The 57,671-nt window shown below is 39.1% G+C and carries 51 protein-coding genes and 1 riboswitch (2 of these 52 cut by a window edge); of the genes, 32 read left to right on the plus strand and 19 right to left on the minus strand.

Annotated features, from left to right (window positions below):
• Nucleotides 1-743 carry the 5' portion of a ketopantoate reductase family protein gene (locus CWC11_RS03800; protein WP_138681618.1) on the minus strand. It extends 160 nt beyond the left edge of the window, so the window shows 743 of its 903 coding nt (coding positions 1-743); it begins with the start codon at nucleotides 741-743; the stop codon falls past the left edge of the window.
• Nucleotides 736-1,089: a VanZ family protein gene (locus tag CWC11_RS03805; RefSeq protein ID WP_138681619.1), complete on the minus strand. Its 354-nt coding sequence runs from the start codon at nucleotides 1,087-1,089 to the stop codon at nucleotides 736-738. Before CWC11_RS03805 ends, CWC11_RS03800 begins: the two co-directional genes overlap by 8 nt.
• A 151-nt stretch (nucleotides 1,090-1,240) precedes the next feature.
• On the opposite strand from CWC11_RS03805, the gene CWC11_RS03810 reads away from it, so the two are divergent.
• From CWC11_RS03810 to CWC11_RS03820, 3 genes are all read left to right on the plus strand, one after another.
• Nucleotides 1,241-1,723, plus strand: a complete 483-nt coding sequence (locus tag CWC11_RS03810; RefSeq protein ID WP_138681620.1) for a YajQ family cyclic di-GMP-binding protein — start codon at nucleotides 1,241-1,243, stop codon at nucleotides 1,721-1,723.
• 174 nt (nucleotides 1,724-1,897) lie between these two features.
• Nucleotides 1,898-2,689, plus strand: a complete 792-nt coding sequence (locus CWC11_RS03815) for an ABC transporter substrate-binding protein (RefSeq protein ID WP_138681621.1) — start codon at nucleotides 1,898-1,900, stop codon at nucleotides 2,687-2,689.
• Between the two features lie 86 nt (nucleotides 2,690-2,775).
• A riboswitch (cobalamin riboswitch) is annotated at nucleotides 2,776-2,942 on the plus strand.
• A 37-nt stretch (nucleotides 2,943-2,979) separates the two neighbouring features.
• Complete coding sequence (locus CWC11_RS03820) at nucleotides 2,980-4,809, plus strand: TonB-dependent receptor domain-containing protein (protein ID WP_138681622.1); 1,830 nt, start codon at nucleotides 2,980-2,982, stop codon at nucleotides 4,807-4,809.
• A gap of 286 nt (nucleotides 4,810-5,095) precedes the next feature.
• Here CWC11_RS03820 and msrA read toward each other — a convergent pair whose 3' ends face one another.
• The 3 genes from msrA to CWC11_RS03835 all read right to left on the minus strand — a co-directional run bounded on the left by msrA (nucleotide 5,096) and on the right by CWC11_RS03835 (nucleotide 9,872).
• Nucleotides 5,096-5,632 carry a peptide-methionine (S)-S-oxide reductase MsrA gene (msrA, locus tag CWC11_RS03825; RefSeq protein ID WP_138681623.1) on the minus strand — a complete coding sequence of 179 codons (537 nt, stop codon included), beginning with the start codon at nucleotides 5,630-5,632 and terminating at the stop codon, nucleotides 5,096-5,098.
• A gap of 85 nt (nucleotides 5,633-5,717) precedes the next feature.
• Nucleotides 5,718-8,816 (minus strand): efflux RND transporter permease subunit, encoded by a 3,099-nt coding sequence (locus tag CWC11_RS03830; protein ID WP_138681624.1) that lies wholly within the window; start codon nucleotides 8,814-8,816, stop codon nucleotides 5,718-5,720.
• 3 nt (nucleotides 8,817-8,819) lie between these two features.
• On the minus strand, nucleotides 8,820-9,872 hold the full coding sequence (locus CWC11_RS03835; RefSeq protein WP_058548649.1) for an efflux RND transporter periplasmic adaptor subunit: 1,053 nt from the start codon (nucleotides 9,870-9,872) through the stop codon (nucleotides 8,820-8,822).
• A 246-nt stretch (nucleotides 9,873-10,118) separates the two neighbouring features.
• Between CWC11_RS03835 and CWC11_RS03840 the strand changes: the two genes are divergently transcribed.
• The 6 genes from CWC11_RS03840 to CWC11_RS03865 all read left to right on the plus strand — a co-directional run bounded on the left by CWC11_RS03840 (nucleotide 10,119) and on the right by CWC11_RS03865 (nucleotide 15,601).
• Nucleotides 10,119-10,823, plus strand: a complete 705-nt coding sequence (locus tag CWC11_RS03840) for a DUF2982 domain-containing protein (RefSeq protein WP_138681625.1) — start codon at nucleotides 10,119-10,121, stop codon at nucleotides 10,821-10,823.
• A 21-nt stretch (nucleotides 10,824-10,844) separates the two neighbouring features.
• Complete coding sequence (locus CWC11_RS03845) at nucleotides 10,845-11,177, plus strand: hypothetical protein (protein ID WP_138681626.1); 333 nt, start codon at nucleotides 10,845-10,847, stop codon at nucleotides 11,175-11,177.
• A 68-nt stretch (nucleotides 11,178-11,245) separates the two neighbouring features.
• Nucleotides 11,246-12,898, plus strand: a complete 1,653-nt coding sequence (locus tag CWC11_RS03850) for an Lcl C-terminal domain-containing protein (RefSeq protein ID WP_138681627.1) — start codon at nucleotides 11,246-11,248, stop codon at nucleotides 12,896-12,898.
• Between the two features lie 9 nt (nucleotides 12,899-12,907).
• Nucleotides 12,908-13,426, plus strand: a complete 519-nt coding sequence (locus tag CWC11_RS03855; RefSeq protein WP_138681628.1) for an Lcl C-terminal domain-containing protein — start codon at nucleotides 12,908-12,910, stop codon at nucleotides 13,424-13,426.
• A 184-nt stretch (nucleotides 13,427-13,610) separates the two neighbouring features.
• The gene (locus CWC11_RS03860) at nucleotides 13,611-14,528 is read left to right on the plus strand and encodes an ExeA family protein (protein ID WP_138681629.1); all 918 of its coding nucleotides are present in this window, start codon (nucleotides 13,611-13,613) and stop codon (nucleotides 14,526-14,528) included.
• A gap of 11 nt (nucleotides 14,529-14,539) precedes the next feature.
• Nucleotides 14,540-15,601 carry a general secretion pathway protein GspB gene (locus tag CWC11_RS03865; RefSeq protein ID WP_138681630.1) on the plus strand — a complete coding sequence of 354 codons (1,062 nt, stop codon included), beginning with the start codon at nucleotides 14,540-14,542 and terminating at the stop codon, nucleotides 15,599-15,601.
• Nucleotides 15,602-15,657: 56 nt separating this feature from the next.
• On the opposite strand, the gene CWC11_RS03870 is transcribed toward CWC11_RS03865, so the two are convergent.
• Both CWC11_RS03870 and putA read right to left on the minus strand, forming a co-directional pair.
• The gene (locus CWC11_RS03870; protein WP_138681631.1) at nucleotides 15,658-16,851 is read right to left on the minus strand and encodes a cyclic di-GMP phosphodiesterase; all 1,194 of its coding nucleotides are present in this window, start codon (nucleotides 16,849-16,851) and stop codon (nucleotides 15,658-15,660) included.
• Between the two features lie 118 nt (nucleotides 16,852-16,969).
• The gene (putA, locus tag CWC11_RS03875; protein ID WP_138681632.1) at nucleotides 16,970-20,773 is read right to left on the minus strand and encodes a bifunctional proline dehydrogenase/L-glutamate gamma-semialdehyde dehydrogenase PutA; all 3,804 of its coding nucleotides are present in this window, start codon (nucleotides 20,771-20,773) and stop codon (nucleotides 16,970-16,972) included.
• Between the two features lie 169 nt (nucleotides 20,774-20,942).
• On the opposite strand from putA, the gene CWC11_RS03880 reads away from it, so the two are divergent.
• Nucleotides 20,943-21,425 carry a winged helix-turn-helix transcriptional regulator gene (locus tag CWC11_RS03880; protein ID WP_058548640.1) on the plus strand — a complete coding sequence of 161 codons (483 nt, stop codon included), beginning with the start codon at nucleotides 20,943-20,945 and terminating at the stop codon, nucleotides 21,423-21,425.
• Nucleotides 21,426-21,693: 268 nt separating this feature from the next.
• Here CWC11_RS03880 and CWC11_RS03885 read toward each other — a convergent pair whose 3' ends face one another.
• The 7 genes from CWC11_RS03885 to CWC11_RS03915 form a co-directional block, all read right to left on the minus strand.
• Complete coding sequence (locus CWC11_RS03885) at nucleotides 21,694-22,683, minus strand: sensor domain-containing diguanylate cyclase (RefSeq protein ID WP_138681633.1); 990 nt, start codon at nucleotides 22,681-22,683, stop codon at nucleotides 21,694-21,696.
• Nucleotides 22,684-22,920: 237 nt separating this feature from the next.
• Nucleotides 22,921-23,310: a DP-EP family protein gene (locus CWC11_RS03890; RefSeq protein ID WP_138681634.1), complete on the minus strand. Its 390-nt coding sequence runs from the start codon at nucleotides 23,308-23,310 to the stop codon at nucleotides 22,921-22,923.
• 16 nt (nucleotides 23,311-23,326) lie between these two features.
• Entirely contained in the window at nucleotides 23,327-26,581 is a 3,255-nt protein-coding gene (locus tag CWC11_RS03895; RefSeq protein ID WP_138681635.1) for an nSTAND1 domain-containing NTPase, read from the minus strand.
• Nucleotides 26,582-27,014: 433 nt separating this feature from the next.
• Nucleotides 27,015-27,845 (minus strand): mechanosensitive ion channel family protein, encoded by an 831-nt coding sequence (locus CWC11_RS03900; RefSeq protein ID WP_104643161.1) that lies wholly within the window; start codon nucleotides 27,843-27,845, stop codon nucleotides 27,015-27,017.
• Nucleotides 27,846-27,884: 39 nt separating this feature from the next.
• Nucleotides 27,885-28,604, minus strand: coding sequence for an LrgB family protein (locus CWC11_RS03905; protein WP_138681636.1), 720 nt, complete (start codon nucleotides 28,602-28,604; stop codon nucleotides 27,885-27,887).
• On the minus strand, nucleotides 28,597-28,950 hold the full coding sequence (locus tag CWC11_RS03910; protein ID WP_138681637.1) for a CidA/LrgA family protein: 354 nt from the start codon (nucleotides 28,948-28,950) through the stop codon (nucleotides 28,597-28,599). Before CWC11_RS03910 ends, CWC11_RS03905 begins: the two co-directional genes overlap by 8 nt.
• Before the next feature lie 72 nt (nucleotides 28,951-29,022).
• Nucleotides 29,023-29,814, minus strand: coding sequence for a crotonase/enoyl-CoA hydratase family protein (locus CWC11_RS03915; RefSeq protein WP_138681638.1), 792 nt, complete (start codon nucleotides 29,812-29,814; stop codon nucleotides 29,023-29,025).
• Between the two features lie 344 nt (nucleotides 29,815-30,158).
• Between CWC11_RS03915 and CWC11_RS03920 the strand changes: the two genes are divergently transcribed.
• Genes CWC11_RS03920 through CWC11_RS03930 form a run of 3 tightly spaced genes read left to right on the plus strand, consistent with a single transcriptional unit; the run spans nucleotide 30,159 to nucleotide 31,842 of the window.
• The gene (locus CWC11_RS03920; protein WP_058548632.1) at nucleotides 30,159-30,479 is read left to right on the plus strand and encodes an HI1450 family dsDNA-mimic protein; all 321 of its coding nucleotides are present in this window, start codon (nucleotides 30,159-30,161) and stop codon (nucleotides 30,477-30,479) included.
• A 43-nt stretch (nucleotides 30,480-30,522) separates the two neighbouring features.
• Nucleotides 30,523-31,335 carry a DUF481 domain-containing protein gene (locus CWC11_RS03925; protein ID WP_058548631.1) on the plus strand — a complete coding sequence of 271 codons (813 nt, stop codon included), beginning with the start codon at nucleotides 30,523-30,525 and terminating at the stop codon, nucleotides 31,333-31,335.
• 24 nt (nucleotides 31,336-31,359) lie between these two features.
• Nucleotides 31,360-31,842, plus strand: a complete 483-nt coding sequence (locus CWC11_RS03930; RefSeq protein ID WP_138681639.1) for a hypothetical protein — start codon at nucleotides 31,360-31,362, stop codon at nucleotides 31,840-31,842.
• Nucleotides 31,843-31,880: 38 nt separating this feature from the next.
• On the opposite strand, the gene CWC11_RS03935 is transcribed toward CWC11_RS03930, so the two are convergent.
• Together CWC11_RS03935 and ygfZ are read right to left on the minus strand one after the other, a co-directional pair.
• Nucleotides 31,881-32,366 (minus strand): FKBP-type peptidyl-prolyl cis-trans isomerase, encoded by a 486-nt coding sequence (locus tag CWC11_RS03935; protein ID WP_058548629.1) that lies wholly within the window; start codon nucleotides 32,364-32,366, stop codon nucleotides 31,881-31,883.
• Between the two features lie 12 nt (nucleotides 32,367-32,378).
• Complete coding sequence (ygfZ, locus tag CWC11_RS03940) at nucleotides 32,379-33,290, minus strand: CAF17-like 4Fe-4S cluster assembly/insertion protein YgfZ (RefSeq protein ID WP_138681640.1); 912 nt, start codon at nucleotides 33,288-33,290, stop codon at nucleotides 32,379-32,381.
• A gap of 164 nt (nucleotides 33,291-33,454) precedes the next feature.
• Here ygfZ and CWC11_RS03945 point away from each other — a divergent pair, with 164 nt between their 5' ends.
• Together CWC11_RS03945 and CWC11_RS23275 are read left to right on the plus strand one after the other, a co-directional pair.
• Entirely contained in the window at nucleotides 33,455-33,706 is a 252-nt protein-coding gene (locus tag CWC11_RS03945; protein ID WP_058548627.1) for an FAD assembly factor SdhE, read from the plus strand.
• Nucleotides 33,707-33,761: 55 nt separating this feature from the next.
• Nucleotides 33,762-34,118 (plus strand): hypothetical protein, encoded by a 357-nt coding sequence (locus CWC11_RS23275; protein WP_058548626.1) that lies wholly within the window; start codon nucleotides 33,762-33,764, stop codon nucleotides 34,116-34,118.
• On the opposite strand, the gene nadB is transcribed toward CWC11_RS23275, so the two are convergent.
• Nucleotides 34,093-35,703, minus strand: a complete 1,611-nt coding sequence (gene nadB, locus CWC11_RS03955) for an L-aspartate oxidase (protein ID WP_138681641.1) — start codon at nucleotides 35,701-35,703, stop codon at nucleotides 34,093-34,095. The two genes, CWC11_RS23275 and nadB, sit on opposite strands and share 26 nt — an antisense overlap.
• Nucleotides 35,704-35,949: 246 nt before the next feature.
• Between nadB and rpoE the strand changes: the two genes are divergently transcribed.
• The 10 genes from rpoE (at nucleotide 35,950) to pdxJ (ending at nucleotide 44,659) form a co-directional block, all read left to right on the plus strand.
• Entirely contained in the window at nucleotides 35,950-36,531 is a 582-nt protein-coding gene (gene rpoE, locus CWC11_RS03960; RefSeq protein WP_058548740.1) for an RNA polymerase sigma factor RpoE, read from the plus strand.
• 1 nt (nucleotide 36,532) lies between these two features.
• Entirely contained in the window at nucleotides 36,533-37,150 is a 618-nt protein-coding gene (locus CWC11_RS03965; RefSeq protein WP_138681642.1) for a sigma-E factor negative regulatory protein, read from the plus strand.
• Between the two features lie 4 nt (nucleotides 37,151-37,154).
• Complete coding sequence (locus tag CWC11_RS03970; RefSeq protein ID WP_138681643.1) at nucleotides 37,155-38,105, plus strand: MucB/RseB C-terminal domain-containing protein; 951 nt, start codon at nucleotides 37,155-37,157, stop codon at nucleotides 38,103-38,105.
• Nucleotides 38,106-38,124: 19 nt separating this feature from the next.
• Nucleotides 38,125-38,574 carry a SoxR reducing system RseC family protein gene (locus tag CWC11_RS03975; protein ID WP_138681644.1) on the plus strand — a complete coding sequence of 150 codons (450 nt, stop codon included), beginning with the start codon at nucleotides 38,125-38,127 and terminating at the stop codon, nucleotides 38,572-38,574.
• 276 nt (nucleotides 38,575-38,850) lie between these two features.
• Complete coding sequence (gene lepA / locus CWC11_RS03980; RefSeq protein ID WP_058548621.1) at nucleotides 38,851-40,638, plus strand: translation elongation factor 4; 1,788 nt, start codon at nucleotides 38,851-38,853, stop codon at nucleotides 40,636-40,638.
• Between the two features lie 16 nt (nucleotides 40,639-40,654).
• Nucleotides 40,655-41,590 (plus strand): signal peptidase I, encoded by a 936-nt coding sequence (gene lepB, locus CWC11_RS03985; protein ID WP_058548620.1) that lies wholly within the window; start codon nucleotides 40,655-40,657, stop codon nucleotides 41,588-41,590.
• Nucleotides 41,591-41,592: 2 nt separating this feature from the next.
• Nucleotides 41,593-42,270 (plus strand): ribonuclease III, encoded by a 678-nt coding sequence (rnc, locus tag CWC11_RS03990; RefSeq protein WP_058548619.1) that lies wholly within the window; start codon nucleotides 41,593-41,595, stop codon nucleotides 42,268-42,270.
• Complete coding sequence (era, locus tag CWC11_RS03995; RefSeq protein WP_058548618.1) at nucleotides 42,260-43,192, plus strand: GTPase Era; 933 nt, start codon at nucleotides 42,260-42,262, stop codon at nucleotides 43,190-43,192. Before rnc ends, era begins: the two co-directional genes overlap by 11 nt.
• Before the next feature lie 20 nt (nucleotides 43,193-43,212).
• Complete coding sequence (gene recO, locus CWC11_RS04000) at nucleotides 43,213-43,905, plus strand: DNA repair protein RecO (RefSeq protein WP_138681645.1); 693 nt, start codon at nucleotides 43,213-43,215, stop codon at nucleotides 43,903-43,905.
• 22 nt (nucleotides 43,906-43,927) lie between these two features.
• Nucleotides 43,928-44,659: a pyridoxine 5'-phosphate synthase gene (gene pdxJ, locus CWC11_RS04005; RefSeq protein WP_138681646.1), complete on the plus strand. Its 732-nt coding sequence runs from the start codon at nucleotides 43,928-43,930 to the stop codon at nucleotides 44,657-44,659.
• Between the two features lie 78 nt (nucleotides 44,660-44,737).
• On the opposite strand, the gene barA is transcribed toward pdxJ, so the two are convergent.
• A complete protein-coding gene (barA, locus tag CWC11_RS04010) occupies nucleotides 44,738-47,512 on the minus strand; it encodes a two-component sensor histidine kinase BarA (RefSeq protein ID WP_138681647.1) in 2,775 nt (924 codons plus the stop codon).
• A gap of 110 nt (nucleotides 47,513-47,622) precedes the next feature.
• On the opposite strand from barA, the gene rlmD reads away from it, so the two are divergent.
• From rlmD to eno, 5 genes are all read left to right on the plus strand, one after another.
• Nucleotides 47,623-48,948, plus strand: a complete 1,326-nt coding sequence (gene rlmD, locus CWC11_RS04015; RefSeq protein WP_138681648.1) for a 23S rRNA (uracil(1939)-C(5))-methyltransferase RlmD — start codon at nucleotides 47,623-47,625, stop codon at nucleotides 48,946-48,948.
• Between the two features lie 8 nt (nucleotides 48,949-48,956).
• Nucleotides 48,957-51,113, plus strand: a complete 2,157-nt coding sequence (gene relA, locus CWC11_RS04020; protein ID WP_138681649.1) for a GTP diphosphokinase — start codon at nucleotides 48,957-48,959, stop codon at nucleotides 51,111-51,113.
• 2 nt (nucleotides 51,114-51,115) lie between these two features.
• The gene (mazG, locus tag CWC11_RS04025) at nucleotides 51,116-51,913 is read left to right on the plus strand and encodes a nucleoside triphosphate pyrophosphohydrolase (RefSeq protein ID WP_138681650.1); all 798 of its coding nucleotides are present in this window, start codon (nucleotides 51,116-51,118) and stop codon (nucleotides 51,911-51,913) included.
• Between the two features lie 162 nt (nucleotides 51,914-52,075).
• Nucleotides 52,076-53,710, plus strand: coding sequence for a CTP synthase (pyrG, locus tag CWC11_RS04030; RefSeq protein ID WP_058548612.1), 1,635 nt, complete (start codon nucleotides 52,076-52,078; stop codon nucleotides 53,708-53,710).
• Nucleotides 53,711-53,985: 275 nt separating this feature from the next.
• A complete protein-coding gene (gene eno, locus CWC11_RS04035) occupies nucleotides 53,986-55,284 on the plus strand; it encodes a phosphopyruvate hydratase (RefSeq protein ID WP_058548611.1) in 1,299 nt (432 codons plus the stop codon).
• A gap of 151 nt (nucleotides 55,285-55,435) precedes the next feature.
• Here eno and mutH read toward each other — a convergent pair whose 3' ends face one another.
• Nucleotides 55,436-56,107, minus strand: a complete 672-nt coding sequence (gene mutH, locus CWC11_RS04040) for a DNA mismatch repair endonuclease MutH (RefSeq protein ID WP_058548610.1) — start codon at nucleotides 56,105-56,107, stop codon at nucleotides 55,436-55,438.
• Nucleotides 56,108-56,637: 530 nt separating this feature from the next.
• On the opposite strand from mutH, the gene rppH reads away from it, so the two are divergent.
• Entirely contained in the window at nucleotides 56,638-57,156 is a 519-nt protein-coding gene (gene rppH, locus CWC11_RS04045) for an RNA pyrophosphohydrolase (protein ID WP_002958704.1), read from the plus strand.
• Between the two features lie 30 nt (nucleotides 57,157-57,186).
• A protein-coding gene (gene ptsP, locus CWC11_RS04050) for a phosphoenolpyruvate--protein phosphotransferase (RefSeq protein WP_138681651.1) crosses the window boundary here: on the plus strand, nucleotides 57,187-57,671 show its 5' end (the start). Its footprint extends 1,780 nt past the window's final position; the window shows 485 of its 2,265 coding nt (coding positions 1-485); it begins with the start codon at nucleotides 57,187-57,189; its stop codon lies off the right edge, out of view.

Genomic DNA, 57,671 nt, shown 5'->3' on the forward strand with positions numbered 1-57,671 from the left:
TCGCAGGTCAGCTCCATTATTTTATAAGCGGTGTTTAATGCTTTAATTAATGGGATATCAAGCCCTTGGGCTTTTGCTATATTACATGCCTCATTAAGTGCGCTAAAAATTATTGCGTTATATTTAGGAGAGCGTAGCTCACCATTTTTAATATTGTTTAAGGCGCTAAGAGGGTTAATAGCAATGTTTACAAGCAGTTTTTCAAAGCGAAGCTGATGAATGTTATCAGTCCATTTAATGTTAGGTACTGCTTTTAAAGCCTCGGCGATAACTTCGTTATTTTGAAGTGCGAGGCTATTACAACCGCCAACCACACTTTGTCCTTCGCCTGTATGTTGCACAATATATTGGTTAGATTTATACCCTGCCATGCTAGTGGTTAAAAAGTAGAGTGCTTGGGTGCTATTAAGTTGATCATTTATCTCGTCAACATTTCCCATTCCATTATGCGAAAGAACGACAGAGCAACCTTTAGATAAAAAAGGTTTTACTTGAGCAAAGGCATCGGGTACCTGAAAGGCTTTAACCGTAAATAATACAAGATCAAATTCGTTGTATTTATTTAGCTGATTTAAAGAAATAAACTGTGCGTTAATTCTTTTAGATGCATTATTACCACGGCTATAAAAACGTGTGTTCGTAGAGGCTTTACGAGTTAATACCGTTACATGATTTGATGTGCTTAAAAAGTGGCTCAGTAATAAGCCTATAGCGCCATCACCAACAATTAAAATATTAGCCATATGGGTTCTTTTTTCGAGGGGTAAAAATAATTCTAATTAAAAAGTAGCTAGCAGCACCAGCAAAGTCAGCAAAAAAATCACCTAGTGATGCCTGTCTGTAGGGAAGGGCGTCTTGCATTATTTCTATAGATGCACCGTATCCAGCCAATAGCATTATTTGTGCATACAAAGGAAGCTTAAACGCTTTATCCATTATGATAGCTAGTACGAAAAAAATCCCGAAGTGGGCGACTTTATCAACATGTGGAAATAAATTAACAACTCCCCCTTTTACTTCCTTTGCAAATAAGAAAGTAAAAGCCACTATGCTGATTAAAAAAATTGCTTGATAAACACGCCTTGTCACGACAGATCCTAAAATCGCTTAAAAAAGAATCGCCAGTATATCAAACTAAATTAGTATCGCACCTGAACAACATGCAGAAAAATGTAAAGATTTATAATTTTAGCGTTATAATTGCCACATTAAATTAAGATTAAATAGTTAGGAGAAATCAATGCCTTCATTTGATATTGTATCTGAAGTAGAAATGAACGAAGCAAAAAACGCGGTTGATAATGCCAACCGAGAGCTAGAAACGCGTTTTGACTTTAGAGGCGTAGACGCATCAATAGAGCTAAATGACAAAACAATCAAACTAAAAGCAGAAGCTGATTCACAAGTTATGCAATTGTTTGATATTTTAGCCGGTAAAATATCTAAACGTGGTATGGATGTAGCAAGCTTAGAGCTTCAAGATATTACGCGTGCAGGCAAAAATGTTTTTCGTAACGTTGGCCTTAAGCAAGGTATTGAAAAAGACATGGCTAAAAAAGTAGTTAAAGCCATTAAAGATTCTAAAGTAAAAGTACAAGCCGCTATTCAAGGTGAAGAAGTACGTGTTACAGGTAAAAAGCGTGACGACCTACAAGAAGCTATGCAGGTAGTTCGCAGCGCTGATTTAGGCCAGCCTTTTCAGTTTAAAAACTTCCGCGATTAATTATTTATAGTACGGCTAGTTATAAATAATACCTCTTCAACCTGCGCTTAATAATTTAAGCTCAGGTTGAGTTATTTTTAAGCGCTGTTAGCACCCTTAATAAATCAAACTATGTTTAATAGTTAAGCTACTATACTTATACTCTTATTAAATATTTTTGTTTTAGGTGTATTAATGAATCGCTACCAACTTTTAGTTTTTATTACTTTTGTATTTTTTAGTAGCTCAAGCACAAGTAAATCAATAGATATAAATGTATTAGTAGAAGATGGTTATTTTCCTATAGTCATTAATGCCCAAAAACAGCAGGGCTTAGCCCCTGAGTTTATTAAAGTATTAAACAATACCCAAAGTGAATATAACTTTATACTCAATTCATTACCTGTAAAAAGGTTGACCAAATCAGTAGAGCAAAACAAATTTGATGTTTTATTTTTAATGGCGCAGCAATGGATCCCTCTATCAGCGCGAGAAAATATTACCCAGAGCAAATTTTATGTTATTACTAAAAATGAATTATATGCACTTAAAGAAAACGCCAAAGATCAAACCTACTTTGATGACTTACAATCATTAACTAAAGCCGGTGTACTTGGTTACTCTTATCACTTTGCAGGGTTTAATACCGACGCGTATTACTTAAGCGAAGAGCATAATGTTAGCCTTACAGTTGATGAGTTCAATGTAGTAAAAATGCTGTTATTGCAGCGCTCAGATGTCGGTGTTTTAAATAATATTGCTTATCAATATTTTAAAAATAAAAAAATATTCGATATGAGTTTGTTATATAAAAGCGAAAAACCAGACGCCGTGTTCGACACTCACTTTTTAGTAAGCCCTAAGCAAAGCAAAATATCTGCATCTAAAATAGATTCAATTCTTAACTCAGCAGCTACAAAGCCCCATATTATAAAGTTACTAAATAAATACTCAGCACCATTTAGCTTTGATAATACACCAGAGTAATTAGGTTTTAGCTGTATAGACGTCCGTTGACATTTGTAAACAAAGTACTCACAATAGCCGCATATTTTTAAGGTGCTTGCTTAGTGCTCATGCACTGGTTTTAAGGTATTGAAACTAACAGCAAGATAATCGGGAAGTTGGTGCGTATTTATGACAAAAGCAATCCCAACACTGCCCCCGCAACGGTAAAGTATTAACACTTTTTTTATGGTGTTTACTGAGTCCGGAGACCGGCCTTAAAGTAATCTTACTTACTTAAATCTTTGCGGTGGGCAAAGATAGGGACCATCATGTTAAATAAAACAACACTAGGCGTTGCAATTACTGCTGCGCTGTCATTTTCTGTGTCTGCTGCAGATAATTCAATCGAAAAAATAACTGTTACTGCTAATAAATTTGAGCAATCAATTAATGATGTTTTAGCAAGCGTAAATGTTATTGACCGCGCCGAAATAGATGCAAGCAACGTGCGTGACTTACCAACGCTATTAAGCAAACAAGTCGGCTTTCAAATTAATCCTAACGGCGGCTTTGGCCAAAATTCTGGCGTGTCTTTACGTGGTACAGGTTCTGGCGATACTTTAATTTTAATCGATGGCGTACGGACGGGTTCGGCAACGCTTGGTCAAAAAGCGCTAAGTAATGTTCCTTTAAATAGTATTGAGCGTATCGAAATTATTAAAGGCTCACGTGCTGCTGTTTATGGCTCAGATGCTCTTGCGGGTGTTATTAATATTATTACGCGTGAAGCTGATAATTTATCTTTAGATGCTACTTTTGGCTCAGACGCATACCAAAACTATCAAGTTGCGGGTTCTGTTAAATCGGCTATTGTGACCACCGCTTTTAATGCGGGTTATGAAAAAACAGATGGCTTTGACGCATTGCAAGGTGTGGCACCCGATGAAGATGGCTATGAAAATAAAAACCTTGGTTTTAAAGTAAATTACTCCGACGCACATTACGGCGACTTTAAGTTACTAGGTCAATACAGCGAAGGTTACGCAGATTACGATAGTCGCTTTAGCCCTGCAACAAGTACTGTAGAGGTTAATGACTTTAAAAACTATCAGTTATCAGCGCTTTGGAATAAAAATTATACCAATCAATCACACAGTATTGATGTTGCAATTTCAACAGATGACTCTGATAACACGTATGTTAATTTCTCTACGGGCTTGCCAATTACAAGCACGTTTATAACTAAACGTACACAAATTGATTATAACGGCCAATATACAGTTTCTAGTGACGTTAATATTAGTGGTGGTGTTAACTGGTATAACGATGATGTGTCGCACAGCTCTGAGGTATTTGTTGAAGATAACCGTGACGTACTTGCTGTGTTTGTAGGGGCTTATTACGATACCGACACAGTACTGGCTAATTTAACTGTTCGCCAAGATGATGACGAGCAGTTTGGTGACGAAACAACTTACACTGCTGCCGCGGGTTATCATTTATCTAAAGATTCAACATTTCGTATAAGCCAAAGTACAGGTTTTAAAGCGCCTACCTTTAACGATTTATACTATCCTAATTTTGGTAATCCTGATCTGCAGCCTGAAAAGTCTGTAAACCGTGAACTTGGCGTAAATGTAAACTTTGATGCTGCACAAGTTGATGTCGCTATTTTTAGAAACGACATTGAAGATAAAATTGATTACGATGCAAATTTTGCTTTAGCTAACATTAACGAAGCGCGCTATGAAGGGGTTGAGTTTAGCCTTTCTCAGCAGTTTTATGGGTTTGATAGCAATATTAACTTTGCTTACTTAAGTGCAGAAAACAAAGAAACAGGCGCAGAATTACGTAACGTTGCTAAACGTACGTTCAACTGGGAAGTAGCAAAACAGTTTGGTGCATTTGATGCAACACTAGATATGCAATACCGTAGTGACCGCCAAGGCGCTGTGACACGTTTAGGTTCTTACACACTTTGGAACTTAGCGGGTAATTACCAAGTAAATGAGCACATTGAAGTATCACTTCGTGTAGAAAATTTATTTGATAAAGAATACAACGCGGTTGATTCAAATGCTGATTTTACAACGGGTGAAGTGTATTACTACAACACACCAGAGCGTCGCTTTTTTGCAGGCGCAAGCTACCAGTTTTAGTCGTCTTTAATAACCTTTGTAGTTATACCAACCTGCATAAATTTTTGATCAATTTAACGAATTAAATTGCACTATAACGTCGTTAAAAATTTTTTATTTAGAATAACTAGATACAAAAATTTTTGCCTAGTTCTAGCGTAATTTTCTTAACGTTAAATAGACCCCATATATAAGCAGATTGGTATTAAAGGCTTTTAAGTTCAGCTGAAAATACAAAAGCCCGATTTAAATCGGGCTTTTTAATGTGTAGCTAAATTTAACTACTTAAATTAACTGCTTAAATTAGTTACTCAGTTAAAAACTCTTTAAAAACGGTTTCAAACTTGTGTAATTTAGGTGCTATTAAAATACTACAGTAACCTTGTTGGGGGTTTTCGTTGTAGTAATCTTGATGATAATGCTCTGCAGGGTAATACGTTGTAGCTGGGCTAACCTCTGTCACTATTGGCTCGCTAACGTGGTTTTGTAATTGGGCTATCATTTCATTGGTTTGCTTTAATTGCGCGTCGTCATGGTAATAAACAACGCTTCTGTATTGCGTGCCTATATCGTTACCTTGGCGATTTAATTGCGTTGCATCATGCAAAGTAAAAAACATTGCTAAAAGTGTTTCAAAGCTCACTATAGCGCTGTCAAATTCAATCTTAACAACTTCTGCATGCCCGGTAGTGCCTGTACAAACTGATTGGTAAGTCGGCGTGTTTGTTTCGCCGCCAGTGTAACCAGAACTTACGTTTAATACGCCATTTACACGTCTGAATGCAGCATCTATACACCAAAAACAGCCGCCACCAAATGTTGCTACTTGCTTTGCTGAGCTCATAAATTATTCCTAAATGTGTATGGAGTTTAAAGGCGAGCATAAAATGAATGCGCCGTAACAACAAGGTTACGGCGCAATTAAGCGGTTAGATCTCTTCTAAAGGTTTATCTTGTGCTTGTTTATCTAGTTTTTGTTGTAAAAACTCAGGCGATTGTGTGTTTCGAGCTAACGCATAATACGCAGCAGGTACAACAAAAAGAGTCAGCAAGGTAGAGACTATAACGCCTGTAAATACAACAACACCAATTACCATTCGGCTTTCAGCACCAGGACCTGAGGCAAGTACTAAAGGTACCGAACTCATAACCGTGGTCAGCGAGGTCATAATAATAGGGCGTAAGCGCTGAGTTGCTGCCTGCAAAATAGCTTCGCTAAATTCAACGCCTTTATCACGTAGCTGGTTAGTAAACTCAACGATTAAAATACCGTTTTTAGCGCTTAAACCTATGAGCATTACAATACCAATTTGGCTGTAAATATTGAGAGTAAGGCCAGTAGACCATAAACCAAACATAGCGCCCATTAAGCCAAGCGGTACAGTTAGCATAATTACAAACGGGTGCATAAAGCTTTCAAATTGTGCTGCCAGTACTAAAAAAGTCACCGTAAGAGCAAGTATAAATACGTAGGTCATCGCAGATGCACCTTCGTAAAAAAGCTGAGATTCGCCTTTGTAATCTACAGCACCATCAATATCGTTTTCCTGCGCGGCTACTTCATTTAAAAAGTTAAGCGCTTGCTCAAGTGTATAGCCATCAGCTAAGTTAGCGCTTAGCGTTATAGCGCGCATACGATTATAACGATTTAATCGCGATGCTGTGGCTTCTTCTTTTAAGCTGATAAGGCTGTCTAGCGGTACTAGCTCACCGCTTCGCGATTTAAGGTATATATTTGAAATATCAGTAGGGTTAGCAAAATCGGCTTTTGTGCCTTTTAAAATTACATCGTATTCTTCACCACGGTCAATAAAGGTGGTTACGCGGCGCTGACCCAACATTGTTTCAAGGGTTGTGCCTACATCTGATACCGACACACCTAAATCAGCCGCTTTGTTTTTATCAATACTGACTAAAAACTGTGGGAAGGTTTCTTTATAATCATGATCGATTCTTACAAGGCCAGGGTTTTGCTCGGCACGTTTTATAATACGGTCGCGCCAATCGGCTAGTTGTGCGTAATCGTTACCTTGCAATACAAACTCAATAGGGCGAGATGAGCCACCACCGCCAATACCGCGGCGCATAATGGCAAAGGCACGTACATCGGTAACTTCTTGCATTTTACCGCTTATTTCATCCATTACTTCCCACGTAGAGCGTTTACGCTTATCCCAATCGGCCATACCTACAATTGCCACGCCGCCGCTGCCGCCCCAACCAGGCACTCGAACAAGCACACGGCTTAGCTCACCTGCTTGCGAATAGGGCATTAAGCGCTCTTCAATTTTTGCCATGTTGGCGGCATTATTTTCGTAGCTTGCGCCTTCTGGGCCACTCATCATAATAAAGAATGTACCACGGTCTTCTTTTGGCGTTAGCTCAGAAGGGACTTGTAAAAATAGCGAGTAACTAACAAAGCCAGCAAGTAATAAGCTCACCATTAATCCCCATTTACGGGTTATATTGGTAGATAAGGACTTACGATAGCTTGATTCTATTTTAGTAAACTGACGGTCCATCCACAGGCTAAACTTGTTTGGTTTGTCAGATACTTTAAGTACTTTAGAGCAAAGGGCAGGAGCAAGTGTTAGCGCGGTAACGCTTGAGAAAAACACGGCAGCGCTTACAGCCATTGCAAACTCTGTAAATAAAGCGCCTATACGGCCATCCATAAATACAAGCGGCACAAATACCGATATAAGCACGAGTGTAGTTGCTACAATTGCGAAACCTACTTCACGTGCGCCCCTAAATGCGGCTAACAACGGTGGCTCACCCAGTTCTATACGGCGGTGAATGTTTTCAAGCATTACAATGGCGTCATCTACTACTAAACCAATAGCCAATACTAATGCCAATAACGTTAATAGGTTGATTGAGTAACCCATAGCAAGTAAAAACATAAAGCTACCAACCAGTGCTACGGGTACAGTTACCGCCGGGATAAGCGTTGCTCGTATGTTGCCTAAAAACAAAAATATAACCAGTACAACTAGTCCCATAGATATTGCTAGAGTGCTGTAAACTTCACTAATAGACTCTTTAATAAACACAGAGGAGTCGTAGCTGTCTTGAATAGTAGTACCTTCAGGTAGGTTTCGTTTTATTTTTTCAAGTTCGCTGCGGGCATTGTCTACCACGGTTAATGTGTTTGCTTTAGCTTGCTTAACAATGCCTAAACCAATCATGTTACGGCCATTACCACGGAACAAACTTTCATCGTCAGCAGCTTCTAGATGAACGTCGGCAACTTCGCCTAAACGTACTAAATAGCCTTCATCGCCGCGTTTTATTACTAGGTTTTTAAAATCGCGCTGATCTTTATAGCTTCGGGCTGTACGTACAGTAAAGTCACGATCTATCGACTCAATTTCGCCTGCTGGTAGCTCAACGTTTTCTGTACGTAGAGTATTTTCTATATCACTTGATGTAATTCCACGGGCAGCCATGGCTTGGCGATTTAGCCAAATCTTCATCGCGTATTGGCGCTCTCCGCCAATACGTACGTTTGATACACCATCAACGACGGCTAAACGGTCAACAATAAAACGCTGAGCGTAATCAGATAGTTGCAACGAATCCATTGTTTCGCTGTTTAATACAAACCATGCAATAGGGCTTTCATCACTATTTGATTTAGATATTTCTGGTGGGCGTACTTGATCAGGTAAGCTATCTAGAGCGCGAGCAACTCGCTCTCGTACATCGTTAGATGCAGCGTCTATGTCGCGGTTAATATTAAACTCAATAGTAATGTTTGAACGTCCATTACGACTTGATGAGTTAATACTTTTAATACCTTCAATACCTGATATACGGTTTTCAATTATTTGCGTTATTTTGGTTTCTATAATCTCAGCAGACGCGCCAGTGTACTCAGTACTTATATTTACAATAGGCGTTTCAATATCTGGGTATTCTCGAAGTGGCAGCATAGTAAAAGCAACCAAACCAAAAGTAAGCAGTAGTAAATTAATTACAATGGCAAAAACAGGGCGTTTAACGCTAGTATCTGTAATCTTCACGTATTACCCCTTTATGCTTACTTTGCTACCAGAGCGAATTTTTATTAGCCCTTCAGTAACAATTTGCTCGCCATCGGTTAAGCCTTCATCAATAGCAACCCAACCATTGTTTCTGCCGGCAACATGTACTTCAATTCGGTTAGCTACACCATCAGTGATTTGAAATACAAAATGTTTATCTTGAAGTGGAATCACGGCTTTTTCAGGCACCATTAATGCCTGATTACTACTTAGCTCTAGAGCCGTGTTTAATAACATGCCAGGACGAAGTAATCCTGATTTATTAGCAAAGCTTGCAGTAACTTCAACGCTGCGAGTTACAGAGTCGATACGCGAGCTAATATGCGTTACTTTGCCGTTAAACGTTTGCCCTGGGTAGGCGTCGTTTTGAGTTAATACCTTCATACCTATAGCTAGCTGAGATAAGTATTTTTCAGGTACTTTAAAATCAACTTTAATAATACTAATATCATCAAGTGTTGTGATAATGGTTGTATTACTTACGTATGCACCTACTGATATTTCTCGTTTACCTAGTAGGCCCGAAAAAGGCGCAGTAATCGTCATTTCGTTTAGCTTTGTTTTTGCGCTTTCTAGTTGAGCCTCTGTTGCATCAACACGAGATAACTGCTCTTCAAGTAGTGACTTTGCTGTTGATTGCGTACGTGAAAGCTCAGTAAGGCGGTCTAGCTGGCGCTTTTCTTCACGCAGGTTTATGCCTAGTTCTTTAACCGCTAGTTGTTCTTGCTGGCTTTGTAGTTGAACTAATTTTTGACCTTTACTGACTAAGTCGCCATCTTTAAAGTATATATCTGTGACATAGTCGTTTTGTGCACTTTTAATATAAATTGCTTGGTTTGCGCGGGCACTACCAATAGCTTCTATCATTACTGCGTTTTCTTGAGAGGTAACCGTGTGAGCGGTTACTTGGGTCGACATTTGCGATAAATCGGCCTGTTCACCGTGGCTAGCGGGTAAATATAAGTAAACGCTAAATATTAAAAGTAGTGTAATAATAAATGGAAAGAGAGCTTTACCTGATTGTCTTGAGTACATTGATTTCATACCTGAAAATGAATTGTAAGTATTGTACGAAATAAGACCGGGAAAAGGCGGTTATGTATCTCATAAATTTGTGCGTTAAGCGTAAAAGTAAATAAGATTTATTCATTGTTCCTATTTTGTTGAGAAAAAGCGGTAAATGTATGAAATTTAAAACCACCTGTAGTTTTTGTTTAACCACAAGAAAGGTCATACTTTGGGCCGTTATTATGTTTGTATTTTATATGGTGTTTTATCAATATGGATAAACTTAACAAAGCGGTTAAATATCGTGCTCAAGGAGCTCGCTATGCAATAGAAATACTTATTGTTGGGGCGGTAGGCCTTGCCTTTATTATGCTGTTTAATTTATTGCGGCCAGGTGAAATTAGCATACTAGAAATATTTTTAGTGAGCTTGTGTATAGCCGCTATTTTTGTTGGTTTTTTAAAAACTCAAGAGCCTTATTACAGCCTAGTTTTAAGTGAGTCTGAATTAATTTATTGCCACAAATATGGTGCGTGGAGCATGTCTTGGAGTAATTTTCATCACAGTGGGATCCCCAAAGTAGAAGATGGGTTTGACCACCTAGAGCTTAATGCTGTGGGTGTTAAATTAAACGACATAGATGAGTTTTTAACAAGTATTGCACCGCGAATTGCAGGGAAACTATTAATAGAACAGCGCAACTTGTTTATGCAAGTTGTTCAAAAACATTGCAAAAATGGCAATTGCCCATCAGAATGGTTAATAGAAGATACACATTACACTTCCTTAAAAGGAAAGAGCTATACTGGACTTATAGCTATGTTTGCTAATAGAACTAAGCACCTTCAACTGTTAACAGGTTACGACTTATTGTTACCTGCCAGTGTATTAGATAGAGATATTTGGGCATTTAGTGCTAACTTAAATAAGTGGAAGCGCCAGCCCAGTCAGTTTATAGCGTCGCAAATTAATAATTAAATTGCGACTGTAGGAAAGAAGATGAGCCAAGACAGAGCCTTTTTAAAAAGTGGTCGAAATACCATAATACATAAAGACAAAAAACTTGATTTAGTGGTAGTTAACTCTGAGATCCACCCTAAAATAAAAGTAACTCAAAATGGCTTAGAACCATTTAAAGAAGAGTTACCTAAAAATCGACGTGATGCGAAAGAGCGATACCTTGAAATGGTATACGTTAGCAGTGCAGATGTTTTTGGTGAAGAAAAACAACTGCTTTTTATTCAGGCTTTAGATGGTCGAGAGTACAAGGTAGATTACAGTAAAATAGGTACAAAGTTGTTTGTACGTATCCATCAAGATACTTATATGTAGCTATTTAATGGCATCTTTATTGCTAGTGATTACACTATAGTAATTATTTGACATAAAAGGTGCTACGTATGAAAGCGTTTGCTTTAATCCCTCTCATTTCTTGCGGTTTGCTGAGTGCGTGTGGAGGCGGTGGTGGTAGCGACGATACAGGTATTGAATCATCTGTGAATGCCGGAACTGACTTACAAATTATCGAAAAAAGTGAATTTACCATTACTGCACAAGGCTCTCCTGCAGACGGTACATTTACTTGGCAACAAGTAAGTGGCCCAAGTTTAGATGGATTCCCACTTGATGGCGCAGAGCAAATCCTTACTGCACCAGATGTTAAAGCTGACAGCGAGATAATTTTAAGAGTTAGCTATCAAAGTACTGGAAGCAGTGCTGTTAGTGATGATATTACAATTTCTGTAAGTTCTAATAATCAGCTACCTCTTGTGGTAGTAACGCAAACCTTACCCGAAACACTTCCCTCTGTTTATAAAGATACAATTACCTTAAGTGCTCTTGAATCAACAGATCCTGATGACAATGGCCAAATAGATACTTATTTTTGGGAGCAGTTATCAGGCCTAGATCTTGATATTACAAGCTTTGATGAGTCAACGCTGAGCTTTTCTCATCCGTTACTTGAAAGTAATACCAATTTATCTTGGAAATTAACAATTACCGACGATGAAGGTGGGCAAGCAAGTACGCAATACGATATGACACTTAATAAAACTAATGAGCTGGTGGATGCCAATGCTGGGGATGATCAAACTGTAGAAGAGTTTGAATTAGTTACCCTAGATGCAACAGGCAGTGAAACCGTTACAGATACGTATGCGTGTACCTGGCAACAACTTACCGGTAATGCCGAAACGCTTAGTAGCGCCAGCCAATGTACAACCACATTTACCGCCTCTGATGTAGATACAGATACGACATTAAGCTTTGAAGTGACAGTAACAGATTCAAAAGGGCGTACCGATACAGATTCTTTATTTGTTGATGTTACACCTAAAGCGCTAGGACTTATAAACGACAGCGGTGTAGGTGAGTGCTATAACAATACTCAACGAATAAACTGCGCAAGTGATGACTTTCCTGAGCAAGATGCTGAGCTTGGCCGCGATAGTTACGCTAATAAGCTAGATAAAGTCGGGAAAGGTAATCTGGCATTTGATTATACTAAGCTGAACAAGTTTGCTGATGAAGTTGCAGATGATAGCAGTGACTTTACCTGTATTCGCGATAATGTGACCGGCTTAGTGTGGGAAGTAAAAAGTGCGCCTTCAGGTACTGTTCCAGACACCTCATTGCGAGATGGGCAAAATCATTACTTTTGGGATATAGGAGAAACTACTTTTACAGATACAAGTACTGCAAATAGCACGTGTCCTAACGATACAAGTTGTGGAGTTCAAAGTTATATAAACGAAGTGAACGACTTAGATTTTTGTGGTGGTACTAATTGGCGCTTACCAACTTACACTGAGCTTTTAGGTTTAATTGATTATGGCAAGCAAGGGCAAAGAGTACTAATAGACGAATCGTTATTTCCTTATATTCCTCAAGCGGGCGAGATAGAAGATGTAGATTTACCTTATTGGACATCGCAAACAGCCGCCGACGGTACTAGTTTATCGCAAGCTTATATTATCGATATGAGTAGCGGTAATGACCTGGCTTACCCTAAAGAAAACACCGCTTATGTCCGCTTAGTTAGAAGCCGTTAGGAGAAAATGATGAAATTAAAATTACTCTATGTTCTAGCTGCTACCGCGTTTAGCCTTAATGTTGCTGCTGAACAAACATGTTACGCAGGTGCAGACACTACCACCGCAACAGATAGGTTCACAATAAATACAGACGGTACGGTATCAGACAGTGAAACAGGTTTAATGTGGCAACGATGTAGCTATTCGCAAACCTATAACGAGGATACAGAACTTTGCGAAGGGTCTACACCTTCAATTAACTGGCAAGAAGCTCTGCGCGGCGCAAAAAATGATACAACCGCCGATTACGATGATTGGCAAGTGCCTAACATTAAAGAGCTGGCGAGTATTTTAGAGCACAGCTGTACAGAGCCAAGTATTAATGAAGATGTATTTTTAGGCACCAAGCTGCAAAATTATTGGTCAAATACATCGGGTGTAAGCACAATGAGCTCAGCATGGGTTTATCAATTTGATAGCGGGTTAAATAGTTTACACGCCAAAACAAGTAACGTGTATTTACGCTTAGTTCGTTACGAAAAATAACATAAACTATTATTTAGCTGATGCTACTTATAAAGGCATCACACTAAAAAGCACAGCCATAGCGCTGTGCTTTTTTGTTTTACATAAATTTACGTTATTTCAATAATAAAGTGCTTATAAGATTGCTACTTAGCGTGTTTTTTTGCCATTATAGGCCGTGATTTAATTACGAAGGAATATCACGGTGTATTTAAGCTATTTTGGCCTAAGCGAAAAACCTTTTTCGATCTCGCCTAACCCTCATTACTTATTTTTAAGTGAACGCCACAAAGAAGCATTAGCACACCTAACCTATGGATTGGGTGAAGATGGCGGCTTTGTATTATTAACGGGCGAAGTAGGCACAGGTAAAACAACTATTACGCGCAGTATGTTAGAGCAGCTGCCAGAAAATACGCAAGTGGCAATGATCCATAACCCTGCGTTATCAGAGCTTGAACTTTTAGCGAGTATTTGTGATGAGCTAAAAATTAGTTACGACTCGCAAAATGCCACACTAAAAAGCCTAACCGATATTATTAAACAGCATTTAGAAATGAATAATAAGTCGGGTGGCCACACCATACTTATTATTGATGAAGCCCAATTATTAGCACCAGATGTACTAGAGCAGTTACGCTTATTAACTAACATAGAAACTGATCATAAAAAGTTACTGCAAATAGTGCTCGTAGGGCAACCTGAGTTGCAAGAGCTGTTAAAACGAAATGAATTAAGGCAACTTGCTCAGCGAATTACTGCTCGATATCACTTATTACCGTTAACGCAAGGGCAAACGGTGGCTTATATTAAGCACCGTTTACATATAGCAGGCTGTGATAAAGGAATATTTTCAATGGATGCCATGCAAACTGTCCATCAGTTAACTGGCGGAGTGCCTCGCTTGATGAACTTAGTATGTGAGCGGGCATTAGTAGGGGCTTTTGCAAAGCAGCAGCTAATAGTTGATAGCGATATAATAAAAAAATCAGCGCAAGAATCATTACCTATGGATTTTATAGCAACTGATAATAACGCTTCAAAACCAAGTGGATACACCTCTTACGGCTTTGCCTTTGTTGCATTGTTTGCAGCAGGTGTTGGCCTTTCATTTATTATATAGTTAGGTGATTAATGTCTTATTTATTAGATGCATTAAAACAATCGCAACAAGCAGATATGAGCGCCGAGCAATACGATTTGCAATCAGAACAATTAAAACAACAACAAGCACTCAAGCGCTATCGTAAAATAGCTTGGTTACTTGGAGGCAGTATTGCCGCTTTTATAGCTGTCGCTGGTGGGTTTGCCAGTGGTAAGTGGCTACAAAGTAGCACATTGCTTGAAAAGCCAGTACTTAGCGAAGCTACAAAAATTGAAGCGGATAGTAAAGCGCCTGTAAAAGAAAGCGAAGAAGAGCAAACAGCATCTTTAAATTCAGCAAATAAATCGGCACCTTCAGAGCCAACTAAAACTGCAGATAGCACTAATAAAGCATCTATTGAAGGTCAGCTTGTATATGTACAAACACAATCAGGTGTGCAAAAAATGCTGCTTACCCCGCAAGGGCAATACATTCCAATGAATGATAATCCTATGCAAACTCAGCAAGGTTATAATGTAAAAATGCCTATAAATGCCAATGGTTATAGCCAAAATACATTTAACCAACCCGCACAAAGCTACAACCCGCTTGCCTATAATGCACAAGGGCAAAGCTCACAGTTTATGCAGCCTCAAACGCCAAATACAAGCTCTGCTGGGCTAGATATGAGCAAATATAAAGTGCTGGGCAAACCTGTTAATAGCAATGCAGGGCAAAATACATCAACGACGCAAAGCGATCCTGAATTAGATGCGGTGCCTACCAAATTAAAAGACGCGTTTGCACAAGCAATAAAAGATTCTGAACAGGAGCAAGATTACGAAGTAACCCAAGGCTCTCGTACTTCTTCTCGTGTTAACCCTGTAGAGCTATTACCAGACGGCCTACAAGCAATGCTACCAAGCATAAAATACCAGGCGCATATTTACTCATCAAGCGCAGATAAACGTTGGATCAAGTTAAATGGACGAGAGCTTCATGAAGGTGAAAGCATCGGGGTTTTAACTGTCAAAGAGATCACGCCAGAGCAAAGTGTACTGGATTTTGATGGTTACGAGTTTAGCTTAAAAGCACTGCAAGACTGGCCGTAATAATAAGGTAGGTGTTGTATAAATAAAGCCGCACTATCACGTTCTGAGCGGCTTTATTAAGGTAAAATAGAGTTTTTATAAAAGCGCGCTAAGTCGATATTATATTCTTTAGGTTTTACAGCAGACTCCAACGTGTCAGACGTCTTTTTATTTGATAAATCTATATCTTGTACTTCAGTATAACGGCCATGTTTAGCACTATAAAATGTTTTAACTGTAGGCTTTAATGGTGTCGCTGGGTTGCTTTCGGTTACTAAGCCCACTTTTTGGCTCGACAATCTAACAAGAGTGCCCACAGGGTGAATACCAATACACTGTATAAACTTAGTTAATAGCTCACCATCAAAACTATCGGGGCATCCGTCTTTTAATATTTTAAAAGCTTTAATTGGCTCCATGCCCGCTTTATAAACTCGCTCTGCGGTTAGTGCATCGTATACATCTACAATTGATGCCATGCGTACATATAAGCTTATTTCATCGCCTTTCTTACCAAACGGGTAGCCTTTACCATCTAATCGCTCATGATGCATGCCAGCTATATCTACTGCTACGCCTGTTAATCCTGACTCTTCTAAAATTTCTTTACTAAATAATGAATGCATTTTCATTATTTTGAACTCGTCGTCAGTAAAACGCCCTGGTTTATTTAGTACTTCATCAGGAATTTTTATTTTACCAATATCGTGTAATAGCGCACCGGTGGTTAGCTCTACAATAATCTCTTTATCAATCCCTAAATGTTTTGCAAAAATGCCCATTAAAATAGACACGTTTATTGAGTGCTCAAGTAAGTAAGCGTCTTTTTGGCGCATTTGCGTTAAGCACGCAAGGGCATCTTGATTTCTAAAAACAGAGTCCATAAAACCACTAGCAAGCTCTCTAAATGGCGCTATATCAATATCGCGACCGGCTTTAATATCTTTAAATGCTTTTAACTGTAGAGTTTTAGCTTCGTCGTAGAGCTTTTTAGCTTTGCCCATTTCTTGCTCACTGCTGTGAACTTTTAGCCATGGGTCTCGTTTTTTTACTACGGTAGAGGTCTGAGTTGGTTCTTTTTCAGGTACTGATTTGGTGAGTGTTTTATCTGGGTCTATTTCAACTTCTAAAATGCCGGCTTTTTTTAGTTTATCAATACCAACTTGAGTTTTAACCCAGCCTTGGTTTTTGATTTTTATACGCCCAGTTTGCTTAGTGACACTTTGTACAAACATACCCGGGAGTAGTTTTGAAATAGAGATAATTTTCAATTTTATGACTTCTGTTACTAACCTTTCGATAAATTAGCAAATATGTACGTTACTGACTAATAAAAAAGGCACTTTACAGTGCCTTTTTTATTTTTTTAGTGAAAAGCTATTAGATTAATTACTCATCATCTTCAACAAGCGTCATTAGCGAGGTATTACCGCCTGATGCTGTTGTATCAACACTAATTGTTTTTTCAGTAATTAAGCGCTTAATTAATGTATCGTAATACTCAGAGCTAATTACCGGTAAAATTGCTCCTTTACGCTGTGCAAGTTGTTGGCTGAAGTAGCCTAAACGAGACGAGCGAGCCGCAACTACTGCACCTGCTAAATGAGGGTGCGCCAAAATAGCTTGTAACTGATTAGGTTTAGCTACTTGGAATACGCCCTCAGCAACACCTGTAGAGATAAATTTATCTTTAAAGGCAACCGCTTCATCATAAAACAGCTCAGACGCTACAGTGATCACCGTATTACCTGCGGCAATTGCAGTAATGATAGACAATGCCCAAAAGTTAAATGAAGTACTCTTATCGGCGTAACACACTACACAACCACGCGCTTCAAGGTGAAGTGTATTAGACTCACCCGTTGGCCCTGGCAGGGTAGTAAACTTACGCATGTGTTTCTCAAGGCGGTTAAGCTGAGCACGTGCTTCTGAAAGCGTTAATGCTAAATCGTCTGCTAAATCGTCAATAATTTCTACTGTAGCAATTTTAGCAAGTAACTGTCGTACAGCCGAAACACGGTCGTTTAATGGTGTTGCACGCCAAATTTTTTCATCGCGCATTGAGTTCGTCATTAGCTTTTGAACTTGCTCATTTGCACCGCTGTAGTGGTGTAAATCAAGCTCATCTGGCGTCAGGTTAGTCATTTGCACGTTATCTGGTGATGCTTTTTCTTTTACTAAACGTTGAAGGTAGTTAGGGCCACCAGCTTTAGGGCCTGTACCTGATAAACCACGACCACCAAACGGTTGCACACCAACAATAGCGCCAATCATGTTACGGTTTACGTATACGTTACCCGCACGCGACATTTTAGCTAAATACTCACAGCGCTCTTCAATACGTGAATGCACGCCCATTGTTAAGCCGTAACCTGTGTTATTTATTTGGTCAATCACGTTATCAATATCGTTCGATTTAAAGCGTACAACATGAACACATGGGCCAAATACTTCACGCTTAAGTACTGATAAATCTTCAATTTCGTATAAACGAGGAGCAAAGAAGTAAGCGCCATTTTGCGTGTTATCCGGAATTTTACACTCGTAATGAAGTATAGAATTACCTTTTAAGTACTCAACATGGTCGTTTAAGTTTTTAAGCGCTTTTTCGTCAATTACTGGGCCAACATCAGTTGAAAGTAATGAAGGATCGCCAATGTGTAACTCAGCTAAAGCACCTTTAAGCATTTCAATAATGCCATCAGCTACGTCATCTTGAATAAACAGCACACGAAGAGCAGAACAACGTTGTCCAGCACTTTGGAAACCCGAACTAATTACATCATCAACAACTTGCTCAGGAAGGGCTGTTGAGTCAACAATCATACAGTTTTGACCACCAGTTTCTGCAATTAACGGTACTTGAATATCGTTACGAGCAGCAAGTGTTTGAGAAATAAGTGTGCCTGTTTCTGTAGAACCGGTAAACATAACAGCTTGAATACGCTCATCAGGAACAATTGTTTTACCAACTTCTGAACCGCGTGCAACAACAGGTTGTACAACATGCTCTGGTAAGCCAACAGATAACATTAACTCTATAGCACGAAGCGCAATTAAGCTTGTTTGCTCAGCTGGTTTTGCAATTACAGTGTTACCAGTAACAATCGCAGCAGCCACTTGGCCTAAGAAAATCGCTAGAGGGAAGTTCCACGGGCTAATACATAAAATTACGCCACGGGCTTCAAAACGCTCATCTTGAGAAAGCTCTTCAGCGCGCGCTGCATAGTAACGGCAAAAATCAACGGCTTCACGTACTTCATCAATACCATCTTGCGCAATTTTACCCGCTTCTTTAATACAAATAGCCACTAGCTCATCGTGATGACGCTCTAAAATATCAGCAACACGGCGTAATAAGTTAGCACGCTCTTTTACTGATGTTTGTGACCAAGTCTCAAATGCGGCTTCTGCATTTGCAAGCAAGGTTTTCATTTCATCGCCAGATTGTAACTTAACGTGGCCAATGATTTCTTTATGGTTTGCAGGGTTTTTAACTGCAAGTGAGCCTTCTGGTACTTGGCTTTGCTCAATTAAATGCTCGTTAAACCACATATCAAGGTTCTCTTTGAAAGGGGTAATAACGTTAATATCAGTTAAATCCATGCCTTTTGAATTGGCACGTTCTTCACCGTATAAATCTATTGGCATTTTAATTTGCGTATTGTATTTGTTACGCAGGCCTTGCAGTGTTTCTACTGGGTCTGGTAGTAACGACTCAACAGGTTTAGTTGTATCTACTATTGCATTTACAAACGAAGAGTTTGCACCGTTTTCTAATAAACGACGTACAAGATAAGCAAGTAAGTCTTCGTGCTGACCTACTGGCGCATATACACGGCACTGAATTTTTTCTTCGTTAACGATTTGGTCAAATAATGATTCACCCATACCGTGTAAGCGTTGGAATTCAAAACCTGTGTTATCGCCTTTAGCAACTTCTAAAATAGTCGCTGCAGTGTAAGCGTTGTGCGTTGCAAATTGCGGATAAAGCACATCGCGCGCTTCAAGCATTTTAATAGCACATGCTTTGTAAGAAACGTCAGTTGTCGCTTTACGCGTAAATACCGGGAAGTGCTCTAAACCATCTTGCTGAGTGGTTTTGATTTCTGTATCCCAGTATGCGCCTTTAACTAAACGTACCATCATCTTGCGACCCACACGAGTTGCAAGGTCAGTTAGCCATTCAATTACAAAAATAGCGCGTTTTTGATAAGCCTGTACCGCTAAACCAAAACCTTGCCAATCACCAAGATCTTTATCGCTAAATACCGCTTCAATAACATCTAAAGAAATATCTAAACGGTCAGCTTCTTCAGCATCTACCGTAAAGCCGATATCGTACTTTTTAGCAGCAAGCGCAAGCTCTTTAAGTTTTGGCACAATTTCTTGCATTACACGTTCTTTATGAGTGAACTCATAGCGAGGGTGAATAGCAGAAAGTTTAACTGAAATACCAGGGCTTTTAACTGGTCCACGGCCATTTGCCGCTTTACCAATTGAGTGTATTGCATTCATGTAGCTGTCAAAGTAACGCTTGGCATCTTTCATGGTGCGCGCGCCTTCGCCTAGCATATCGTAAGAATATACATAGCCTTTTTGCTCTGTGTCGGCAGCACGCTCAATGGCTTCGTCAATGGTACGACCCATTACGAATTGCTTACCCATAATTTTCATTGCAAAGTTTACAGACTTACGAATAACCGGCTCGCCTAAACGACCAATGGTCTTTTTAAGCATACCGAACTGTTGTTCTTTAGTTTTGTCTGTGTAGTTAACCATTTTACCGGTTACTAATAATCCCCAAGAAGATGCGTTTACAAATAATGAATCGCTGCTTCCTAAGTGAGAGCTCCAATCGCCTTTAGCTAACTTGTCGCGAATAAGCACATCTTGAGTTGCTTTATCTGGTACGCGAAGCAGTGCTTCGGCCAAACACATTAATACAACGCCTTCTTCACTTGAAAGTGAAAATTCGTTTAAAAGCGCATCAACACCGCTTTGACCATCTTGGTCTTTACGAATGTTTAAAACAATCTGACGAGCCCTTTCCCACGCACGGCTTCGTGCTTTTACGCCAACTTCTGCAAGCGGTAAAATATGATCAATAACCGCATTTTCGTCTATGCGGTAAAAGTCACGGATTCTTTGTCTAATAGGACAAGTCGTTGTTAAATCGCCGTTGAATAACATAAGCAACCCTCAGGAGTGTTAAGATTTAAAGTAAAGTTAATTACCAATAAATTACCAGTGATATTGTGAGTGCATTCTAAATAAATTTCAGCAGAATATGCTGGTTAAATTTCACGATTTACGATAATTTACAGGGTATAAATTTAACTTATCCGCATAAAATTCTGTTATGAGCATTCCAAATAGATTACGCATGCTTGATCGTATCGATTTAGCTATATTAGACGTTCTTCAAAAGAACGGCAGAATTTCGAATGTTAACCTTGCAAAACAGGTTAATTTAAGTGCCAGCCCATGCCTTGACCGTGTTAAACGTTTAGAGCAAGAAGGCTATATTGAAGGCTACTATGCCAAGCTTAGCGAAGCTAAACTTAATCAGAGCTTAGTAGCGCATGTTCAAGTATCACTTGTTGCTTCAAACACCGCTGTATTTAAAGTATTCAGAGAGCACATATTAAGGATAGAACAAGTCGTCGAGTGTGACATGGTAGCCGGCGGCTATGACTACCTTTTAAAAATTCGTGTGTCTAACATGGAAGAGTACAGGCAAGTACTAGGTGATTTAGTCGATATCCCAGGGGTAGGGACTCATCATACCTATATGGTTATCGAAAAAATCAAAAAAGATAAAGGCCTGCTAATAGACGTATAAGCCTATTTAATGACAAAACCGCTAAGTGCGGTTTTTTATTATCAGTATTTTAATATCAAGCAGTTTTATACCAATCTGCTTATATAATAGGTCTATTTAACGTGAAGAAAATTACGCTAGAACTAGGCATAAATTTTTATATCTAGTTGTTCTAAATAAAAAATTTTTAACAACGTTATAGTGCAATTTAATTCGTTAAATTGATCAAAGATTTATGCAGGTTGGTATTATACCAGTTCGCTTACTTAAGTATTATTGCGGATTGGTATTATCTAACACACAATTTATTACGCCCTTCAGATTTAGCCCTATATAAAGCCGTGTCAGCTGCGCAAACTAATGCTTCAGATGTTCTGTACTGATTATCGTATTCGCAGGCAAGGCCCTGGCTTACACTTATTTTTACATTTGGTGGCAGCCCAATATCTCTAAAGTTAATGTTGAGTATTTTTTCTTGAATACGCTTAGCAATCATTTGTGCATTTGAAATGTGCGAACGAGGTAGTACAACGGCAAACTCTTCACCGCCATACCTAGCAACTAAACTGTCTTTAGAGGGGAGGCATTCTTCAATTGTACGCGCGACTTTTTGAAGGCACTTATCACCTTTTACATGGCCAAAGTTATCGTTAAATAATTTAAAGTAATCAATATCAATAAGTATAAAGCTAAGAGGCTGCTTGTTGACTATGCACTCTTGCCAATTTTTAATGATGGTTTTTTCTAAAGTACAACGATTAGCAATGCCTGTGAGATGATCGAGCTTGGCTACATTTTCCAGTACTTTATACTTTTTAACGTGCTTTGAAATATCATGCATTATACAAATAAAAAGTGGGGTACTTGCGACTACCGATTCGGGTAAACATGATATAGATAACTCAACATCTAAAAAGTTACCATTTGCTTTAATTATTTTTACTTCTTTAGGACCATGGTTAAGCGGCGTTTGATAATTGTTTTTCCAACTTTCAAACATGTAATTGTAATCGTCTCTATATTGCTCTTGTAAAAACGATTGCCACTTTTTACCAATTATGGCCTCAAGTGGCATATTAAAAAACTTTGCAGCAATCGGATTTACAGACTCAAATACACCGTGTGCATTTACAATAAAAATAGCATCGGCCATCACATTAGTAACATTAATAACCGCGCTTATTTTTTCATTGTTAACGGTATTAGAAATACTGCTCATTAATGCAGATACAGCGTTGTCGGTGTTATTTACTCTGCTATTTTCATTATTGTTAGACATGGTGTTGCTCATTTTTTATTGTTAATGAAACTTGATGTCTAGCAGTTTATTCAATTTATGGGTTTTAAACCTTTCGGTAACCTTCTGGTTTAAGTTGCTTATTTTATTATGTTTTTTAATTAGGAAAGTATTGAGGTTTAGTTTCTATAACTTTGAAGAGTAGTAGGCGAAAAGGTAGTTAGTTTATAAATAAATTGCACAGGGGTAAATTAGGCCTGTGCAATTTTAAATCAATAATTAATCGTTGTTGATTAATTTTTTTTTATTTATAACTTGTGGGTCAGGGCTTGAATAAGATTTATCATTACACTCAACGTTAAATATTAAACACGCCGTGCCTGAGTTTTTTGCTGTATCGGTGATGGTGATTGCTTGGCGGTTATCACTAAGTTCATAACTGAAATCTTGGGCACATGTTCCGATTTTATTAGTAATTGTAGCCCCCGTGAAAAAGAAGCCTAGCCCAACTGTTGCAGGAGCTAGAGTGTAAGTACCCGCAGTTTCGGTTCTTACTGTACCGCCGCCGTCAACGGTTTTACCATTTTCTGTATAGCTAAAAACGGCTTCTTTTTTATCGTTAAACTGAATATGCACTTGAAAATCGACTTTTTCTAAGGTGGTATTCATGTTATTTCCTTTGTATTTATAGTTTAAAGTTAGTAATGCCTAGTTTTATCAGGCTTGTGGTTATTCGTGGAATCTCGTTTGCTCTATTTAAGCAAGTGTGCGCTTGTACTAGAGGGTACTTTACATGAATACTTTGGTTTATTTTTACTGTTTGAGTGATAGCTGAAAGCGCACTTGCACAAAATTGCTCTCGTTGTTCGCTGGTCGTAGCTAATTTAGCTTTGAGCAGGTTTATATTTATAGGAGCTAAGTTATCTCTATTTTTCATTTTATTAGTTATGTAACGTTTATATTCGACATCACCCTCAAGGGTCATTAATAACTCTTGCGCTTTGAGAGGGAGGTTTCTGTCAATAAAATAGCGAACCAAACTAATTTGTGTATTGATAGAATTGATATTATTAAAACCTTGTGATTTTAAGAAGCTAATAATTTTTCCTATTCTTGAATCTACCTTTTTGTCATAAGACAACATTATTAATTGCGCTAAAGAGAGATAATACATATGTTGAAATTCATTATTTTCTGGATCTTGCTTTAAAGCCTCATTTATATTTTCATTCGCAAAGCGAGCTTTTGAATAGGCCATTTTTTTATCAGGTAAATAACTTAGTAAATAACTTTGTTGCATATGTATATTTGCTGACATATAAAAAAGACTAGCGTCATCAGGGTAGTGATTAGCCATTTCTTTCACCACAGAAACTGCATTTTCCAGCATATTCATTGCAACATTAAAGTTACCTAAGTTACCTTCAGTTTTTGCAAGCCAACTGATTGTATCTGCTTTATCACGTAATAAATTTTTACTATTCGGTTTTAGTTCAATGGCTCTATTCTTAAGAATAAGTGACTCTGTAAAGCTTTTTTTCGCAGCTATATAGTCAAATTTCTCTGTGTATAAAGAACCTAACGAGTTATGTGAATATGACAGCTCCATAATTGAGTTAAAATCATTGGGTGCTAATGAATACATGCTTTCGCTATAAGTATGGTACTTTTCAAATAATGGCTCTGTGGCAGCGTAATCGCTTTCATCATAATGAAGCTGGCCGAGCCAAAAGGCATTAGCACCGGCGAGGGTGAGTAGCTCTAAATTTTTTGGCTGAATTTTTAATAATGCCTCAAGGCGAATGCGGGCGTTTTCAAAGGCGGTGAAGGCTTCATCGGTTTTACCGCGGGAATAGGCCACTTCCCCCATGGCCTCAAGGGTTTGTGCGTACTGAAAACGGTTGTTAAATTGTGCTTTATCATCGCTAAAGCTAAAGACTGAACCTGATTCGTCAGTTTGATTTGTAAAATACTCAAGTGCTTTATTACTAATGCCATCAAGTAAGTCCATACGTTTAACGCTGCGTAGTTTGTCGGCAAAGTCGCCGACCATAAACCCCAGTAAGCTTTCTGCCTCAAGCTGTTTTTTTTGCGCATGTTGTTGGGCTTTAAAGCTAGTGAAGCTCATTAATGACGCGGTAAATGTAAGCAAGCATAATAGAGCAACGGTCACTCGCTTTACTCTTATCTTTGTTTTTGTTTTTTTTACAGAGCTTTTAATAAGAGCGTGCTCGTTATCATCTAATTTAAACAGTTTGTCGCTAAGCAATAGCTGCGCTTCTTGTAGCGGTTTACCTGGCGCAAGAAGGTAAGCACTACTTTTATCTTCATCTATCCAATTTTGCGCTTGGTGTTGTAAGCGACTTTTTATTGCTAATGCATCTTTGTGATCGCTTATCCACTGTTTTGCGCGCGGCCATTGACGTAATAATGCTTCGTGCGCAAGGCTAAAACAGGCTTCGCCATTTTGTAAGTGCGATACAAATAAGCGGCTATCGACCATGGCTTGAACAAGCTCTTTTTGGTTGGTATTAGTTAATGCCTTCCAGCGGGCTGCGCGGCTAGTAATAGTTTTACCATCAGGGTTTAGGGTTATTAATTGTGATAACACGCTTTTTAGTTGCTGTTGTTGCGCTTTAGAAAGTCCTATAAATACATCTTCTGCCTTTTTGCCTATGGCGCCCTCAATACCGCCAAGTTTTTTATAAACACTGTGTAGTAACTCGTTATTATCACTGCGCTGTAAGTACAGCTCTTGCAGAGTGTATTGCAGCATGGGTAGTGCGTCGGGGTTATTGGCGGTATCGGCGCATAATATTTCATCCAGTGGTGTTTGGGTGTGTGGGTCGTGTGAAAACGTTAAATTAGCGGTTATTGCTGGCAGGCGAATAATTTGTTGAAGCTCGTGCCTGTTCGGTGGTGTTAAGTCGTAATGCGCGCCATTAGCTTTGCCAGCCATTAAGCTTGGTTGCTCAACCACTAAAGGATAAAAATCGTTTCTGCACGCACTAAATACAATCACTGTTTTAGAGGTTGCTAAGCGCTCAATAACCGATAAAAAATGGCTGCGTGTTTCGTTACTAAATAGTGGCGAGGAAAGTAGTACTTCTAAACGGTCTATAAATAAAAATAATTGCGGCTTGTGGATTTGTGTAGAGGTTTTGCTAAGCACTGATTTTATGGTAAAGATGACATTATCAATACTGTGCTCTAGCTGCTGAGCAAGTACTAGCGCGCTTAACCCTTCAAATACAGGTTGATTGTTTATATCCCAGTCGAGTAGCGCAGAGGCTAAATCTAAAAAAAGCCTATCTTTATGTACATCTGCAAAATCGAGCTGACAATAAGAAAGAACTCCGATGCCGTTATAGCCTCGCTCGTCGAGTAACTTTGGCAGTATACCTGCATTAACTAATGATGATTTACCGGTGCCACTAGGGCCTAGGATTAAACAAAATGCGCGTCCAAAATTGACTTGGCTCGATATTCTTTCAAGCAAGGTAGATACTGATTTATTTCGGCCAAAAAACAAGTGTGTGTCGCTTGGATTATATGCGCTTAAACCTAAAAAAGGAGAGCCGCCTTGCCACGTGTTTTTAGTTGCTGTTATGTCATCGGCTAATGGAAACTCAAGTTTTGCAATAATCCGGTAACCACGTTTGCGAATAGTTTCTATGTAGGTGGGTTCACTTGCTTTATCGCCAAGGGCTTTTCGTAGCTGAGTAATGATTTTATGTAGCGGGTTATCGCCAATTTCAATATTTTTCCAACAATGATCTAATAGCTCATCGCTGGTGACTATTTCACCTTTTTGCAAACATAGGTGCACTAATACATCTATGGCTTTAGGTTCTAATTGCTTAGTTTTACCTGCTCGCTGAACGGTATTTGACTGGGGATTGACTTGCCAATCACCTAAGTAAAAGGGGCTGCGATTCATAATGGCTCATTATTGTTATTGTGTGATTAAAGCGAGAGAATAAATAGTTATTTAACTAATTATTTATATTACAGAATAAACAACAAACACAAAAAGAGTTTTTGCTAAGAAAGGGAGGTTTAGGGCGTGTTAATCTTTGATGGTTGAATTTGCAGCAGTATGTTTGTTTTTTAGGCAAGGCAGAGCCTGTGAAGTGTGGTTACTCCCCATAAATAGGCGATAACGCAGTATAAATGCCAAACATGCGTTGCCCTTCGAGTTCTGCCTAGGGGCGATAAACTCTTTGTTGCTCGGTTTTTACTTAGCCCACTAGGTTACAAACCTCGCGCCGCGATTTAATCGCCCCTAGATTGAACAAATTTCAATCCGCAAAGATCAACACGCCCTAGTGATGTAGGTAATGCAATACTGCATTACCTACTAAGTTTAAAGGTTAAATATCGTTTTTATTTATGGTCACTACGCGTTGTGGGAACGGTATTTCAATTTCAGCGTTGTTAATCGCTTTATAAACACCACCGTTAATAGCGAGCTTAGTTTCGATTATTTTTGTGGTAGGCACCCAATATCTGTAACTAATAGTGACGCCACTATCAGCAAAGCGCTCTATGCCTATTTGAGAGTGTGGATTTTGAGCAACTAACTCGTGTGCGTTGAGTACTTCTTCAATAAGACTAATAGCGGTATCAGCACATGCACTATAGGCAATATCTATTTCACCTTTAACTAATGAATAACTAAATGAGTTATGAATTATTTCGCCCATTATATGTTTGTTAGGAATGGTGATTTCTACTTTTTCTTCATCTATTAAAATGGTGTAGCCAAGCTCTATAGTTTTAACTTGGCCGCTTACATTTTTAACCTCAATGGTATCGCCAACTACAAAAGGGCGTGTAGCTATAATGGCAAGGCCTGCACCATAGTTAGATAGCATACCTTGCAGTGCTAAACCTGCACCTAAAGACGCTGCACCTATGGCTGCCACAAAAGGAGTAACGCTTATCCCTATTTTGCCCAGCGCTATAATAACCACCATAACAATAAGCAATACCTTAACTACATTGCTTACAAAGTTGGTTAAAGTAACGTCGATATTATGACGAGCCATTAAGCTTGCAACCACATTGGCTATTTTTTTAGCTACCCATAGGCCCAGTAGTAATATAAAAATAGCGCCTACAATCTGCATGCTGTAGGTAACTAGGTACTCGGTGAGCATGGTGTAGTATTTTTCAAATTGTTCTATTTCAGAACTGATCATAGCGGGCTCTTTAAATGGTGGTAATACGATTTTTGCTAACTATAGCAAAGTGTTGACTAAAAAAGGATAGAGCAACGGCACTATAATTGCCGTTAATAATGCGCTTAATGCCATAGCAACAGACGAAAATGCGCCTACTTTTGGATGTTCACTAAGGGCTGCGGCCGTGCCTATAGCATGGCACGCAGTTCCCATTGCCACGCCTTGCGCTTCGTGATTATAAATAGCAGCCAGTTTAAATAGCATAAAGCCAAATAAAGCCCCTAATAAGCCTATAAAAATAACCAAGGCGGCGGCGAGCGAGCTTATTCCTCCTAAGGAGTCTGTCACAATTAAAGAGATGGGCGTTGTTACACTTAAAGCCGCAACTGATGCACTTAAGTTGTTAGGCACGTCAAATAACACACTCAGTACAAATGCAACAAAAGTAGCATTAACAATGCCTAAACTGCAGGTGCTTACTATGAGTAATAAGTTTTTTCGTACATGCATAAATTGCTGATATAAAGGCAGTGCTAAGGCAACAATTGCGGGTTCTAATAACCAGCTAAGTAGTTGACTGTGAGAAGCAAATTGGGAATAGGGCAAGTTTAAGTTAACAAGCAACAAAGCAATAATAGCAATACTTAAAAATACCGGATTAGTAAGTGATTTTAAAACACCGTTTTGAACTTTCTTGTTTAGGGCCCTTAGCAGTACAAATAAGGCAACAATAAAGGGGATACTTAACCACCATAAATTAGGTGTTAGCTCAGTCATTGTTATCTCTACCTTTAAAATAAGCCATAACCGCACTTACCAGCAGTAAAGTACTGGTAGGAACGAGTAATACCACAGAGACTAAAAAAGGCCCGTTCGATTTTATAAGGTCTATATGCTCAATAAAACCGACTCCTGCAGGAATGAAAAATATTGGCATAATATTTAAGATTGGTGATGCGCAGGGCATTACATAATGCTCTTTTACAATGCCCGATAACAGTAAAGTGAGTAAAATAACCATGCCTAGCAGAGGGGCAGGAAAGCTGCCGCCAATACAATGCATAACTAATTTAGCTAAAGTTAAACACAATAAAATAATAGCGCTGCTGAGTAAGTACTTCATTTAAGTAGCTTATAAATAAAATGAGGGTTTAACTTTAGCAAATTTGTGCGCGCTATGCATTGGGCGTTAGTCTTACCAGCGCTTAGCATTATTGTAAGTTATATCAGTTTTCCCTTTTGCTTTAGCTATCGCTTTTTTAGTGTTTGGATTTAGCAGTAATCGCACTTGGCTAAATGTTTCTTTAGCTAATATTTTACGTTGATTAAGCTTATAGCTTTGCTGTGTTATACGTTTAATTGCAGCTAATGTATCTGGCGAGCGCTCAAGCAATGTGTTTAACATGTTGTGTGTTGCTGTTTGTGTATCGTCGGTGAGTTGAGTAACTAACCCTAATTGTTCAGCTTGCTGAGCACTAATTGGGTTTGCATGACTGGCAAGCCATTGTGCATGATCGCGCTTTACAAGGCCACTTAGTACTACATTTGCGCCCATGTCAGGGCAAAGTCCCCAGCGGGCTTCCATAATGGCAAGTTTTGCATTGTTATTAACAATTCTGTAGTCGGCTCCTAAGGCTATTTGTAATCCTCCACCTAAGCAGTTGCCATCTATTTGTGCAATAACCGGTACACTTAACGATTGCCAGCCTAAAACAACCTTTTGAGCTAGGTTTTGATTACCCGGTAACCACTTAAATAGTAGTTTTACAATGTTAAAGGGGGAAGCCATAACGCCTGCTACATCAAGCCCTGCACAAAAGTGTTCACCTTCGCCTTTAATGATTACAGCTCTAATACTGCGATCTTGTTTGATGTTATTGATTGTTTTTTTTAATTGTACAAACATTTCAAAGCTTAGGGCGTTTTGTTTTTGTGCCCTGCAAAGCGTGACAGTAGCAATATTATTTAGTTTTTCTAATTTTATCATGGTTACTCCTCTGACCTCTTTTGAGCTTAAGTTTTTATCAGCGCTAAGTACATATTTATAAAAAATAAATTGAATTATTTAGTAATCCTTTAGTCATAATTAGTTGATTTAGCGAGTATCTATTTTTATTTATTGATATTGTGATTAATGGTTTATTTATAGCAATAAATATAATTAATGTAGTTATTCAAGGTGTTAGAAAGTTCCTTAAGTAATGAATTTATTAAATGCTGAATCAAGCATGACTCGGTAACAAAAAAATCTGTTTTTTAAGCGTATTTTTCTCAAACTTGTTTCTAGTTTTGATATTATGACGCCACTTTAAAGCTTAAGGTTAAGCAATTATGTCGGGTCCACGTTTATACACAGAAGAAGAAGCTACTCACCAAGCCTATGATATTTTTTTAGAACTGGCGCCTAATAACCTTAGCGATAAAGACGTTGAGGACTTTAATGAATACCGAGAAGAGTTAGGATTTATTGAAGAAGGTGAACCTGATGACCAATGGCAAGACTTTGTAGCGCTTGAAATAGAGCCTGAACACTTTATTCAAGTATTAGTAGGTTTAGAGTTTGAAACCGACGATGTTTTATTTGCAAAAATTTTAATTAGCCGTGATAAAGACGCACCGTTTTGTCATATTTTATGGAAAGAAACAGCGTAAGCATTGCGCTTACTTGTTTTAATTGTGTATCAGAGAGAGTTCTGTGCGTAAGTATTTATTTTTAATTCTTTTAATGATTAGTAGCCCTAGCTGGGCAGTTGATCCGTTTGAGGATTTTCATGAATATGGCAAGCTTTCAGATGAAGAAATTCATGAGTTACATAAAGGCGAAATGTTTTATGGTGATACCGAGTTTGGCTTAATTTTAAGTAAAGGTAACACCAACTCCACAAGCTTTAAACTCAAAGGCAACTTGTATCAAGACTTTGAAAAATGGCGAAATCAATTCAAAATAGACTCCCTTTATAAGCGCGACCAAAATGACGATACGGGTACAACCGATGTAACCGCAAATCGTATATTTGTATCTGCTCAGGGTAACTACAAAGTAGGCGTTAAAAACTCTTCACTTTTTATTTATGGCGATTATGAAGAAGATGAATTTAGCGGCCTTGATTTTAAAAGCACGATAGCAACCGGTTATGGCGCGCGGGTATATCAGGGCGTAAAAAATAAAGTTGATATTGATGTTGGGCCTGGCTTGTATCGCTCAGTTGCAGATGATGAATCTGAAGTGAGTGAAGATGAGCAAAACAAAACAGGTTACTTAGTCCGTGTTGCTATGCAGTGGGAGCGATTAGTTTCAAAACGAACTCGTTTTAACCAAGATGTAAGTATTGAGCAATCACTTTCTGGGTTAAACTCTCGTTTAAAATCAGAAACTGCGCTCATTAGCCAAGTTATTGGTGCGGTATCACTTAAGTTTGCTTATATGTATCGTTATAATTCAAAGCCAGAAGACGATAACCTCAAGTACGACTCAGAGTTGAGTGCCACCTTGGTATACAGCTTTTAATATTTTTTAATTTTAGAGATAACTATGTATCAGCATAAGCAGTACGCGGTGTTTATATTTTTTGTATTGGCATGGATTGGCGGTTTTGTTGCACTGGCGTGGAATTTAATAGGTGCTGATGCTCCTTTGATGATATTTGCCGGTATTTTAGTGCTGGTGGGCTTTTTGTTTCATGGCTTAACAGTAAAAGTAGATGATAAGAATATTAGCTGGGCGTTTGGTCCAGGTGTTGCTGGGCAAAGTATTGAGCTTAGCGAAGTAGCAGAAGCTAAGGCAGTTCAAAACTCTTACAGACACGGTATTGGTATGCGAATTACTCACGATGGTTGGGTGTATACAGTATCTGGCTTTAGTGCAATACAGCTAACGCTCAAAGATGGCACTTTGTATAGAGTTGGTACAAACGATCAAAAAGGTTTACTAGCTGCTTTAAAAGAAAAAAACGTATCAATCGCGCTGCCTAGTAAGCCAAAAGCTGAAACGGTTAAGCGTAATAATATGATATAAAAAAAGCGCCTTAGGCGCTTTTTTTATAAATATTTAGATTAGTGGTCGTGACCACAACCACCTTCGCCATGAACGTGGCCATGAGCCATTTCATCTTCGCTAGCGTCACGTACTTCTAAAATTTCTACATCAAAGTTAAGTGTAATACCTGCAAGCGGGTTATTACCATCTACAATCACTTCTTCATCTTGGATGTCGATGATCATTACCGATTGGTCGCCATCATCTGTTGATGCACGAAATTGCATACCAACTTCAATTTCCATACCTTCAAACATTGATTTAGGTACTGCTTGCATTAAGTGGTCGTGGCGCTCGCCGTAACCATCTTCAGGTTCTACTTTTACGCTTAGCGTATCGCCAGCTTGCTTACCTTGTAACGCGTTTTCTAGGCCTGAAATTAAGTAGCCAGTGCCAACAATAAAAACTAGCGGTTCACCACCGAACGAGTTATCAATACTATTGCCATCATTATCCATTACTGAGTAATGCATTTTTACTACTTTATTTGCCGCAACGATCATAGTCATTCCTATTTATTCATCTTCAAGAGAGTATGGTAGAGGCAGAATGCTTAGCTCCACCTGAGGTGCGTGTTTTGAACGAAGTACCTGAGTTACATCGGTATCGTTAGGCAACACAACAAGGCCCGTTAATTTATTAGATTGCTCATCAAAGCTTTGTGCAATCAGTTTGCCTGCACGTCGCCAGTTTTCACCTAATTGAGTTTCTAAATCAGGCTCTTCTAGTAAGCCTTCGCTTTGCCCAGAAACGATATACATGGCACGTTTGTTTTTACCTAAGTATTTCATACGGGCAACGGTTTCTTGGCCCGTGTAGCAGCCTTTTTTAAAACTAATACCGTCAATGGCTTGTAAGTTCACCATTTGTGGTACGTATTCACCTACCGCGTCACTGCTTAATTGAGGCTCGCCAGCAAGCATTGCAGCTTGCTGCCAAAGCGCTTCGTTATCAAGCGTTGATATGCTATCGGGCATGCTAAATTGGCCATCTACCATTAACAGTACACGGTTAGGGGATAATTTAAGTGCTTTACCATTATTAAAGTCACACGCGTTTGTATCGTCTTCAAAATGAATACCAAGCTGTGTAAGTATATTACTAAGGTCATCGCCAATTAAACCGATTAAACGTTTAGAGCATTCGCTAATTTCAACTTTAGCAAATACAGCGTACTTTTTAAGCTCAGCTAACGACTTTTCTACTTCGGCTTCGCTACCTGCTAGGTAGTAGCTATCTTGATAAGAAAATAATTTAAATACGCCCCAAAGTTTACCTTTAGCGCTGCAATGGCCAGCCCATAAATAATTACTGCTGGTTAATTTATTGAGATCTTGAGTGATTTGCCCGTGCAAATAAGATAATTTATCAGCACCACTGAGGCTAATAAGCTGATGAGATAACGGACATGCATAAACGCTCGACATAAAAACCTTCTTTGCAATACAAATGAAGTGACATAATAACGCAGTTGTTACGTATGGTACAGGCAAGCAACTATAACGATTAGTTTATTATTTAATGAATGATTAATAGCTGCTAAGTACACCTGATTTTGGTAAACTCAGGTTAATTAAGTATGAGGTTTAAAATGGTTGAAATTCATAGTAAAGCACGTATTCGTTGGGCTTGTCGTCGTGGCATGTTAGAGCTAGATGTTTTGTTTATGCCGTTTGTAGAAGAAGCATACGACTCGCTTAATGCAAAACAACAAGCTATTTTTCAGCGTTTATTAACGCAAGAAGATCCTGATTTATTTGCATGGTTTATGGGCCATGAAGAATGTAAAGATGAAGAACTAAATAGCATGGTTTCGCTCATCTTAGACCGAGTTCGTGTATAGATTTACAGTTACAAATAATAAAGCAGACCACAAACCGATTGTGGTCTTTTTTTGCGTGCTTAGCTTACTACTTTGTATGTTTTTAGACGCGGCGTTAGCTATGCTATTTTGTGTGATTATAAATGCGATAGCTGCCTATATAGTTTGGCGAAAAATTTTAGCGATACACCCTATACAGGGCGTAATAATTTTAGAACCTAAGCTTTTTAGGTTTGAAGGCGAAACGCTAAAAGTGCAGGGTGAAATAACTCAAAAGAGTCGTTTTTATGGCAATAGTATATGGCTGCATATAAAAGGCTTTAGCGAACACCATTGGCTAATAATTTCAGCCAATGGTGTTAATGCGCAAAGTTATGCACGTTTAAAACGCGCTACTTTAAATGCAATTAACTGCGCTTTGGAGTCAAAATAGTCGGTGTTGGGTTTTCATTTTGTTCAGGGTAGTCAATTGTATAGTGAAGGCCTCGGCTTTCTTTTCGCTCCATTGCACTTCTAATGATAAGTTCAGACACTTGTACCAAGTTACGAAGCTCAAGTAAGTTATTACTTACTCTAAAGTTTGCGTAGTAATCGTGGATTTCTTGTTGCAATAACTCAACTCGGTGCAGTGCTCGCTCTAAACGTTTAGTTGATCGCACAATGCCTACATAATCCCACATAAATAAGCGTAGTTCGTGCCAGTTATGCGTAATGACTATTTCTTCATCTGAGTTACTAACACGACTTTCATCCCAATTAGGAAGCGCCATAGGCTCCGGTGCTGTTTCAATTTTACTTAAAATATCTTTAGCGGCAGCATGAGCAAACACAATGCACTCTAATAATGAGTTACTAGCCATGCGGTTTGCACCATGAAGACCGGTGTAAGCAACTTCGCCAACAGCATATAGGTTATCCAGATCGGTTTTACCGTTAAAGTCGGTCATTACACCGCCACAGGTATAATGCGCCGCAGGCACAACCGGAATTGCCTCTTTGGTTATATCAAGGCCAACACTTAAACATTTTGCGTAAATAGTTGGAAAGTGCTCAATAATAAAGTCTTTGTCTTTGTGGCTTATATCTAAATAAACACAATTAGCACCCAGGCGCTTCATTTCAAAATCGATTGCACGAGCGACTATATCACGAGGGGCAAGCTCTTCACGCTCATCAAAGTCTTTCATAAAACGGGTGCCGTCAGGGCGTTTTAAATAAGCACCTTCGCCGCGCATTGCCTCGGTGATTAAAAAGTTTTGCAGCTCTGGGTGATAAAGGCTGGTAGGGTGAAATTGGTTAAACTCCATATTGGCCACTTTACAGCCCGCGCGCCATGCCATTGCAATACCATCACCGCTTGAAACATCAGGGTTTGAGGTATATAGATATACTTTACTTGCACCACCGGTAGCTAAAGCCACAAATTTAGCCGAAATAGTTTCTACTTTTTTAGCTTTTTTGTTCCATACATACATACCATGGATATGCGACCCTGGTTTATCGGCGCTTTTATCAGTAATTAAATCAATTGCATTATATTGCTCAAGCAAGGTTATATTTTTATGCGCTTTTACTTGGCTAATAAGGGTGGTTTGTACCGCTTTACCTGTTGCATCGGCTGCATGTAAAATACGGCGATGGCTGTGACCGCCTTCACGAGTTAAATGAAATCTTTCTTTACCTTTACTGTCAAACTCCATATCAAAAGGCACGCCTTGGTCTATTAACCATTGTAGGCAGTCGTGTGCGTTACTCGCTGTGTAATGAACAGCATCGCGATCACACAGGCCGCCGCCAGCGTCGAGAGTATCTTCTACATGGGATTCTATACTGTCATTTTGTTTATCAAAAACCGCGGCTATACCGCCTTGAGCATATAAGGTAGAACCTTCGGTAAGTGCTCCTTTACTGATCACGGTAACGTTACAATAATTAGCTAAAGACAATGCAAGTGATAAGCCTGCTGCGCCGCTACCGATAATAGCGACATCTGCAATGTGATGTTTATTTTGGTTCATGTCAGAGGTACTTTGCGGTTACAATGCTCAAATAGAGCAATATTTGTTTTTAATATCTGTAGTTGTATCATATTTGTCATATTACTACGTAGTGATTTTAAAGGCTTAGCGCCGTTATTTATCAACTATTTTATAAAAAAATAATATTAAGCAGAACTTTTTATTCATAAAGGGGTCAGAGTATTTGTGAACAATGACGACAATATGAATAACAAGCAAAAATCAGACATAGGAGTACCGGCTCGAATGAGCGAGCAGGAATTAGATTTAGTGCTAGTAAAAAGGGTCCAGCAAGGAGATAAAAACGCCTTCAACCTATTAGTAAAGAAGTATCAAAACAAAATTGCAGGTTTGATCTCACGTTATGTATCTAACCAAGGCGATATTGCAGATGTAGCACAAGAAGCGTTTATTAAAGCTTACCGTGCACTTCCTAACTTTAGAGGGGACAGCGCCTTTTACACGTGGTTATACCGTATTGCCGTTAATTGTGCTAAAAATTACTTAGTAGCCCAGGGGCGTAAGCCGCCAGCGAATGATATAGACGCCGAAGATGCCGAGTTTTACGATGGTGCAGATTCAATGCGTTCTAATGCATCTCCTGAAAACCTACTTTTAAGCGAAGAAGTACGCGCTGTTATTTTTAATACGATTGATAGTTTGCCTGAAGACCTTAAAACCGCGATTACCCTAAGAGAAATTGAAGGGATGAGCTATGAAGAAATAGCCGTGGTAATGGATTGCCCTGTTGGCACTGTACGTTCGCGTATATTTAGAGCCCGTGAAGCAATAGATAACAAATTAAACCCATTAATAGGCGAGTCTTAGTATGACAAAAGCACACGTTAGCAAGTTAGATAACGAAGCGTTATCAGCATTACTTGACGGCGAGCAACATTTAGCTGATGCAACAATTGCAGAGCAAGATGTAACTACGTTCGGTCGTTATGCGTTAATTGGTGATGCGATGCGTGCTCAAAAAAATAACAACGACATCCATATTGATATTAGCGATCGCGTTGCACTAGCGCTAGAAAGTGAACCTGTATACGCTGATTTTTCTCAGTCTAAAGCAGCAAATAAGCCGCAAAGCGTAACCGAAAAAGACAACAACGTAGTTGCTTTTAATTGGCGTAAACCTGTTGCACAACTTGCTATTGCAGCAAGTGTAGCAATGTTTGCCATTGTAGGTGTAAACACCTTGCCACAAAGCAATAACGAGCAACAAAGTGAAATTCCATTACTGCAAACTACTCCGTTAACAGGTATGGCATCTCCGGTAAGTTACTCATCAGAGCCTGCTTTAGAAAATGCAGAGCAAGGTTTACGTGAGTTACAACAGCAACGTATTGGCGCGTTAGTTTTAGAGCACCAACGCCAAGCCCGAGTTGCGAATTCTTTAGAAACAGCGCAAACTAGCACCAAAGCGTCTGAGGAAAAAAACTAATTAAATGAAAGTAATCACTTTTGTTCTGTCGTTGGTCGTAAGCGTAAATGCCTTTGCCAACGACACAAATCCTGCCAAAGATTTATTACTTAAAATGGCGAATGCCGTTCACACTCGTAATTTTGACGCCTCGTTTGTGGTTGTTAAAGGTAAAGCAATGGAACCCTACCGATGGGTACATGCGCTTCAGGGCGAAACAGAACTTGAGCATTTAAGCTTGCTTAACGGCGCTGGTTTAGAAATGGTTCGTGTTGATAATCAAGTTACTTACTTTGAGCCGCAATCTCAGCCTTACTCTTTAAAAACAGACTCAATAGCGGGTCCAATTCCTGAAGTATTATTCAAAGATATCGAGCGCTTAAGTGCGCATTATGACTTTGTTTTAGGTGGAAAAGGGCGAATAGCTGGGCGTGCTGCGCAGCTAGTGCGAATAGAATCTAAAGACGAGTATAAATATAATTATTGGATTTGGCTTGATATGGAGTCGTCGCTTTTATTAAAAGCAGCGTACGTTAATCATGAAGGCGAAGCACTTGAGCAGTTGCAGCTTACGCATATTAGCGTAACAGAGCAGCCTGCGGCTATATTACTTGAAGTACTTAATCGTAATTTCCCAACGCCTTTACCAAATGATGCATTGAACAATAACGATAGCACGGCCACAAACTGGAAAATTAGTTGGTTGCCAGATGGTTTTGAACTTTTAAAATCAGACCGACATAAGCTCGATTTAAATAATGAACTTACAGACTATTACCTGTTCTCAGACGGGTTTGTAGAAGTGTCGGTATTTATTCAGCGCCCATTACCGGGCAAGCGTTTAAGCGGTGCATTAACTTCTGGTGCAACGACTGTATATGTGCATAATGGCGGTAATTTCGATGTATCCGTTGTTGGTAATGTGCCAAGTATGACCGCAAAAGCAATAGCAGAGTCAGTAACCCGCGCATTATAAACGATTCGTAAGGATTGTTATGATAGAACAGACCCTGACAGTTGTGGCCCTCGATGGCCACACTGCGCATTTAGAAGCCCAGCAAAAACAAGCTTGCGAAGGCTGCAACGGACGTTGTGGTTCACAAGTGTTTGGTAAGCTTTTTGGCACGGCTAAAAAAACATTCCCCTTCAAATTTGAATCCCCCGTAGAGGTCGGTCAAAAAGTCACACTGTCTCTTGATGATAGCCATATGGTTAAACATGCTTTTGCTGTTTACATGCTACCGTTATTTTTAAGCCTGATTTTTGCTTTTATTGCAGCTCAGTTATTTATGGCTTCCGAAGGCTGGCAAATTTTAGCAGCGGCTTTAGGTGGGGTAAGTGGTTATTTTATTGCTAAAACACGTGTTAAATCTCTTAAGCACGATATAAAAGTTATAAAAATTCATCCAATTAGTATTCCTTTAACGCAAATAGATGGTGATTGACGCCAATTAAATGTAAAATTGCCGTTTTATACCAAAGTAACTTGGAAATACAAGGAACCGTGGTTTTTATAATTGTTTTACGCGAGGAAAGTTATTTAGGCTAAACGGCTCTAAATCAATGTTATTCAAGCTATAAAATAATTTTAACCCACCTTAAAAAGCGTAAGTTTAGTGTGAAAGTTATAAACTAAACTTGTGGCATCCTAAAGCAAGTATTTTCAAGTCACTTAGGTGTATGTACTTAGTCCATTAAAATAGAAGTTTAGAATCCAGTTTATGAAGCATATCCGTAATTTTTCGATCATCGCCCACATTGACCATGGTAAATCGACCCTTTCTGACCGTTTGATCCAAGTTTGTGGCGGTTTAACCGACCGTGAAATGCAGAAGCAGGTTTTGGATTCAATGGACATTGAGCGCGAACGTGGTATTACCATTAAAGCGCAAAGTGTAACGTTGAACTACAAAGCAAATGATGGTGAAACATACCAACTTAACTTCATCGACACGCCAGGGCATGTTGATTTTACTTATGAAGTATCTCGTTCATTAGCTGCGTGTGAAGGTGCATTATTAGTAGTAGATGCAGGCCAAGGCGTAGAAGCGCAAACATTGGCAAACTGTTATACCGCTATCGAAATGGACCTAGAAGTAATTCCTGTACTTAACAAAATTGATTTACCGCAAGCCGATCCGCTTCGTGTAGCTGAAGAAATTGAAGATATTATTGGTATTGATGCCTTAGACGCTGTGCAGTGTAGCGCTAAAACAGGTGTAGGTATTGCCGAAGTTCTTGAAATGATTGTTAAAGACGTTCCGCCACCAGAAGGTGATAAAGAAGCGCCTTTACAAGCACTTATTATTGACTCGTGGTTTGACCCATACCAAGGTGTTGTATCACTTGTACGTATTAAGCATGGTGAACTACGCGCGGGCGACAAAATAAAAATAATGTCAAACGAGCACGTTCATACCGCTGACCATGTTGGTATTTTTACCCCGAAGCAAACAAACACCGGTATTTTACGTACTGGCGAAGTAGGTTTTGTTATTGCGGGTATTAAAGAAATACACGGCGCGCCAGTTGGCGACACTATTACTCATCAAAAAAATGCAGCACCGCTTCGTTTACCTGGCTTTCAAAAAATTAAGCCACAGGTTTATGCCGGTATGTTCCCAATTGCATCTGATGAATATGAATCGTTCCGTGATGCACTAAATAAATTAAGCTTAAACGATGCGTCGTTATTCTTTGAACCAGAGAATTCGACCGCACTTGGTTTTGGTTTCCGCTGTGGCTTTTTAGGAATGCTACACATGGAAATTATTCAAGAACGTTTAGAGCGTGAATACGATATTGATTTAATTACGACGGCACCTACTGTAATCTACGAAGTAGTTACTAAAGAAGGTACTACTCAGATTGATAATCCATCTGATTTACCTGCGGTAAACGATATTTTAGAAATTCGTGAGCCAGTAGTAGAGGCTAATATTCTTGTTCCTCAAGAGTATTTAGGTAGTGTTATTACGTTATGTGTTGATAAGCGTGGTGTACAAACCAAAATGAGTTACCACGGTAAGCAAGTAGCAGTGACATATGAGCTACCTATGGCTGAAGTGGTAATGGACTTTTTTGATAAGTTAAAATCAACAAGTCGTGGTTTTGCATCACTTGATTATAACTTTAAGCACTTTCAAACCTCAGATATGGTACGCGTTGATATACTTATTAACGGTGAGCGTGTTGATGCGTTAGCAATTATTGTACACAGAGATAGTGCTCAATCGCGTGGTCGTCAGCTTGCTGATGCGCTTAAAGAGCTCATCCCGCGTCAAATGTTTGATATTGCGATTCAAGCCGCTATCGGACAGCATGTTATTGCGCGTACAACGGTTAAGCAGTTACGTAAAAACGTAATAGCTAAATGTTACGGTGGTGACGTGAGTCGTAAGAAAAAGCTACTGCAAAAGCAAAAAGATGGTAAAAAACGAATGAAGCAACTAGGTAATGTTGAAGTGCCTCAAGAAGCGTTTTTAGCTATTTTGAAAGTTGGTAAATAAAAATAAAGGATTATAGATGGCTGGTTACTTTTCAGTTTTATTGGTGTTATTAACCTTAGGCTCAGGTTTAATATGGTTAATAGATCACCTGTTGTATGCGCCAAAAAGGCAAGAGCGTTTGGCTATAGCGCAAACCTCTGCTGGCAGCCAGTTAGATGAAGAAACAGCTGCATTAATAGCACCAGAACCAGTAATAACTGAAACTGCAAAGTCGATTTTTCCGATGATTGCAGCTATTACTATTTTTAGGTCATTTATTTTTGAACCGTTTCAGATTCCATCAGGTTCAATGATGCCTACTTTATTAGTTGGTGACTTTATTTTAGTGCAAAAATATTCTTACGGAATTAAAGACCCAGTTTGGCGTACTCAGTTAGTTGATATGGGTGAGCCAGAGCGTGGTGATATTGTTGTTTTTAAATATCCGTTAGATGAAAGAGTTGATTATATTAAACGCGCAATTGGTTTACCGGGCGATAAAATTGTTTATCGCGATAAGCGTTTATATATTCAACCAAACTGTAAAGAAGGTGAAACCCAACAGGGCGAGCTTCTATGCAATGAATTCAATAAAATTGATTTTAAACTAATTAATGATAACGAATTTAAACAAGGCCAAATGTCGCTTGCACGTGTAAACGAAAATTTAACTACACTAAAGCACGACATTTTAATCAACCCACGCGCACCTGAAAGAAAAGGGCGTTACTATCAGCAACCAGGCACACCTTCAGATGAATGGACTGTACCTGCTGATCATTATTTTATGATGGGTGATAACCGCGATAACAGCCAAGATAGTCGCTTTTGGGGCTTTGTACCAAAAGAAAACTTGGTGGGTAAAGCTGTCTTTATATGGATGAGTTTTGAATTTGAAAATGGCCCAGATGATGTTTTACCAGGATGGGTTCCAACTGGTGTTCGTTTTGAACGCCTAGGTAATATTCAGTAACAATGAAAAAAAATGTAACAGAATTATATAACAGAATTGGCTATGTATTTGCTGATCAAGGTTTACTTGAACAAGCAATGACGCACCGCAGCCACAAAGGTCAACATAATGAGCGACTAGAGTTTTTAGGCGACTCAATATTAAGCTTTGTAATTGCCAATGCGCTTTATGCTAAATTTCCAAAAGCACGCGAAGGCGATTTAAGCCGTATGCGTTCTACGCTTGTGCGTGGCCAAACTCTTGCTGAATTTGGTCTCGAATTTGGTCTAGGCGATTACTTGCGCTTAGGGCCGGGTGAGCTTAAAAGTGGAGGATTCCGCCGCGAGTCTACACTTGCTGATGCAGTTGAAGCCATTATTGGCGCAGTATTTTTAGATTCAGATATTGAACGCTGCGGAGAACTAATTTTAGCGTGGTACGAGTCTCGACTTGATGCTATTTCACCAGGGCTTAATCAAAAAGATCCGAAGACCCTGCTGCAAGAGTATCTACAAGCCCGTAAATTATCTTTACCGGGTTACACTGTTGTTGACACTAAAGGCCAAGCACATAATCAAACATTCACGGTTGAATGTATTGTTGATGGAATGGATAGCATAATTTCTGTTGGTAGCTCGCGCCGTAAAGCCGAACAAAAAGCTGCCGAAAAAGCATTGAAGATACTTAAAAATGAACCTTGATACCTTAATACAACCTCATGAAGGTGATGTAGATACATTTTGTGGAATGGTTGCCATTGTTGGTCGCCCAAACGTAGGTAAATCAACTTTACTTAATGAAATCATTGAGCAAAAAGTAAGTATTACCTCGCGCAAACCACAAACTACACGCCACCGTATTATGGGTATTCATACCGAAGGTAAACACCAAGCGGTATACATAGATACACCAGGTCTTCACGTTGAAGAAAAGCGTGCTATTAACCGTTTAATGAACCGTGCAGCGTCTAGTTCAATTGGTGATGTAGAGCTTATTATTTTTGTTGTTGAAGGCACTCATTGGAATGCTGATGACGAAATGGTACTTAATAAGGTATCGCAAAGTGGTAAGCCGGTATTATTGGTTATAAACAAAATTGACCAAGTTAAAAACCGCGATTTAGTGCTACCTCACATGAAAGAGCTTGGTGACAAGTTTGATTTTGTTGGCATTATGCCAGTATCAGCAACGCAAGGTAAAAACGTTGATTTGATCAAAGCAGAAGTAACTAAACGCTTACCTCCGTGTGAGTTTTACTTCCCTGAAGATTACGTTACCGATCGTTCTATGCGCTTTATGGCAGCAGAGGTTATTCGTGAAAAGCTAATGCGCTTCATGGGTGAAGAACTTCCATATTCTGTAACTGTTGAAATAGAGCAGTTTAAATGGCAAGAAAACGGTGTATGGCATATCAACGGGTTAATACTTGTTGAGCGTGAAACACAAAAGCGCATGGTAATCGGTAATAAAGGCGAAAAGCTAAAAACGATTGGCCGTGAAGCCCGTAAAGACATTGAAGAAATGCTCGACAACAAAGTATTTTTAGAACTTTGGGTAAAAGTTAAATCTGGTTGGGCTGATGACGAACGAGCACTAAGAAGCTTAGGTTACGGTGAAGACTAAACCAATAAGTAGCTTAATGAATGGATAGCGACTTCTACACAGCGTATTTGTTACATCGGCGTCCTTATAGTGACTCCCAAGTAATGCTTGATATGCTGGTAGAGGGCGTTGGCCAGTTAAGGATGCTGGCGCGAATTAGTGGCCGCCAGGCTACTAAGCATAAAGCACAACTTCAGCCGTTTCAGGCATTGCTTGTCCACTACAGCGGCAAGTATGATTTAAAATATATCAATAAATTTGAATTACATGGTAACCCGCATTATTTAAAAGGCGACGAGTTATACTGCGGTTTTTATTTAAATGAATTAACTAATCGTATTGTGCCTGTTAATGAACCCATTGAACAAGTATTTGAACTTTACAAATCTCACCTTGGTAACCTTAATAGCGGTGCTAATTTGCAAGCTGTGCTGCGTTCATACGAGTTTCAATTGTTAGAGCTTTTGGGCTACGGTGTTGATTTTAGTTTTGACGCAAGCGGTGAGCCAATAGACGAAGCGCTTACGTATAGCTATTTCCCTGAGCTTGGTTTTTTGATACAAGACGATGTGCGCTCAGGATTTAGTGGTAAACAGCTTAATGCAATTGCAAATCATGACTTTAGCCAAAGCGATGTGCTATATATGGCAAAGCAATTAAGTCGCTATTTATTAAAGCCCTTACTAGGTAGTAAACCATTAAAAAGCCGTGAGCTATTTATGGCCTCTCAATAAACGTAATTTTACAGGTAGAACAATGAAAGATATTCTTTTGGGTGTAAACGTAGATCATATTGCAACACTTCGCCAAGCACGTGGAACAAACTACCCAGATCCAGCTCACGCAGCCAGTGTAGCTGAGCACGCAGGTGCTGATGGCATTACGATTCATTTACGTGAAGACAGGCGCCATATTCAAGACCGTGACGTTTATGTTATGGCTAAAACGATTCAAACACGTATGAACCTTGAAACAGCCGTTACTGATGAAATGATTAAAATAGCGCTTGAAGTAAAACCTGAATATGTGTGTTTAGTACCTGAAAAACGTGAAGAGCTAACGACTGAGGGTGGCTTAGATGTAGCTGGCAATATAGATAAAATTAAAGCTGCGACTAAAACTCTTAGTGATGCGGGTATTAAAGTATCGCTATTTATTGATGCAGATAAAGCGCAGTTAGACGCAGCAAAAGAATGTGGCGCTCCATTTGTTGAAATACACACTGGCGCATATGCCGACGCTACTAATGACACTGACTTACATAAAGAGCTTGAGCACATTCGCGAAGGCGTTAAATATGCAGCAAGCATAGGCTTAATTGTAAATGCAGGACATGGCCTTCATTATCATAACGTTAAGCCAATTGCTGAAATGCCCGAAATATACGAGCTAAACATTGGCCACGCTATTATAGCTCGCGCAGCGATAGATGGGCTCGATAAAGCTGTTCGTGACATGAAACGATTAATGATTGAAGCAAGAATGTAATACGAATCTACATAAGCATTTAAAAATCTTAGTAAAAAACGCGGTAAATACCGCGTTTTTTATATCTAACATTTATGCTTATCTTTGTAGCTCAGTCACATTTGCATCAGCAAGTAGGTTTTCAAGCTCATCTTGTAATTCAAATAACTCAGGCTCAATATTCTCTAGTATGCATTCACTTTTAAGTGATGTTTCAATGGTTTCTGCAAGTGATTTAAGCTTAGGTACGCCAGTGTAACAACATGCACCATGAAACTTGTGCACTATACTAAGTACTTGCTTACAATCATTACTTTCAATAGCTTTAGCAAGGAGTGTGAGTGTTTCAGGCACACTTAGCAGTAGCATATTAAGCATCTCGAGTGCTAACTCGCTTTTGCCGCCAGCACGTTGCAATGCCTGCGCCCAGTCAATTCGAGTACTTTGAAATGGAGCAGGGCTTTGTGGAATATCTATTTTAGCTTTATCACGGTTTATAGGTGTTTGTGGGCTATGATCGCAAATAATTTGGCTTAACATATCCTCATCAATAGGCTTAGTTAAATAGCCTTTAAAACCATCTTTTAAAAGTTGTTCTTTTTCACTGTGAAGCGCATGGGCTGTTACAGCAATAATAGGTGTATCTTCATTTAATGATGATTCGCGAATAAGCTTACATGCGGTAATGCCATCCATTATTGGCATTTGTATATCCATAAATATCACATCGTACTTATGACTTTTACTTAAGCTGTATGCTTGAGAGCCATTATGAGCGGTTTCTACAACCTCTACTTGCTCTTTTAATAACGTACAAATAAGTTTTAAGTTAGCGTCGTTATCGTCAACAACAAGCACTTTTAATGGTAATAAAGCTTGCTCATTTTGCTCAATATTATGAGTAGGGTGATCAAGTCTATAAGGCGCAGCAAGTACTTCACATAACTTACGGTGATTAAGCGGTTTACTCAAACACGCGTCAGCCCCACTGCCTATAAACGCTTCTCGCATATTGTGCGATACAGTATTAAGCATTAAATATAAGTAGTCGGTTGATTCGCGTACGGCTTTTACATAGCTTTTTAGCTGCTGCATATCATCAACAGACGCCATATGGCCAATTAAACAAATATCATATTTATATTCGCTATTTTTTATAGCATCTAAAAAGCTGGTCTCGTTAAAGCACGCTGTTACGCTTGATTGCCACTGAGTTAATAATGAAAGTACTGCATGGTGCGTATGTTCATGCGGCTCTAAATATAAAATACGCTTACCAATGAGCGATTTAGATGGTAAGTCGTTAGTAAATATATGGTTTGGTAAATTAAATACACTATTGAATGTAAAACATGTGCCGTTACCTGGTGCTGAGTTTAATGTAATACGGCCGCTCATCGCCTCCACTATATGCTTGGTAATAATAAGGCCCAGGCCAGTGCCGCCAAATTTACGTGTAATACTTGAATCTGCTTGGCCAAAAGGAGTGAATAGTGAATCCTGTTTATCCATAGGGATACCTACACCAGTATCGGTTACCGAAACCAATAAAGAAGCACGCTCGTCATCGAGTAACCGGTGGCTTATATCGACCTTAATTGAGCCTTTTTCAGTAAACTTAATTGCGTTGCTTAAAAGGTTTATTAACACTTGTTTAAAGCGCGTTGGGTCGCCGGTTAAATCATCTGGCACGTGCTGGTTTATGTATATAGATAACTCTAATTGTTTTTCGTGTGCACTAGGCGCTAGTAATGTCATTACCTCATTAACAGCATCACGCAGTTGAAACTGAATTGACTCAAGCTCCATTGCACCCGCTTCAAGTTTAGAAAAATCTAAAATATCGCTAATTATGGTCATTAAACTATTTGCCGAGAGCATAATTGTATCAAGGTAATCTTTTTGATTTTTATTAAGTGGCGTTTTATAAAGTTGGCGGGTAAAGCCAATAACACCATTAAGCGGAGTGCGCAGTTCGTGACTCATTTTAGCTAAAAAGTCTGATTTAACTCGGTTAGCGTCTTGCGCTTCTTTTTTAGCAAATGAGAGTTCTATATTTGAGGTTTCATATTGCTCAAGTGTTTCACGGTAGTCGCTGGTTGCTTGGTCAATATTTTTTTGCATTTCATCTTTTTGCATCACCATAGTGTGAGCAATGGTATTTAAACCTTCTCGTAGCAGCTCAAATTCACCAATCATGCTATCGGTTAAGCCAGTGTTTCTTTTTCCTTCAACAAGTTTGTCGGTGGCAAGTACTAACTTATTAAGAGGGTTCATAAACATACGGCTAAGTCTTAGTGCCAAAATAGCGGCAAACACCAGCGACAAAATAATAACAATACCGCTAATTAATAGCGCTCGTTGCTGGCCAATAACGGCTTGGTCTTTATTTAATTGTAAAATTACAGTACCAAGTGATGGCTGAAAAGCCGAAGGGTCCCATTTAGAATCATGACTTGTATGGTTAATTACTGGCGTAAAAAAAGTGATGAGCTCTGCATTTTTTTGCACATGAGTCGTTTTTAAATTTTGTAGTGTTTGCTGGTTAATAAGCTTGTCAAATGAGCGGTGGTAATTACTGGTCATTAACAGCTCATTATTTTTATCAAAAACCGCTATCGATTTGATTGCAGGGGAGTGTTTGTTGTGTGTATAGCTAATAAGGCGATTTAATAATTGTTTGTTTTTTTCAAGCATAGGTTGCTCGAGGGCAATAGCAAGCGGCTCAGAAATAGTTGCGCCTTGTTGATATAAAATTTCATCAAGCTCAATGTAACGATTTATTGTAAAATAGCCACCAAGTAGTAATCCTATGATCACCGTTGGGATCAGGGTCAGTGTTAAAACAGAATCGCGTAAGCCTAATTTGGTCATAATGGGAGCGTTATTATCATTATTAGTATGATTTGAGTATATACGGTTCAACTCGCATTCTAAAGCATCTAAACATAGGTGCATTACAAATAAAGTGAAGGTAATGCCTAATGGCGCAAATTTTTAAAGCGAAAAAAAAACCGCTTAAGCAACAAACATTAGAGTTAAATATCACAGGTATAGATCACCAAGGGCGTGGCATTGCTAAGCATAAAAATAAAGTGTGTTTTGTAAGTGGTGCATTACCTAATGAAACGGTTAAAGCAACACTTGTTGAAGACAAAGCAAAATACAGTAGTGCTAAGGTAATAAAAGTAATAAACGCCAGTGAATTTAGAACAGATGCATTTTGCGAGCATTATAATCACTGTGGTGGTTGCCAGTTACAGCACCTAGAAGTTGCTCAGCAAGTTATTGAAAAGCAAACAGCGGTTACTCAATTATTTAATAAATTTGCTAAATTAAAAGAGCTGAATTGGCAAACTCCGCTATTGAGTAAATCAACTCATTACAGGCGCAGTGCTCGAATTGCCGTTATGTTTGATAAAGCCGCTAAAAAAATGCGTGTAGGCTACAGAGCCAGTGGCTCTAAAAACATTGTAAGTATTAATAAATGCGCGGTACTTAATGATGTTTTTGCAGATGTATTTACTCTTTTTGATGAGTTAATTAATCAGCATAAAGCGCTTCACAGTATAAGCCACCTGCAGTTATGCCAAAGTGATGAGCAAAACTTTGTGGTTATTCGTCACACAAAAACAATTAACGATGAATTTAAGGCAATAGTTGAGCAAGCTGCACTTAACCATCAATATACTATTGTATGGCAAAGCGAGAGTGACATTATTGATCATTCGCATTTAGCGATGCCATTTTATTACCTTAAAGATTTAGATCTAAAATTTGAATTTGGTTTAGGTAATTTTATTCAGGTTAATGCACAAGTTAACGAAGCTATGTTAAAGCAAGCTGCAACTTGGCTTAATCTAAATGGGGACGAAAATCTATTAGATTTATTTTGTGGTATTGGTAATTTTTCATTAGTGCTGGCAAAACAGGCTAAATTGGTAGTTGGCGTTGAAGGCGTCACTTCAGCTGTTGCAATGGCTGCTCAAAATGCGCAAACTAACCAAATTACTAATACGCAGTTTCATTGTTTTGATTTAACGCAAAATATGCAAAACGCGCCCTGGTTTAGTAAAGAGTTAGACGTACTCGTGCTTGACCCATCTCGTACAGGTGCAATAGCTGTTTTGGAGCAATTACCACTGAAACAGTTTAAAACTATTTTATATGTGTCTTGTGACCCTGTTACTTTAGCCCGTGACAGTGCAATTATTTCGCAAGCAGGCTTTGATCTTAATAAAATTGGGCTAATGAATATGTTCCCTCATACAGGGCATATCGAAACTATGGCGTTATTTCAACGGAGGTAAAGCGCACTATGGTAGCTACACGACAATCACATCAACAAGATGAGAGTACAGACTTTAGCACGCGGCTTTCGTTACTTGGCTTGTCTGAGGAAAAAACAGAGCTACTAAATCAAGCCCAGGCCCTGTGCGATAAATGTGATAACCAAAGCAGGCAAAACACAGCAATCGAAATGGTAGAAATTTTAGCTGAGCTAAATCTTGACCCTGAATCGTTAGCTACTGCGTATTTAACACCTTATTTTTTAAATGATTTAATATCGCTTGAAACCATAGAAGAGCAGCTAGGTAATAACATTGCTATGCTGCTAACGGGTGTAGCGCAAATGGCCACTATTAGTACTTTATCGCACCAAGGTAAAGGCACTATGCAGGTCGATAATATCCGAAAAATGCTATTAACCATGGTCGAAGACGTACGCGCTGTTGTTATTAAACTTGCAGAGCAGGTATGTCATTTACGTAATGTAAAAGATGCCGACGAAGAAGAGCGAGTTATTGCCGCTAAAGAAACAGCCGATATTTTTGCACCACTTGCGAACCGTTTAGGGATTGGGCAATTAAAATGGGAGCTTGAAGATTTATCGTTCAGGTATTTACACCCAGATACCTATAAAGGCATTGCCAAACAGTTAGATGATAAACGACTTGCTCGCGAAGCCTATATGGAAGACATGGTTGAGCAGGTAAAAAACCGCTTAAGTGAAGCCGGTATAGAAGCGCAAGTGTACGGGCGGCCTAAACATATCTACAGCATTTTTAAAAAAATGCAGCAGAAAAACTACGAGTTTGATCAGCTTTTTGATATTCGCGCAATGCGTATTGTGGTTGAGCGTCTACAAGATTGTTACGGCGCGCTTGGCATAGTACATACAAACTGGCGTCATCTTAATAAAGAATTTGATGACTACGTTGCCACACCAAAACAAAATGGCTATCAGTCTATTCATACTGTGGTATTTGGACCTGAGGGCAAAACCGTAGAAATACAAATACGCACCAGCGATATGCATCAAGATGCTGAGCTAGGTGTTGCTGCACATTGGATGTATAAAGAAGGCGCATTACCAGGACGGGGCTCAGGGTACGAGCAAAAAATTAGTTGGCTGCGTAAATTACTGCAATGGCAAGAAGAAGTGGTTGATGGTGGCGATTTAGCCGAAGAGCTAAAAAACCAAGTAGTAGAAGACCGTGTGTACATTTTTACCCCAAGTGGCGATATTATTGATTTACCATTAGGTGCTACACCGCTTGATTTTGCCTACTACATTCACTCAAACGTAGGTCACAGGTGCATAGGCGCTAAAGTATTTGGCAAAATAGTGCCGTTTACGCATCAGTTATCAACGGGTGATCAAGTAGAGATACTTACTCAAAAGCAACCTAATCCAAGCCGAGACTGGCTAAATCCATCATTGGGTTATATTAAATCATCACGTGCAAGAGCTAAAATACATCACTGGTTTAAGCAGCTCGACCGCGATAAAAACCTAAGTGCGGGTAAAGAAATCCTCGACAGTGAGTTACAAAAGCTTGATTTAACCTACAAAGATTTAGATCCCGCCATTAAGCGCTTTAATTTTAAAGAGCTCGATGACTTAATGGTTGCCATTGGCGCAGGTGATGTACGCTTAAACCAAATGCTTAACTTTGTTAGCGATCGTACAGAAGATGAACCGGTTATACGTTTTAAAGCACCAAGTAAAGTAACGGGTGATAAAAACGGCATTGTAGTGGATGGTGTTGGTAGCTTAATGAGTCATGTAGCTAAGTGTTGTCGTCCTGTGCCTGGCGATCAAATAATTGGCTATATAACGCAAGGTCGTGGTATTGGTGTTCATAAAGATGACTGCGACTCATTTAATAACTTAAAAACACAGCATCCAGAACGTGTGATCTCAGTAAGTTGGTCTGACGATATTAATGGCTCTTATGCACTGAGCATAAAAATTGAAGCCAGCGATCGTTCTGGTTTAATTCGCGATATAAGCTCTGTGCTTGCTAACGAAAAGGTCAACGTATTAAACATGAACGTAAATACGGTTGGCGCAGATCAGCTTGCTGTATTTACCATGCAAATAGAAGTACATGACTTATCAGGTACTAATCGTGTACTTTCAAAACTACTTCAGATTGAAGGTGTTCACGATGCTAAGCGCAGCCAATAAACATGACAGATAAAAACGCATTAACTGAGCTTTTAAATATTATGCAAACCTTGCGAGATCCTAACGGCGGGTGCCCGTGGGATCTTAAGCAAGATTTCAAATCAATTGTACCTCATACCCTAGAAGAGGCGTACGAGGTTGCCGATTGCATAGAGACTAATAATTTAGGTGAGCTTAAAAATGAGCTTGGCGATTTACTTTTTCAAATAGTGTTTTATGCCCAGATAGCTAAAGAGCAAAACTTATTTGATTTTGATGATGTTATAAATCAGCTAAGCACTAAACTTGTGCGCCGCCACCCTCATGTATTTAACGAGCAGCAAGCGTTAACTGACGAGGAGTTAGCAAAGCAGTGGCAAGCAATTAAAGCACAAGAACGTGCTGAAAAAGCTTTATCGGTTAATACTTCGCTTTGGCAAGATATTCCTGCAAATATGCCAAGCCTTAGTAAAGCTAAAAAAATTCAGCAACGTGTTGCTGGCTTAGGGTTTGATTGGCCAAGCTATCATGGCGCACTTGATAAAGTGAGCGAAGAAGTATTAGAAGTAAAAGAAGCGCTCGAACACGATCCTCTATCTGAGCATACAGCAGAAGAAATAGGCGACTTACTGTTTGCCACTGTCAATGTTGCTCGCCATGTTAAACGCGATCCTGAACAACTTTTAAGACAAGCAAATGATAAGTTTTCAGCGCGGTTTGAAAAGGTACAAGCGTACTTAATTGCTCAAGGTAAAAGTTTAGATACTGCAAGCCTAGAAGAAATGGACAGCGCATGGGATGCCATTAAAAAAGTGAAATAGGTTTAATGTTAAAAAATGCACATTTTTTGTGCGCGCATTTACTATTTTTAGCTGGATTGCGCTGGCGTGTTTTGGTACAATTTCGCCCCGTCTTGATGATATACCCAGAGTCTCTTTCTCGGGTGTTATATTCCTTTTAATTCCTGATATTCTAGGGTTCGCATGAGTACAAAATTTATCTTCGTTACTGGCGGGGTTGTTTCTTCGTTGGGTAAAGGTATTGCAGCAGCATCACTAGCCGCTATTTTAGAGGCCCGTGGTTTAGACGTTACCATATTAAAGCTGGATCCTTACATCAACGTTGACCCAGGCACAATGAGCCCAATTCAACACGGTGAAGTATACGTTACAGAAGACGGCGCAGAGACTGACCTTGACTTAGGTCACTACGAGCGTTTTATTCGTACCAAAATGACTAGTCGTAATAACTTTACACAAGGGCGTGTATACGAAGACGTGTTACGTCGTGAGCGCCGTGGTGAATACCTAGGTGCAACTATTCAGGTTATTCCACATATTACAAATGACATTAAGCAACGCGTATACGACGGTGCTGAAGGTCATGAAATCGCGATTGTAGAAATTGGCGGCACAGTAGGTGATATTGAATCACAACCGTTTATTGAAGCAATTCGTCAAATGGGTACTGAAATTGGCCGCGAACGCGCGCTATTTATTCACTTAACGCTAGTGCCATTTTTAGGCCCTGCGGGTGAAGTGAAAACAAAACCAACTCAGCATTCTGTTAAAGAGTTGCGCTCTGTAGGTATTCAGCCAGATATTCTTATCTGTCGTTCAGACCGTAAACTGCCTAACAACGAGCGTGCAAAAATTGCATTGTTCACTAATGTTGAAGAAAAAGCGGTTATTTCACTACCAGACGTAGACAGCATTTATAAAATTCCTGCGCTATTAAAATCTCAAGAATTAGATAACTTTGTATGTCGTCGTTTTCATTTAGATGCGCCAGAAGCTGATCTTGCTGAGTGGGAACAAGTACTTTATCAAGAGTCTAATCCTACTGGTGAAGTAACAATTGGTATGGTTGGTAAGTACATTGAATTACCAGATGCATACAAATCAGTTAACGAAGCACTAAAACATGCGGGTCTTAAAAATCGTTTAACAATTAATATTGAATACGTAGACTCACAAGATTTAGAAAGCAAAGGTGTAGAACTACTATCTCATTTAGATGCTATTTTAGTTCCTGGCGGCTTTGGCGGACGTGGTGTTGAAGGTAAAATTTTAGCGGCTAAATACGCACGTGAAAACAAAGTTCCATACCTAGGTATTTGTTTAGGTATGCAAGTGGCACTTATTGAATACGCGCGTAATGTTGCAGGTTTAACTGATGCAAACTCTACAGAATTTAACGCTAACTCAGAAGCGCCTGTCGTTGGTTTAATTACTGAATGGTTAGACGCTGAAGGTAAGGTTGAAGTACGTGATGAAAAATCTGATTTAGGTGGCACTATGCGTTTAGGCGCACAAAAATGTCATTTAACACCAGGTTCTAAAGTACATGAAGTATACGGTAATGCTGAAATTGTTGAACGTCATCGTCATCGCTACGAAGTAAACAATAATTTTGTAGAGGCGCTTGAAAAAGCAGGCTTGAGCTTTACTGGTTTATCAGAAGATAAAAAATTAGTAGAAATTATCGAAAATAAAGATCACCCATGGTTTATTGCCGCGCAATTCCACCCGGAATTCACGTCAACCCCACGTGATGGTCACCCGCTATTTGAAGGGTTTGTAGCTGCGGCTCACATTCACCAAAAAGCTAATTCGTAATTTTAAAAGCCGTGCATATTGCACGGCTTTTTTGTTTTAAGGGTTGACTGATACCCATTATATTAAAAATATGAGCATTGTATCGGAATAAATAAGTCACTAACTGCGTTAAAAATTACTCATATAGAACAACTATATGTCATAATTTGTGCCTTGTTATTGAGTTGTTTTCTTAGCGCTATGATGGCTCACTAATTAAATGCAATTGGTATAAACTATACAAAACGTAGTAAAGTTAGCTGAACTCACCATTTTGGGAATATAGAGGAATCAAGATGTCAGAAATCGTAAAAGTAATCGGTCGCGAAATTATGGACTCGCGTGGTAACCCAACTGTTGAAGCAGACGTACATTTAGCAGATGGTTCTTGGGGTCGTGCAGCTGCACCTTCAGGCGCATCTACTGGTACTCGCGAAGCATTAGAGTTACGCGACGGTGATAAGTCACGTTACTTAGGTAAAGGCGTATTAAATGCTGTTGGTTTTATTAATAATGAAATCGCAGATGCGCTTAAAGGCCAAAATGCATTAGAGCAAAGTGCTGTTGATAAAGTAATGCTAGATTTAGACGGCACTGAAAACAAAGAAAAACTAGGTGCAAACGCAATCTTAGCAGTATCACTTGCAACTGCAAAAGCAGCTGCACAGTCTAAAAAAGTAGAGCTTTACGAGCACATTGCTGATTTAAACGGCACACCGGGTGTTTACTCTATGCCACTTCCAATGATGAACATCATCAATGGTGGTGAGCACGCAGATAACTCTGTAGATATTCAAGAGTTTATGATCCAACCTGTTGGCGCTGCAAACTTCCGCGAAGGCCTACGTATGGGCGCAGAGGTATTTCATAGCCTTGCAAAAGTACTTAAAGCAGACGGTCATTCAACAGCGGTTGGCGATGAAGGTGGCTTTGCGCCAAACCTTGCATCTAACGAAGCGGCACTTGCAGCAATTAAAGTTGCGGTAGCAAACGCAGGTTACGAGTTAGGTAAAGATATTACTTTAGCGATGGATTGTGCTGCATCTGAGTTTTACGACAAAGAAGCAAATATTTACGATCTTAAAGGTGAAGGCAAAAAATTCACTTCAGAAGAATTTAACTTCTTCTTACAAGAGCTTACTGAGCAATATCCAATTGTGTCTATTGAAGATGGCTTAGATGAGTCAGATTGGGATGGCTTTGCACACCAAACTAAACTAATGGGTGATAAAATCCAATTAGTAGGTGATGACTTATTCGTAACAAATACTAAGATTTTAAAACGTGGTATCGACAACGGTATTGCTAACTCAATCTTAATTAAGTTTAACCAAATTGGTTCACTAACTGAAACGTTAGCTGCAATCAAAATGGCAAAAGATGCAGGCTTTACAGTTGTTATTTCTCACCGCTCTGGCGAGACAGAAGATTCAACTATTGCTGATTTAGCGGTAGGTACTGCTGCAGGTCAAATTAAAACAGGTTCATTGAGCCGTTCTGACCGTGTAGCTAAGTACAACCAACTTCTTCGTATTGAAGAAGCGCTAGGTTCAAAAGCACCTTACAATGGTCTTAAAGAAGTTAAAGGCCAGTAATTACAGCTCTTTAATTTAAGATTATAAGATCCTCGCTCAGGCGGGGATTTTTTATGCCAGCTACTTTTCTATTAGGAGATTTGAGTAGACCTTCTAATGTACGTATTTAGTAAAAATGAGCCCACATAAAGCTTTTAATACTTACGTATAATTAAAGCTGAAACTGCTGTTTTAAAATCTCACCTGTAAAACTGGTTTTTAAATAAAAACCACGTGGTAGGGTTTTGATAATTTGACCATGTGGACCAATAGCATCAGTAACCACTTTGCTGTTTGCCGCCTTAGGTCTAATTTGTATAGCATCCCCTAAATGGCCTGATATTTCATCTACTCGCCCAAGTGCGATTAACTCCATTTGTTCTTCCCAGTCACGCTGTAATAATGCATCTTGCTCAGGTGTTGGTTGCCACAAAAAGCCGCTGCCTATCGTTCTGTCAAACGGGGCTATATCTCGCTCACTTAGTATGGGTAACCATAAAACATGATTTAGTTTTTTACGCACAGAGCTTGTATGCCACGTCATACCGGTGACGTTTATTAAAGGTGTTACCGATACAAACGTAGTCTCTAGCGGCTTACCTTTGTAAGAAATGGGGAGTGTTTTGAGCTCTATCCCTAAATCTTCAAAATCAGGGAGGGGTTTTGAACCTGCTGTAGCCCCAAGTACATATTCAATTAGTTGCCCGGTCCAGCCTTTTTCACGAAGTAAATCATCAGGTGTTTTAAAGTGATACTGGTTTGCAAGTTGGCCAAGTGTTAATCCAGCAATGTTATTCACGCGCTGCATTAGATCGTTAATTGAGTGTGGTTTTGATGGTCGCATACTATTAATTTCGGTTGAATAAATACCATAGCCATGATAGCAAATTGGCTAAGCCGTGGATATCTTTAGGGTTGTTCGTTTTTTGCTCGCTTGTTGTTTGGGTTAATTTTGTACATGTATAAAATTGGGCTGTTTACTTTAAGTTACTGAGCTAGCTGGTTTTTTTTAAGTTATGCATTCAGTTTTGATTAAGGCTGTTAAAAGTTGCTGGGATAAATACAACTATATAAACATGTTTATCCACAGATTCTGTGGAGAACACGAGTTTTTAGATCTTATATTGTGGATTTGTTTGCAAAACGAGCGTGTTTTATAAAAGTTATGCACAAACTGTGAGTAAGTAGAGTAAAACAATAACCGCAATAGCTTTGGTGGATTATTTTTAAAATTTTTACTCACACTTCATTATTTTATGGGGTATGCAAAAGCGTAAACTTAGCTTACAAATTAGCTTGGCTATAATAGTGTTTGCCGTATTGCAGCTAATGTGGAACAATCATTAAAAATCGACTTACAAATGAGGCACTAAGGTGATTGATGCCGAAGGTTTTCGTGCCAATGTAGGAATTGTAATTTGCAATAATCAGGGACAGGTTTTTTGGGCTAGACGTTATGGTCAGCATTCTTGGCAATTTCCCCAAGGTGGTGTTGATGATGGCGAGACAGCAGAACAAACCATGTACCGCGAGTTACACGAGGAAGTAGGGCTGCGACCTGAAGATGTAGAAATAGTCGCAAGCTCAAAACATTGGTTACGCTATAAATTACCCAAACGATTAATTCGCCGCGACTCTAGTCCGGTGTGTATTGGGCAAAAACAAAAATGGTTTTTATTAAAACTGCGTTGTAAAGATGAAGATGTAAACTTGCTTAAAACCCATCATCCAGAGTTTGATGATTGGCGCTGGGTAAGTTACTGGTATCCTGTAAGACAGGTAGTATCGTTTAAACGGGATGTTTATCGACGTGTAATGAAGGAGTTTGCTCCTTTCGCCATGCCTTTTAATAAAAGAGAACAACACAAAGATCATTGGCGAAGTAAAAGGTAGTAATTTCTAGATAGAATAAAGGAGCAGGACATGCTGGCTACACTTAGGTCTATTGCTGAGTCTGTATCGCAACAAGCGAATTTAGACAGTGCTCTAGTGTGCTTTGTGCAAATGGTTAAAGATGCCATGAAAACCCAGTGCTGCTCCATTTATTTTGCAGATTACAGCCAAGACAATTTTGTACTTATGGCTACCGAAGGGTTAAATCCTGATGCGGTGGGTAAGTTTAGAATTGGCTTTACCGAAGGCTTAGTAGGCTTAGTTGCCCAGCGCGAAGAGCCAATTAATATAGCATTTGCTAAATCACACCCGCGATTTAAACTCTCCCCCGAAGTGAATGAAGAAGGCTACAATGCTTTTTTGTCAGTGCCTGTGGTGCATCAAAAAAAAGTATTAGGCGTTATTGTTGTTCAGCAAAAAATGGCCCGTGTTTTTAGCCAAGATGAAGAATCGTTTTTAATTACGCTCTCTGCGCAACTTGCATCACAATTAGCGCATGCTGAAATAAAAGAAGT

The organism is Pseudoalteromonas sp. S3178, from assembly GCF_005886985.1.
Taxonomy (GTDB): Bacteria; Pseudomonadota; Gammaproteobacteria; order Enterobacterales; family Alteromonadaceae; genus Pseudoalteromonas; species Pseudoalteromonas carrageenovora.

Excerpts from the sequence above, each read along its gene's own strand:
- CWC11_RS03815 (WP_138681621.1), top strand. The coding sequence starts at position 1,898 with ATGAATCGCTACCAACTTTTAGTTTTTATTACTTTTGTATTTTTTAGT.
- CWC11_RS03935 (WP_058548629.1), bottom strand. The coding sequence starts at position 32,366 with ATGATCGTTGCGGCAAATAAAGTAGTAAAAATGCATTACTCAGTAATG.
- CWC11_RS03965 (WP_138681642.1), top strand. The coding sequence starts at position 36,533 with ATGACAAAAGCACACGTTAGCAAGTTAGATAACGAAGCGTTATCAGCA.
- CWC11_RS03810 (WP_138681620.1), top strand. The coding sequence starts at position 1,241 with ATGCCTTCATTTGATATTGTATCTGAAGTAGAAATGAACGAAGCAAAA.
- CWC11_RS03905 (WP_138681636.1), bottom strand. The coding sequence starts at position 28,604 with ATGACTGAGCTAACACCTAATTTATGGTGGTTAAGTATCCCCTTTATT.
- barA (WP_138681647.1), bottom strand. The coding sequence starts at position 47,512 with ATGACCAAATTAGGCTTACGCGATTCTGTTTTAACACTGACCCTGATC.
- rpoE (WP_058548740.1), top strand. The coding sequence starts at position 35,950 with ATGAGCGAGCAGGAATTAGATTTAGTGCTAGTAAAAAGGGTCCAGCAA.
- mazG (WP_138681650.1), top strand. The coding sequence starts at position 51,116 with ATGACAGATAAAAACGCATTAACTGAGCTTTTAAATATTATGCAAACC.
- putA (WP_138681632.1), bottom strand. The coding sequence starts at position 20,773 with ATGTTATTCAACGGCGATTTAACAACGACTTGTCCTATTAGACAAAGA.
- lepB (WP_058548620.1), top strand. The coding sequence starts at position 40,655 with ATGGCTGGTTACTTTTCAGTTTTATTGGTGTTATTAACCTTAGGCTCA.
- CWC11_RS03920 (WP_058548632.1), top strand. The coding sequence starts at position 30,159 with ATGTCGGGTCCACGTTTATACACAGAAGAAGAAGCTACTCACCAAGCC.
- relA (WP_138681649.1), top strand. The coding sequence starts at position 48,957 with ATGGTAGCTACACGACAATCACATCAACAAGATGAGAGTACAGACTTT.
- CWC11_RS03915 (WP_138681638.1), bottom strand. The coding sequence starts at position 29,814 with ATGATAAAATTAGAAAAACTAAATAATATTGCTACTGTCACGCTTTGC.
- pyrG (WP_058548612.1), top strand. The coding sequence starts at position 52,076 with ATGAGTACAAAATTTATCTTCGTTACTGGCGGGGTTGTTTCTTCGTTG.
- CWC11_RS03885 (WP_138681633.1), bottom strand. The coding sequence starts at position 22,683 with ATGTCTAACAATAATGAAAATAGCAGAGTAAATAACACCGACAACGCT.
- ygfZ (WP_138681640.1), bottom strand. The coding sequence starts at position 33,290 with ATGTCGAGCGTTTATGCATGTCCGTTATCTCATCAGCTTATTAGCCTC.
- rnc (WP_058548619.1), top strand. The coding sequence starts at position 41,593 with ATGAAAAAAAATGTAACAGAATTATATAACAGAATTGGCTATGTATTT.
- rlmD (WP_138681648.1), top strand. The coding sequence starts at position 47,623 with ATGGCGCAAATTTTTAAAGCGAAAAAAAAACCGCTTAAGCAACAAACA.
- CWC11_RS03845 (WP_138681626.1), top strand. The coding sequence starts at position 10,845 with ATGAGCCAAGACAGAGCCTTTTTAAAAAGTGGTCGAAATACCATAATA.
- nadB (WP_138681641.1), bottom strand. The coding sequence starts at position 35,703 with ATGAACCAAAATAAACATCACATTGCAGATGTCGCTATTATCGGTAGC.
- CWC11_RS03900 (WP_104643161.1), bottom strand. The coding sequence starts at position 27,845 with ATGATCAGTTCTGAAATAGAACAATTTGAAAAATACTACACCATGCTC.
- CWC11_RS03820 (WP_138681622.1), top strand. The coding sequence starts at position 2,980 with ATGTTAAATAAAACAACACTAGGCGTTGCAATTACTGCTGCGCTGTCA.
- era (WP_058548618.1), top strand. The coding sequence starts at position 42,260 with ATGAACCTTGATACCTTAATACAACCTCATGAAGGTGATGTAGATACA.
- CWC11_RS03865 (WP_138681630.1), top strand. The coding sequence starts at position 14,540 with ATGTCTTATTTATTAGATGCATTAAAACAATCGCAACAAGCAGATATG.
- CWC11_RS03930 (WP_138681639.1), top strand. The coding sequence starts at position 31,360 with ATGTATCAGCATAAGCAGTACGCGGTGTTTATATTTTTTGTATTGGCA.
- CWC11_RS03880 (WP_058548640.1), top strand. The coding sequence starts at position 20,943 with ATGAGCATTCCAAATAGATTACGCATGCTTGATCGTATCGATTTAGCT.
- pdxJ (WP_138681646.1), top strand. The coding sequence starts at position 43,928 with ATGAAAGATATTCTTTTGGGTGTAAACGTAGATCATATTGCAACACTT.
- eno (WP_058548611.1), top strand. The coding sequence starts at position 53,986 with ATGTCAGAAATCGTAAAAGTAATCGGTCGCGAAATTATGGACTCGCGT.
- CWC11_RS03975 (WP_138681644.1), top strand. The coding sequence starts at position 38,125 with ATGATAGAACAGACCCTGACAGTTGTGGCCCTCGATGGCCACACTGCG.
- CWC11_RS03970 (WP_138681643.1), top strand. The coding sequence starts at position 37,155 with ATGAAAGTAATCACTTTTGTTCTGTCGTTGGTCGTAAGCGTAAATGCC.
- CWC11_RS03895 (WP_138681635.1), bottom strand. The coding sequence starts at position 26,581 with ATGAATCGCAGCCCCTTTTACTTAGGTGATTGGCAAGTCAATCCCCAG.
- mutH (WP_058548610.1), bottom strand. The coding sequence starts at position 56,107 with ATGCGACCATCAAAACCACACTCAATTAACGATCTAATGCAGCGCGTG.
- CWC11_RS03835 (WP_058548649.1), bottom strand. The coding sequence starts at position 9,872 with ATGTACTCAAGACAATCAGGTAAAGCTCTCTTTCCATTTATTATTACA.
- msrA (WP_138681623.1), bottom strand. The coding sequence starts at position 5,632 with ATGAGCTCAGCAAAGCAAGTAGCAACATTTGGTGGCGGCTGTTTTTGG.
- CWC11_RS03850 (WP_138681627.1), top strand. The coding sequence starts at position 11,246 with ATGAAAGCGTTTGCTTTAATCCCTCTCATTTCTTGCGGTTTGCTGAGT.
- CWC11_RS03890 (WP_138681634.1), bottom strand. The coding sequence starts at position 23,310 with ATGAATACCACCTTAGAAAAAGTCGATTTTCAAGTGCATATTCAGTTT.
- lepA (WP_058548621.1), top strand. The coding sequence starts at position 38,851 with ATGAAGCATATCCGTAATTTTTCGATCATCGCCCACATTGACCATGGT.
- CWC11_RS03910 (WP_138681637.1), bottom strand. The coding sequence starts at position 28,950 with ATGAAGTACTTACTCAGCAGCGCTATTATTTTATTGTGTTTAACTTTA.
- CWC11_RS03855 (WP_138681628.1), top strand. The coding sequence starts at position 12,908 with ATGAAATTAAAATTACTCTATGTTCTAGCTGCTACCGCGTTTAGCCTT.
- CWC11_RS03840 (WP_138681625.1), top strand. The coding sequence starts at position 10,119 with ATGGATAAACTTAACAAAGCGGTTAAATATCGTGCTCAAGGAGCTCGC.
- CWC11_RS03945 (WP_058548627.1), top strand. The coding sequence starts at position 33,455 with ATGGTTGAAATTCATAGTAAAGCACGTATTCGTTGGGCTTGTCGTCGT.
- recO (WP_138681645.1), top strand. The coding sequence starts at position 43,213 with ATGGATAGCGACTTCTACACAGCGTATTTGTTACATCGGCGTCCTTAT.